The 57,671-nt window shown below is 49.1% G+C and carries 54 protein-coding genes and 1 tRNA gene (2 of these 55 only partly in view); 26 read left to right on the forward strand and 29 right to left on the reverse strand.

Features of this window, described 5'->3' with window-relative positions:
- Positions 1-559, forward strand: partial view of an SLC13 family permease gene (locus tag DUW71_RS11610; protein ID WP_119395420.1) — the 3' portion only. Its footprint begins 818 nt before the window's first position; only the last 559 of its 1,377 coding nucleotides appear in the window; the start codon falls outside the window, past its left edge; the stop codon is at positions 557-559.
- 10 nt (positions 560-569) lie between these two features.
- The gene (locus DUW71_RS11615) at positions 570-890 is read left to right on the forward strand and encodes a hypothetical protein (RefSeq protein ID WP_119395421.1); all 321 of its coding nucleotides are present in this window, start codon (positions 570-572) and stop codon (positions 888-890) included.
- On the opposite strand, the gene DUW71_RS11620 is transcribed toward DUW71_RS11615, so the two are convergent.
- Complete coding sequence (locus tag DUW71_RS11620; RefSeq protein ID WP_158584027.1) at positions 887-1,726, reverse strand: sugar nucleotide-binding protein; 840 nt, start codon at positions 1,724-1,726, stop codon at positions 887-889. The two genes, DUW71_RS11615 and DUW71_RS11620, sit on opposite strands and share 4 nt — an antisense overlap.
- A gap of 271 nt (positions 1,727-1,997) precedes the next feature.
- On the reverse strand, positions 1,998-2,585 hold the full coding sequence (locus DUW71_RS11625) for a single-stranded DNA-binding protein (protein ID WP_119395423.1): 588 nt from the start codon (positions 2,583-2,585) through the stop codon (positions 1,998-2,000).
- Positions 2,586-2,755: 170 nt separating this feature from the next.
- Between DUW71_RS11625 and uvrA the strand changes: the two genes are divergently transcribed.
- Entirely contained in the window at positions 2,756-5,584 is a 2,829-nt protein-coding gene (gene uvrA / locus DUW71_RS11630; RefSeq protein ID WP_119395424.1) for an excinuclease ABC subunit UvrA, read from the forward strand.
- A 2-nt stretch (positions 5,585-5,586) separates the two neighbouring features.
- Here the strand turns inward: uvrA and DUW71_RS11635 are convergent, their stop codons facing one another.
- Positions 5,587-6,273 (reverse strand): hypothetical protein, encoded by a 687-nt coding sequence (locus DUW71_RS11635; protein ID WP_119395425.1) that lies wholly within the window; start codon positions 6,271-6,273, stop codon positions 5,587-5,589.
- Between the two features lie 265 nt (positions 6,274-6,538).
- On the opposite strand from DUW71_RS11635, the gene eno reads away from it, so the two are divergent.
- From eno to rpoS, 9 genes are all read left to right on the forward strand, one after another.
- The gene (gene eno, locus DUW71_RS11640) at positions 6,539-7,840 is read left to right on the forward strand and encodes a phosphopyruvate hydratase (protein ID WP_119395426.1); all 1,302 of its coding nucleotides are present in this window, start codon (positions 6,539-6,541) and stop codon (positions 7,838-7,840) included.
- Positions 7,841-7,951: 111 nt separating this feature from the next.
- A complete protein-coding gene (locus DUW71_RS11645) occupies positions 7,952-8,230 on the forward strand; it encodes a septum formation initiator family protein (protein ID WP_119395427.1) in 279 nt (92 codons plus the stop codon).
- Between the two features lie 20 nt (positions 8,231-8,250).
- Positions 8,251-8,691 (forward strand): hypothetical protein, encoded by a 441-nt coding sequence (locus tag DUW71_RS11650; protein WP_119395428.1) that lies wholly within the window; start codon positions 8,251-8,253, stop codon positions 8,689-8,691.
- A gap of 10 nt (positions 8,692-8,701) precedes the next feature.
- A complete protein-coding gene (gene truD, locus DUW71_RS11655) occupies positions 8,702-9,694 on the forward strand; it encodes a tRNA pseudouridine(13) synthase TruD (RefSeq protein ID WP_267896666.1) in 993 nt (330 codons plus the stop codon).
- On the forward strand, positions 9,669-10,397 hold the full coding sequence (gene surE, locus DUW71_RS11660) for a 5'/3'-nucleotidase SurE (protein WP_233546118.1): 729 nt from the start codon (positions 9,669-9,671) through the stop codon (positions 10,395-10,397). The genes truD and surE overlap by 26 nt, the downstream gene beginning before the upstream one ends.
- Positions 10,394-11,050 carry a protein-L-isoaspartate(D-aspartate) O-methyltransferase gene (locus DUW71_RS11665; protein WP_199671212.1) on the forward strand — a complete coding sequence of 219 codons (657 nt, stop codon included), beginning with the start codon at positions 10,394-10,396 and terminating at the stop codon, positions 11,048-11,050. Before surE ends, DUW71_RS11665 begins: the two co-directional genes overlap by 4 nt.
- A 10-nt stretch (positions 11,051-11,060) precedes the next feature.
- A complete protein-coding gene (locus tag DUW71_RS11670; protein ID WP_199671213.1) occupies positions 11,061-11,963 on the forward strand; it encodes a DUF368 domain-containing protein in 903 nt (300 codons plus the stop codon).
- A gap of 82 nt (positions 11,964-12,045) precedes the next feature.
- Positions 12,046-12,789, forward strand: a complete 744-nt coding sequence (locus tag DUW71_RS11675) for a peptidoglycan DD-metalloendopeptidase family protein (RefSeq protein WP_158584029.1) — start codon at positions 12,046-12,048, stop codon at positions 12,787-12,789.
- A 115-nt stretch (positions 12,790-12,904) separates the two neighbouring features.
- Positions 12,905-13,903: an RNA polymerase sigma factor RpoS gene (gene rpoS / locus DUW71_RS11680; protein WP_119395432.1), complete on the forward strand. Its 999-nt coding sequence runs from the start codon at positions 12,905-12,907 to the stop codon at positions 13,901-13,903.
- 37 nt (positions 13,904-13,940) lie between these two features.
- Here the strand turns inward: rpoS and DUW71_RS11685 are convergent, their stop codons facing one another.
- Positions 13,941-14,630 carry an outer membrane protein assembly factor BamD gene (locus DUW71_RS11685; protein ID WP_158584031.1) on the reverse strand — a complete coding sequence of 230 codons (690 nt, stop codon included), beginning with the start codon at positions 14,628-14,630 and terminating at the stop codon, positions 13,941-13,943.
- 67 nt (positions 14,631-14,697) lie between these two features.
- On the opposite strand from DUW71_RS11685, the gene rluD reads away from it, so the two are divergent.
- The 3 genes from rluD (at position 14,698) to grcA (ending at position 17,337) form a co-directional block, all read left to right on the forward strand.
- Positions 14,698-15,654 (forward strand): 23S rRNA pseudouridine(1911/1915/1917) synthase RluD, encoded by a 957-nt coding sequence (gene rluD / locus DUW71_RS11690; protein WP_119395434.1) that lies wholly within the window; start codon positions 14,698-14,700, stop codon positions 15,652-15,654.
- Positions 15,647-16,381 (forward strand): peptidoglycan editing factor PgeF, encoded by a 735-nt coding sequence (gene pgeF, locus DUW71_RS11695; protein ID WP_119395435.1) that lies wholly within the window; start codon positions 15,647-15,649, stop codon positions 16,379-16,381. The genes rluD and pgeF overlap by 8 nt, the downstream gene beginning before the upstream one ends.
- Positions 16,382-16,959: 578 nt before the next feature.
- Entirely contained in the window at positions 16,960-17,337 is a 378-nt protein-coding gene (gene grcA, locus DUW71_RS11700; protein ID WP_119395436.1) for an autonomous glycyl radical cofactor GrcA, read from the forward strand.
- Positions 17,338-17,563: 226 nt separating this feature from the next.
- On the opposite strand, the gene nagE is transcribed toward grcA, so the two are convergent.
- From nagE to DUW71_RS11730, 6 genes are all read right to left on the reverse strand, one after another.
- Positions 17,564-19,129, reverse strand: a complete 1,566-nt coding sequence (gene nagE / locus DUW71_RS11705) for an N-acetylglucosamine-specific PTS transporter subunit IIBC (RefSeq protein ID WP_119395437.1) — start codon at positions 19,127-19,129, stop codon at positions 17,564-17,566.
- A 199-nt stretch (positions 19,130-19,328) separates the two neighbouring features.
- Positions 19,329-19,613, reverse strand: a complete 285-nt coding sequence (locus DUW71_RS11710) for a hypothetical protein (RefSeq protein WP_119395438.1) — start codon at positions 19,611-19,613, stop codon at positions 19,329-19,331.
- Between the two features lie 9 nt (positions 19,614-19,622).
- A complete protein-coding gene (gene ptsP / locus DUW71_RS11715; RefSeq protein ID WP_199671214.1) occupies positions 19,623-22,184 on the reverse strand; it encodes a phosphoenolpyruvate--protein phosphotransferase in 2,562 nt (853 codons plus the stop codon).
- 226 nt (positions 22,185-22,410) lie between these two features.
- Positions 22,411-23,856 carry a sensor histidine kinase gene (locus DUW71_RS11720; RefSeq protein ID WP_158584033.1) on the reverse strand — a complete coding sequence of 482 codons (1,446 nt, stop codon included), beginning with the start codon at positions 23,854-23,856 and terminating at the stop codon, positions 22,411-22,413.
- Positions 23,843-24,565 (reverse strand): response regulator, encoded by a 723-nt coding sequence (locus DUW71_RS11725; protein ID WP_119395441.1) that lies wholly within the window; start codon positions 24,563-24,565, stop codon positions 23,843-23,845. The genes DUW71_RS11720 and DUW71_RS11725 overlap by 14 nt, the downstream gene beginning before the upstream one ends.
- Before the next feature lie 18 nt (positions 24,566-24,583).
- A complete protein-coding gene (locus DUW71_RS11730) occupies positions 24,584-25,819 on the reverse strand; it encodes an ABC transporter substrate-binding protein (RefSeq protein ID WP_119395442.1) in 1,236 nt (411 codons plus the stop codon).
- 50 nt (positions 25,820-25,869) lie between these two features.
- Between DUW71_RS11730 and clpB the strand changes: the two genes are divergently transcribed.
- The 3 genes from clpB to DUW71_RS11745 all read left to right on the forward strand — a co-directional run bounded on the left by clpB (position 25,870) and on the right by DUW71_RS11745 (position 29,306).
- Positions 25,870-28,458, forward strand: a complete 2,589-nt coding sequence (gene clpB / locus DUW71_RS11735) for an ATP-dependent chaperone ClpB (RefSeq protein WP_119395443.1) — start codon at positions 25,870-25,872, stop codon at positions 28,456-28,458.
- A 50-nt stretch (positions 28,459-28,508) separates the two neighbouring features.
- Positions 28,509-28,781, forward strand: coding sequence for a DUF134 domain-containing protein (locus DUW71_RS11740; protein ID WP_119395444.1), 273 nt, complete (start codon positions 28,509-28,511; stop codon positions 28,779-28,781).
- A gap of 159 nt (positions 28,782-28,940) precedes the next feature.
- On the forward strand, positions 28,941-29,306 hold the full coding sequence (locus tag DUW71_RS11745) for a PaaI family thioesterase (RefSeq protein WP_119395445.1): 366 nt from the start codon (positions 28,941-28,943) through the stop codon (positions 29,304-29,306).
- Positions 29,307-29,322: 16 nt separating this feature from the next.
- Here the strand turns inward: DUW71_RS11745 and DUW71_RS11750 are convergent, their stop codons facing one another.
- From DUW71_RS11750 to DUW71_RS11765, 4 genes are all read right to left on the reverse strand, one after another.
- Positions 29,323-30,141, reverse strand: coding sequence for a hypothetical protein (locus DUW71_RS11750; protein ID WP_119395446.1), 819 nt, complete (start codon positions 30,139-30,141; stop codon positions 29,323-29,325).
- Positions 30,138-30,767, reverse strand: coding sequence for a TetR/AcrR family transcriptional regulator (locus DUW71_RS11755; RefSeq protein WP_119395447.1), 630 nt, complete (start codon positions 30,765-30,767; stop codon positions 30,138-30,140). Before DUW71_RS11755 ends, DUW71_RS11750 begins: the two co-directional genes overlap by 4 nt.
- A 3-nt stretch (positions 30,768-30,770) precedes the next feature.
- On the reverse strand, positions 30,771-31,664 hold the full coding sequence (locus DUW71_RS11760) for a hypothetical protein (protein ID WP_119395448.1): 894 nt from the start codon (positions 31,662-31,664) through the stop codon (positions 30,771-30,773).
- Between the two features lie 116 nt (positions 31,665-31,780).
- Positions 31,781-32,047: a TIGR03643 family protein gene (locus tag DUW71_RS11765; protein WP_119395449.1), complete on the reverse strand. Its 267-nt coding sequence runs from the start codon at positions 32,045-32,047 to the stop codon at positions 31,781-31,783.
- Positions 32,048-32,344: 297 nt separating this feature from the next.
- On the opposite strand from DUW71_RS11765, the gene DUW71_RS11770 reads away from it, so the two are divergent.
- Positions 32,345-33,172 carry a CvfB family protein gene (locus DUW71_RS11770; RefSeq protein ID WP_119395450.1) on the forward strand — a complete coding sequence of 276 codons (828 nt, stop codon included), beginning with the start codon at positions 32,345-32,347 and terminating at the stop codon, positions 33,170-33,172.
- A 139-nt stretch (positions 33,173-33,311) separates the two neighbouring features.
- Positions 33,312-34,184 (forward strand): LysR family transcriptional regulator, encoded by an 873-nt coding sequence (locus DUW71_RS11775; protein WP_119395451.1) that lies wholly within the window; start codon positions 33,312-33,314, stop codon positions 34,182-34,184.
- Here DUW71_RS11775 and DUW71_RS11780 read toward each other — a convergent pair.
- The 5 genes from DUW71_RS11780 to DUW71_RS17830 form a co-directional block, all read right to left on the reverse strand.
- A complete protein-coding gene (locus DUW71_RS11780) occupies positions 34,171-34,746 on the reverse strand; it encodes a c-type cytochrome (RefSeq protein ID WP_119395452.1) in 576 nt (191 codons plus the stop codon). The genes DUW71_RS11775 and DUW71_RS11780 overlap by 14 nt on opposite strands.
- A gap of 36 nt (positions 34,747-34,782) precedes the next feature.
- Entirely contained in the window at positions 34,783-35,022 is a 240-nt protein-coding gene (locus DUW71_RS11785; protein ID WP_119395453.1) for a hypothetical protein, read from the reverse strand.
- A 44-nt stretch (positions 35,023-35,066) separates the two neighbouring features.
- Positions 35,067-35,612: an Lcl C-terminal domain-containing protein gene (locus tag DUW71_RS11790; RefSeq protein WP_119395454.1), complete on the reverse strand. Its 546-nt coding sequence runs from the start codon at positions 35,610-35,612 to the stop codon at positions 35,067-35,069.
- Positions 35,609-37,150, reverse strand: coding sequence for an ethylbenzene dehydrogenase-related protein (locus DUW71_RS11795; RefSeq protein ID WP_119395455.1), 1,542 nt, complete (start codon positions 37,148-37,150; stop codon positions 35,609-35,611). Before DUW71_RS11795 ends, DUW71_RS11790 begins: the two co-directional genes overlap by 4 nt.
- Positions 37,151-37,224: 74 nt before the next feature.
- Positions 37,225-39,120 carry a pre-peptidase C-terminal domain-containing protein gene (locus DUW71_RS17830; protein ID WP_119395456.1) on the reverse strand — a complete coding sequence of 632 codons (1,896 nt, stop codon included), beginning with the start codon at positions 39,118-39,120 and terminating at the stop codon, positions 37,225-37,227.
- 198 nt (positions 39,121-39,318) lie between these two features.
- Here DUW71_RS17830 and DUW71_RS11805 point away from each other — a divergent pair, with 198 nt between their 5' ends.
- Complete coding sequence (locus DUW71_RS11805) at positions 39,319-39,912, forward strand: GDSL-type esterase/lipase family protein (RefSeq protein WP_119395457.1); 594 nt, start codon at positions 39,319-39,321, stop codon at positions 39,910-39,912.
- Between the two features lie 29 nt (positions 39,913-39,941).
- Here DUW71_RS11805 and DUW71_RS11810 read toward each other — a convergent pair whose 3' ends face one another.
- On the reverse strand, positions 39,942-43,211 hold the full coding sequence (locus tag DUW71_RS11810) for a S8 family serine peptidase (RefSeq protein ID WP_158584035.1): 3,270 nt from the start codon (positions 43,209-43,211) through the stop codon (positions 39,942-39,944).
- A gap of 228 nt (positions 43,212-43,439) precedes the next feature.
- Positions 43,440-44,084, reverse strand: coding sequence for a DsbA family oxidoreductase (locus DUW71_RS11820; RefSeq protein ID WP_119395460.1), 645 nt, complete (start codon positions 44,082-44,084; stop codon positions 43,440-43,442).
- Between the two features lie 280 nt (positions 44,085-44,364).
- Here DUW71_RS11820 and DUW71_RS11825 point away from each other — a divergent pair, with 280 nt between their 5' ends.
- Complete coding sequence (locus DUW71_RS11825; protein WP_119395461.1) at positions 44,365-46,608, forward strand: methyl-accepting chemotaxis protein; 2,244 nt, start codon at positions 44,365-44,367, stop codon at positions 46,606-46,608.
- Positions 46,609-47,128: 520 nt separating this feature from the next.
- Here DUW71_RS11825 and DUW71_RS11835 read toward each other — a convergent pair.
- The 5 genes from DUW71_RS11835 to rpsU all read right to left on the reverse strand — a co-directional run bounded on the left by DUW71_RS11835 (position 47,129) and on the right by rpsU (position 51,814).
- A tRNA-Ile gene (locus DUW71_RS11835) sits at positions 47,129-47,205 on the reverse strand.
- Positions 47,206-47,284: 79 nt separating this feature from the next.
- On the reverse strand, positions 47,285-49,129 hold the full coding sequence (gene rpoD, locus DUW71_RS11840) for an RNA polymerase sigma factor RpoD (protein WP_119395463.1): 1,845 nt from the start codon (positions 49,127-49,129) through the stop codon (positions 47,285-47,287).
- A gap of 129 nt (positions 49,130-49,258) precedes the next feature.
- Complete coding sequence (gene dnaG / locus DUW71_RS11845) at positions 49,259-51,085, reverse strand: DNA primase (protein WP_119395464.1); 1,827 nt, start codon at positions 51,083-51,085, stop codon at positions 49,259-49,261.
- A 17-nt stretch (positions 51,086-51,102) separates the two neighbouring features.
- Positions 51,103-51,546 (reverse strand): GatB/YqeY domain-containing protein, encoded by a 444-nt coding sequence (locus tag DUW71_RS11850; RefSeq protein WP_119395465.1) that lies wholly within the window; start codon positions 51,544-51,546, stop codon positions 51,103-51,105.
- A 52-nt stretch (positions 51,547-51,598) separates the two neighbouring features.
- Positions 51,599-51,814, reverse strand: coding sequence for a 30S ribosomal protein S21 (gene rpsU, locus DUW71_RS11855; RefSeq protein WP_119395466.1), 216 nt, complete (start codon positions 51,812-51,814; stop codon positions 51,599-51,601).
- A 202-nt stretch (positions 51,815-52,016) separates the two neighbouring features.
- On the opposite strand from rpsU, the gene tsaD reads away from it, so the two are divergent.
- The 3 genes from tsaD to folK are packed head-to-tail and all read left to right on the forward strand — an operon-like array spanning position 52,017 to position 53,924.
- Positions 52,017-53,027 carry a tRNA (adenosine(37)-N6)-threonylcarbamoyltransferase complex transferase subunit TsaD gene (gene tsaD / locus DUW71_RS11860; protein WP_119395497.1) on the forward strand — a complete coding sequence of 337 codons (1,011 nt, stop codon included), beginning with the start codon at positions 52,017-52,019 and terminating at the stop codon, positions 53,025-53,027.
- Positions 53,027-53,380 carry a dihydroneopterin aldolase gene (locus DUW71_RS11865; protein ID WP_119395467.1) on the forward strand — a complete coding sequence of 118 codons (354 nt, stop codon included), beginning with the start codon at positions 53,027-53,029 and terminating at the stop codon, positions 53,378-53,380. Before tsaD ends, DUW71_RS11865 begins: the two co-directional genes overlap by 1 nt.
- Entirely contained in the window at positions 53,373-53,924 is a 552-nt protein-coding gene (gene folK / locus DUW71_RS11870) for a 2-amino-4-hydroxy-6-hydroxymethyldihydropteridine diphosphokinase (protein ID WP_119395468.1), read from the forward strand. The genes DUW71_RS11865 and folK overlap by 8 nt, the downstream gene beginning before the upstream one ends.
- Here the strand turns inward: folK and DUW71_RS11875 are convergent.
- Both DUW71_RS11875 and DUW71_RS11880 read right to left on the reverse strand, forming a co-directional pair.
- Positions 53,869-55,194 (reverse strand): HD-GYP domain-containing protein, encoded by a 1,326-nt coding sequence (locus DUW71_RS11875; protein ID WP_119395469.1) that lies wholly within the window; start codon positions 55,192-55,194, stop codon positions 53,869-53,871. The two genes, folK and DUW71_RS11875, sit on opposite strands and share 56 nt — an antisense overlap.
- A gap of 184 nt (positions 55,195-55,378) precedes the next feature.
- Entirely contained in the window at positions 55,379-56,389 is a 1,011-nt protein-coding gene (locus DUW71_RS11880) for a tryptophan--tRNA ligase (protein ID WP_119395470.1), read from the reverse strand.
- A gap of 86 nt (positions 56,390-56,475) precedes the next feature.
- Between DUW71_RS11880 and DUW71_RS11885 the strand changes: the two genes are divergently transcribed.
- Positions 56,476-57,228, forward strand: a complete 753-nt coding sequence (locus tag DUW71_RS11885) for a lysophospholipid acyltransferase family protein (protein ID WP_119395471.1) — start codon at positions 56,476-56,478, stop codon at positions 57,226-57,228.
- Here DUW71_RS11885 and DUW71_RS11890 read toward each other — a convergent pair.
- A protein-coding gene (locus DUW71_RS11890) for an IMPACT family protein (protein ID WP_119395472.1) crosses the window boundary here: on the reverse strand, positions 57,188-57,671 show its 3' portion. 101 nt of this gene lie beyond the right edge of the window; the window shows 484 of its 585 coding nt (coding positions 102-585); its start codon lies beyond the right edge, outside the window; it ends in the stop codon at positions 57,188-57,190. The genes DUW71_RS11885 and DUW71_RS11890 overlap by 41 nt on opposite strands.

Raw genomic sequence — 57,671 nt, forward strand, 5'->3', positions numbered from 1 at the left:
TGCCGTCACAATTTTTGGCTGGTTGTTTGGTGGGCAGATAGGCCTATCAACAGGCATGGTGTCGCTGCTTCCCATTATTGCATCGTTTTGGTTCGGCCTGCTTACTGCCGATGACTTCCGTTCACTCTCGTGGGACGTATTGTTTATGGTGGCAGGCGGCTTAGCGCTTGGGGTGGCCGTTGTTGAAACTGGGCTTGGGGAGGAGCTTGTGGCCTTCTTGCCAACTGGGTTGGCATTCCCGGTGCTAATTGTCTTAGTGGTGGTTATTAACTCTATTGCTTCGGTGGTAATGAGTAACACGGCCACAGCAGGCCTTATGATTCCTGTGGTAATTAGCTTGCCACTGCCAATTATGCAAGTTGCCGTGTTAGTGGTAATGGTTACCTTGTCCTGTTCATTGGGCATGGTGCTACCTGTCAGTACACCACCTAATGCCATTGCGTTTAGTTCTGGCGTTTTAACCAGTAAGCAACTAGTGAGAGGCGGATTAGGCATTGCGCTCATTGGCACCTTGCTGCTACTAATACTAGGACCAACCTATCTGCAGTGGGTGCTGTAGCGGAGGATTTATGGAAATACACATTCAGAAGTGTCAGGCATGTGGGTCGCGAAACTTGCGCAATATCTTGCAACGCGATCGTGATCAGAGGGTTTATGTGCAATGCCGCGACTGCGAAAAATTTGTTGCGCGTTACATTGTTAGCCCAGCGGGTTATTTTCATGCCGGTAAAGACTACGAGAGTTTTCTGCGATCCGTGGCGCGCCACCCAGATTTACAATCCGGTAGAGATATTCGAGAGTGGTTTGCGGAAGTTGAAAACCACTCACAGGAAGAGTTCGACAGTTTGCTCGAAAAGGCAGCGGCTAAGTACGGCCCCGATCTGCCTTAACTCTCTGCTTCGGCAGCTTTAATTTGCTCATCTAATAATGTGCGCAGCTCACGAACAATCCAGTTACGCACCGGCTGTGGCTTGATACCAAAAGTTTTTAAGGTGCTGTCGGTATTCAAGTCGCGACGCATTTGCTCGCCACCGTCTGGAAGGTTAGGTGCGTCAGGCAGCTCAAGAGATGGCAGCATCAGCTTAGCTTCATCGTGCACCAGCCTAGCGAAAGCTAGCTCACTCATTGCTCTAACACCGCCATAGTGATAACTGCCCCATAGTGGTGGTTTAACACCGCAAGAAATCTGTTGCAGCATAGCTAACACTACGCGTGCTGCATCGGCTGACGCGGTGAAAGAGCGGCGTACATCGGCATCCCAGCTTTCAATTTCACCATAGAGGAGCTTCTCAATACGCCCACGCGGCCCTTGGCCAAATAGCGGTCCAAATCGCACCAAAACATGTTGCTCAACCGACTGCACTAGTGACTCACAATGCAAAAGTTGTTTGCCTTTTTCATCTTCGGGGTGCACTGGCTCATCGACTAACCATGCTTTGCCTTGGCGGCGATTAAATACGCGGTCAGAAGAAGTCATGATAATGGGCAAGTTGAAGGTTTTGGCCAAGTGAACGCAATGTTCAACATTGCTCTGAGCGTGGGCAGGGTCTTGCTCAACCCCTAAAATTAATAAATAGTCTGGTTGACTGGTTTCAACTCTCTCACTGAGCGCTTCAGCGCTCGCGTCATACAAAGACATCTGGTCAAAGTGAATGCTGGCGCTGAGCATAGCCGCTTCCGTAGCTGTGGATAATAAGCCCGGACGTGAAAGAGTTAAGATGTTCAAAGTACTGTCCCCAACCAACACACTCATAGTCTGACCTTCATGCTAACCTAGTTGGTTGGGGTTGCAATAGCCGCAACACAAGTTTGCGAACTTTCTATGACAAATAGGCTTAGTTTGTTTACGAACTGATTTTGTTCGGGTGGTTGTTTACAGCTACCAAACTGAAAATGGATCGTCTAGCCTGAGCCAACTTGCTAGTGAGCTCATGACCATTTTCTAGAATAAGTAAAAAGCCCCGCAATAGCGGGGCTTTAACGCTCTAAGTGTTCATTTAGAACGGGATATCGTCATCCCAATCGTCAACTGCTGGTGGTGCCGCTGGCGCTTGCTGCGCTGGGCGCTGGGCAGGTTGTTGTGGCGCTTGTTGCTGCATTGGCTGTGGCGCAGGTTGCTGGTATTGCTGCTGTGGCGCTTGCTGTTGCATAGGTTGCGCAGCGGGTTGCTGCATACCTGCGCCTTGCTGGCCTTGCCAAGGGTCATTTTGCTGTTGACCGTAGCCTCCGCCGTTGTCCATGCCACCTTCACGGCCGCCAATCATTTGCATTTCATTGCCAATGATTTCTGTCGTATAGCGGTCCTGACCATTTTGATCCTGCCACTTACGTGTTTGAATGCGGCCTTCAATGTATACTTGCGAACCCTTGCGAAGATATTGGCCAGCAATTTCGGCCGTTTTGCCAAATAGGGTTACACGGTGCCACTCAGTCGTATCCGTCCAATTACCATTCATGTCACGGCTACGAGAGTTTGTCGCTACGTTCAAGTTCGCCACCTGAGTACCCGAGGCGGTGGCGCGAATTTCAGGGTCTTGCCCTAAGCGGCCAAGAATCATCGCTTTGTTAATGGTGCCTTTAGACATGTTGCTTCCTGTGTTCTGTTACGTGGTACCAGCTTACACCTAGGTGTGCTGAAAAGTAATCCAATAGAATATCATTGACCTACTATTCTGTCGTGAGTTGATTGTAGAATAGTTATTGTATAAATGCACAGTTAATATACACTGGCGTGCGTAAAAAGTTGGAGTGAAGTATGGATAAAATTGTTGTACGCGGTGCGCGCACGCACAATTTGAAGGGCATCGACGTTGATTTGCCGCGTGATAAACTCATTGTAATCACTGGGTTATCTGGTTCAGGCAAGTCCTCGTTAGCGTTCGATACCCTGTATGCGGAAGGCCAGCGTCGCTATGTAGAGTCGTTGTCGGCCTACGCTCGACAATTTTTATCGATGATGGAAAAGCCGGAAGTGGATCATATTGAAGGCTTGTCCCCAGCCATTTCAATTGAACAGAAAACCACAACCCACAACCCTCGCTCCACCGTTGGTACCACAACGGAAATATATGATTATTTACGCTTACTGTATGCCCGGGTAGGTGATCCGCGCTGCCCAGACCATGGAATTTCGCTTGCTGCACAAACTGTCAGTCAAATGGTCGATCAAGTGCTCGCACTTCCGGAAGGTTCAAAGGTCATGTTGCTCGCACCTGTGGTGCGTGAGCGCAAAGGTGAGCACATTCACTTGCTTAATAAATTGCGTGCCGATGGTTATGTGCGCGTGCGTATAGATGGCCTGTTATGTGATTTAGATGACCTACCAGATTTAGATAAAAAGAAAAAACATACCATCGAAGTCGTGATCGACCGATTTAAAGTTCGCGATGATTTGCAGCAACGCTTAGCTGAGAGTTTCGAAAATGCGCTAGCGGTTGCCGACGGGATTGCCATTGCGGCGCCAATGGACGACGGCGATTTTGAGCCGATGACGTTCTCGTCTAAGTTTGCTTGTCCAACTTGTGGTTATGCTTTAGCCGAGCTTGAGCCACGCTTGTTTTCGTTTAACAACCCAGCCGGTGCGTGTCCTTCTTGCGATGGTTTGGGCAATAAACATGTATTTGATATCGAGCGTATCATTCGCGACGACGAACTATCGCTGGCGATGGGCGTGATACCCGGCTGGGATCGTCGTTCGGTGTACTACTTCTCGCAGCTAACGGCATTGGCGGCCCACGATGGCGTCGACATTGATCTTGCTTGGAAAGACTTGCCAGAATATTTCCGTGATCGGGTGCTGTATGGCACTGGTTTGGAAGATATCGACTTTCGCTATGTGAATGCTAAAGGCAATATTTATCAGCGCAGCCACCCCTTTGAAGGGGTTATTCCAAACTATGAGCGCCGCTTCCGTGAAACAGAGTCGGATGGTGTGCGCGATGAGCTTAGTAAGTATATGGCTGAGCAGCCTTGTGAAAGCTGTGGCGGCTCGCGTCTCAAGCCAGCGGCACGCAACGTCTGGGTAGGTGAAAAAACGCTGCCAGAGGTCACACACCTACCAATTGGTGAGGCACTTAAATGGTTTGAAAATTTAGCGCTATCTGGTGCTAAGGCCGAAATTGCCGTGCGAATTTTGCGAGAAATTAATGATCGCTTGGGCTTTTTGGTCAATGTTGGCTTGGATTACCTATCGTTAGATCGCTCGGCGAATACGCTATCGGGTGGCGAAAACCAACGAATTCGATTAGCAAGCCAAATTGGCGCTGGGTTAGTTGGTGTGATGTATATCCTGGACGAACCATCTATTGGCTTACATCAGCGCGATAATGACCGCCTCCTTGCCACGTTGTCGCGCTTGCGCGATCTCGGCAACACAGTTTTGGTGGTGGAGCATGATGAGGACGCCATTCGCCAAGCTGATTATGTACTAGATATCGGCCCAGGTGCCGGTGTGCATGGTGGGCAGGTGGTTGCAGCAGGCACGCCAGATCAAATTATTGCTAATGAGCACTCACTTACGGGTGACTACCTAGCAGGGCGTAAAAAGATCGCCATCCCTGAAACACTAACGCCAGTTGATAAAAAGCGCATGCTGGTATTGTCGGGTGCCACCGGCAATAACCTAAATGACGTGACGCTAGAAGTCCCTGTGGGCTTATTTACCTGTGTCACTGGTGTATCGGGTTCAGGAAAATCCTCATTGATTAACGGCACCTTATATCCACTGGCAGCAGAAATGTTAAACGGTGCGTCGTCGTTAAAGCCTCTACCGTTTAAGAAGCTATCTGGGATGGATCACTTCGACAAGGTGATTGATATTGATCAGAGCCCAATTGGTCGCACACCACGTTCCAATCCGGCTACGTATACTGGCATTTTCACCGCTGTGCGTGATCTATTTGCCGGCACGCAGGAAGCCCGAGCGCGTGGCTACAAACCAGGGCGCTTTAGTTTTAACGTCAAGGGCGGGCGCTGTGAAGCCTGTCAGGGCGATGGTGTTATCAAGGTAGAGATGCACTTTTTAGCCGATGTTTATGTGCCTTGTGATGTTTGTCATGGAAAACGCTACAACCGTGAGACATTAGAGGTGCTTTACAAAGGCAAAAGCATCCATGAAGTGCTGGATATGACCGTTGAAGATGCGCTGGACTTTTTTGATGCCGTGCCGGCGCTTAAACGAAAGCTTGAAACCCTAATGGATGTTGGTCTCACTTATGTGAAGCTTGGCCAAAACGCCACAACGTTATCTGGTGGTGAAGCGCAGCGCGTCAAGCTCGCCCGTGAGTTGTCGAAACGTGATACCGGCAAAACCTTGTACATCTTGGATGAGCCTACAACTGGCTTGCACTTCCACGATATTCAGCAGCTTCTGCAAGTGCTGCATCGCTTGCGCGATCATGGCAACTCGGTGTTGGTCATTGAGCATAACCTTGATGTGATCAAAACCGCCGACTGGGTGATTGATTTAGGGCCAGAAGGGGGAGCACGAGGTGGTCAGATTGTCGCTACAGGTACACCGGCAGAGGTAGCAGCTAATGCAAACTCGTTAACAGGACAGTTTTTAAAGCCATTGCTCAACAGATAGAATTAACGCTGTGCTGCTTTGCTTGCTCTCACCAACTCAATGGAAAGTGCTTCTGCAAGCTCGGCGTGATTTAGGTGGATATAGTGGAATACTTGCCAGCGCCATACTGGCACCGAGGATGAGATATTCCGGTATATTGGTGAGCCAGGGATGGCGCTAAAAAAATCTTCGCTTTGTGCGGCAGCATAATCAATGCGCCCTGCGTCAAGCATGTTCAATAAATGAAAGGTGCTGGGTGCTGTGACAACGTTCGCCGGTTGATGGCTTAACCACCACTGTGCTTCCAAGTCACCTTTTACATAGCCAATCACATCTTGTTCAGTCAGGTGTTTGCTTTCTGGGCGACTGTCGCCTAATGCAAACAATCTTAGTTCTCTAGTACCTAAAGGTACTGGGATGCGAAGCATGTTGGCGTAGTCATTTCGGCTACTGGCTTCGGCTAACGCGTTAAAGTGCACACCATTTACCTCGCGCTCAGCGCGTGCCACCGGGATGTCAACGAACTTGGGGTCGATGCCAATCGATAAATATGCTTCCAGTAACATAAAACGAGTCTGATCGGCTACTGAGCCACCAGGCTTCACCACGGTGTAATATTGTTTAGTTTGGGCGACACTCAGCTGCTCACTGGCATGTAAAAGCCCAATGAGAAATACGTTGAGAATTGCCAGTAAAAAGAACTTCGCCACAGATCTACAATCACTTTTTACTAATCGGTAACTAAGTGTAGACCATAGAATTCGCTTCGCTTCGCGCTATCGGTATGGCATTGGTCTGGTTAATAATTGCTCAAAAACGCAAAAATAGCTGACCAAAATCATATCTTTGGTGGAAAATTACCAAATTGGGCTTTATTCTTACGGCCGTTTTGTAAGAAAATTACACTCATTGTTTTTTCGAGGCCCAACGACGGGCTGAATGTTTCGCCAAAGATCCAACCGGAGACAATCTCACATGGCTAAGATCATCGATATTAAGGGTCGTGAAGTACTAGACTCTCGTGGTAACCCAACTGTTGAAGCTGACGTAATTCTAGAAGGCGGCTTCTTTGGTACTGCTTGTGCACCATCAGGCGCATCTACTGGTTCTCGCGAAGCGCTAGAACTACGTGACGGCGACAAGTCTCGCTACCTAGGCAAAGGCGTATTGAAAGCTGTTGCTGCGGTTAACGGCCCAATCCGTGACGGTCTACTAGGTAAAGACGCGCTTAACCAAGCTGAGCTTGACCAAATCATGATCGACGCTGACGGTACTGACAACAAGTCAAACTTCGGCGCGAACGCTATCCTTGCAGTATCTCTAGCGGCTGCGAAAGCTGCTGCGGCGGCTAAAGGTGTTGATCTATACGAGCACATTGCTGACCTAAACGGCACACCTGGTGTTTACAGCCTGCCAGTACCAATGATGAACATCATCAACGGTGGTGAGCACGCAGACAACAACGTTGACATCCAAGAGTTCATGATTCAGCCAATCGGCGCGCCTAACTTCCGTGAAGCGCTACGTATCGGTGCTGAAATCTTCCACGCGCTTAAGAAAGTACTTTCTGGCCGTGGTCTAAACACTGCAGTGGGTGACGAAGGTGGTTTCGCGCCTAACCTAGCTTCTAACGCTGACGCACTAGCGGCGATCAAAGAAGCGGTTGAAGCAGCTGGCTACGAGCTAGGCAAAGACATCACGCTTGCTATGGACTGTGCAGCATCTGAGTTCTACGACAAAGAAGCTGGCATCTACAACATGAAGGGCGAAGGTAAAACTTTCACTTCAGAAGAGTTCAACCACTACCTAGCTGGTCTAGTTGAAGACTACCCAATCGTTTCGATCGAAGACGGTCTAGACGAGTCTGACTGGGACGGTTTCAAGCACCAAACTGAACTTCTTGGTGACAAGATCCAACTTGTTGGTGACGACCTATTCGTAACAAACACTAAGATCCTTAAAGAAGGTATCGAGAAAGGTGTTGCGAACTCTATCCTTATCAAGTTCAACCAGATCGGTTCTCTAACTGAAACTCTGGCTGCGATCAAAATGGCGAAAGACGCAGGCTACACAGCTGTAATCTCTCACCGTTCTGGTGAAACTGAAGATGCGACCATTGCTGACCTAGCAGTCGGTACAGCAGCGGGCCAGATCAAGACTGGTTCTCTATGTCGTTCTGACCGTGTATCTAAGTACAACCAGCTTCTACGTATCGAAGAGAAGCTAGGCGACAAAGCTGTATACAATGGTCTGAAAGAGATCAAAGGCCAAGCTTAATTCTTAGCTTAGCTTTAAATGAAGGGAGCCTTTGGCTCCCTTTTTTTTGGCGCGGCTGCAGCAGTTCGACAATGCTGTGGTACACTGCCAAAAACAGACGATGGGAGATAGATGATGCGCTGGTTACCCGTAGCGCTCATTTTTATATTGTTGTTCTTGCAAGCCTCTTGGTGGTTAGGGCCAAACGGTAAATCTGAAAACCAAGTTGTGGCAGCGAAGGTAGAGCAGGCGAAAGCAGAAAATGAAGTGCTAGCTCAGAGAAACCAAGCATTGGCTGCGCAGGTGCTAGACTTGCAAGAAGGCGACTCAGCCATAGAAGAAGTTGCAAGGGAGCGCTTGGGCTTAGTAAAGCCAGGTGAGACCTTCGTGCTGATGCCAGAACAACAATAATAACTCTAAAGGAGGTCGCCATGCGCATCTGTTTTGGTGAGGCTTGGTTTGAACAATCCACACAACCTGCCAACTTTTTGCAACTTGCCACCCTAGATATACAGCCACCGAACGCCAACGGCATTGCGGTTGATCCGATATTAAAAGCACTCTGTGTTGCCTTGCGCGGCGAGCAGCAGTGTTCGGGGTTGGTTGGCGATACGCGAGATGGCTTACTACAGGCCAGTGAAGCCTTGCATGAGCGGGGCGACTGGATAGCCAATGTCGATATAAAATTGAACAGTAACTGGTTGCTCGACGATATTCGTGCCCAGCAGCCAGCCGTGTTGGCCTGCTTAGCAAAACTGCTAGGCCTGCCAATGGACAAATTAGCGTTAAATATTAGTTCACCGCCGCTTGCGTTGCTGCCGCCAGAAATTGTAGCGGTTAAGGTGCATGTATTGGTGGGTGGATCGAACTGAGGATTAGGTTCTGGCTCAGCTAAAACAGCAGTTCAGCGACTTTATCGTTGAAGAACAATTAGGTTGGCCGCTATCAGGTGATGGCGAGCACCATTTTTATTACGTTGAAAAGCAAGGGCTTACCACTGAGCAAGCTGCGCGCAAACTGGCCAAAGCACTTAGCGTGCCGGCGAAAGTTGTTGCCTTCAGTGGCCGTAAAGACAAAGTTGCGCTCACTCGGCAATGGTTTAGCATTCAGCGTCCAGGACAGGCGTTAATCGAGCACCCAGATGTTGAGGAACTGGTAGTTTTAAAGGCTGGCTTGCACAACCGCAAACTGAAAACCGGTGCTCATCGCAGTAATCGTTTCATTATTACCCTGCGTGGCGTGATGGATGATGGCTGGCAGGCACGCTGGCAAGCATTATTAATAAACGGTGCCGCGAACTACTTTGGTGATCAACGGTTTGGTGTCGCGAACCTCGAAAAAGCTTCAGCTTGGTTTCGTGGCGAGTATCGGCCTCGCAAATCCGAGCAGGGCATGCTGCTGTCTGCAGTGCGTAGTCAAATGTTTAATGAGGTGCTCGAACTAAGAGCCAGTAAAAATATGTTATCTGAAGTGCTTGTTGGAGATGTGTGCTTGCTAGGTGACTCGCGCTCGGGGTTTGTTGTAACCCAAGCAGATCTTGATGATGCACAGCAGCGATTTTCCCAGCAAAGCATTCATATTTCCGCTCCATTGTTTGGTGCTGCAGGTGGTTTGCAAGCAACGGGCGAGGTATTGGCATTAGAAGAGGCAGTCGCGGCGCGCCATCCGCTTTGGATTCAGGGCTTAGTTGAGCGACAGGTGAAGGCCGCTCGGCGTTCGACGCGATTACTTGTTAATCATGGTCATAGTGAAGCCGTTGACGGCGGTCAGCGGTTTGAGTTTGAACTGCCGGCAGGAGCTTTCGCCACGGCATTGTTAGCCCAAGTTACAACGTTTGAAGATGTATCCCGTGCAAAATATTCTGCTAACCAATGATGATGGCATTCAGGCACAAGGCATTAACCGACTATTCGACCGGTTGAGCCGGTCATATCGGGTAAAAATGATCGCGCCAGAGGACGACTGTTCTGGTAAAAGTCAGTCATTAACACTGGATAGGCCGATCAAGGTACGCCAAATTGACGGCCATCGTTTTGCTGTGCAAGGTACGCCCGCTGACTGTATCCAGCTTGGCAGTGCGCACTTGATCGATGCCAAACCCGATGTGGTGATATCGGGTATTAACCATGGTGCAAACCTTGGTGACGACGTGCTATATTCCGGCACCCTTGGCGCGGCGCGAGAAGGGCGCCACATTGCCAAGCTTTGCATGGCCGTATCGCTTGCCGGTAATCACCACTTTGATACTGCCGTGCAAGTGGTGTGTGAGATACTGCAGCGCCTAGAGCGTGCCGCCATGCCTAGTGTTCGCCTGCTCAATATTAATGTGCCAGATATCCCATACGAACAGTTACAAGGCTTCAAAGTGTGTCGGCTCGGCGAGCGGCCGATAGCCGAACCAGCACAGCCAGTGCAAGACCCAAAAGGGCAAACACATTGGTGGCTAGGGCGCTTGGCGCCAGGGCAAGGTGAAGACTTTGAAGCGATAAAAAATGGCTATGTGGCCATTACGCCGATCAAATTAGATGAAACAGATAGTGCAGCCTTAGCTGTTGTGGATTCTTGGATAATCAAATGAACATGAATTCAATTCAGGGTATCGGCATGACATCGCCACGCACCCGTAAGCGCATGGTTGATCGTCTGCAAGCGCGTGGCATTAGCAGTGAAGCCGTACTCAAGGTAATGAATGACGTGCCAAGGCATATATTTGTCGACGAGGCGATGGCGCACAATGCCTACGAAGATGCCTCGTTGCCGATTGGCTATGGGCAAACCATTTCAAACCCCTACACGGTTGCCCAAATGACGCAGGCATTGCTTGAATCGGGCAGGCCACTGCGGCGAGTGCTAGAAATTGGCACCGGCTCAGGCTATCAGGCGGCTGTGCTATCGCCTTTGGTGGGTACGCTATTTACCTGTGAGCGCATCGAAGGTTTGATGAAAAAAGCCCAGCAGCGCTTCGACTTATTAAAACTGTCGAACATTCGAAGTTTTTTAACAGAAACTGAGGTAGGCTTGCCGAGGTTAGCTCCATTTGACGCCATTATCGTCACCTGTGCCCCCGAGGAGGTGCCTCAGATGTTATACGATCAGTTAGCATCCGACGGCATTATGGTTATCCCTGTTGGTGGCGTGGAGCAGCAAATGTACCTAATTACCAATGACGCAGGCTTACGCCAGCAATCTGTGATATCAGGTGCCAACTTTGTGCCGCTAATTGCAAAATAACGAGTCTTGTATGACAACAGAGCTAAAAACAACCGAGGCGATGACTTGGGCAGCCCGAATTACGGTTGCACTAAAGGGTGCTGCGATGGGAGCCGCGGATGTGGTGCCGGGTGTATCCGGTGGCACACTCGCATTTATTCTGGGTATCTATGAACGGTTAATCGCAGCTTTGAGCCAAGTCGACGGCAACGCAATAAAAATGTTGCTCCAGTTCGATATTAAGGGTCTGTGGCTGAAGTTTGATGGTGCATTCTTGCTACCATTGTTTGTTGGCATATTAACCAGCATCTTCACCATTGCTCATGGTGTTAGCTGGATGCTAGTGAACCAGCCTGTCTTGCTTTGGAGTTTGTTCAACGGCCTAATTATTCTATCTTTGCCAATTTTCGTTAGCTCTATTAAATGGCAACTAAATCGGGTGGCTTTAACGTTCTTCGGTGTTGTTTTGGCAGCAGCGGTTAACTTTATTAGCGGCAACATCTCCGACCCAACCTTGTGGCAAGTATTCTTGGCTGGCGCGATTGCCATCAGTGCTCTTTTGCTACCTGGCATCTCAGGTTCTTTCATTTTGTTATTGTTAGGCATGTATGAGCCCGTCATCGGTGCGGTAAAGTCACTAGAGCTCGTGACCCTCATTGTCTTCGCGCTTGGTTGCCTAACAGGCATGCTGAGCACCTCGAAACTGATCGCTTACTTCCTTAAACGCCATCACGACGCCATGATTGCACTGTTATTAGGTGTGATTATTGGCGCACTGTATCGAATTTGGCCGTGGCAGATTGAAGGCAATCCTGTAAGTTGGCAGGCCTTTTCTGATACAGGCGCTGACCTGCAGCTTACGGGTGCTGTTTTGTTCTTTATTGTAGGTGGCGCTATTATGCTAATGTTGCAACGAGTCGAGCAGCGCCGCTAACAAACTGTGCGCTGCCAAACAAATGGGTATGGTGGTGCACAAATATTTCCTTCTGCTATTTATATTGCTGCTAGCTGGATGTGTGAGCGATGACTTTCAATCGCTCGACTATCTTGCTGAGCCAGCGGTAGCATCTCGCTCTGAAAGTGTTACCGTCAATCGTTCGTCAGAAGGCAGTCAATATACCGTCCGCCGCGGCGATACCTTGTACACCATTGCACTCAAAAATGAGCTAGACTATAGACAGCTTGCGGCTGCCAACGATATCGACCCTCCGTATCAAATTTTTGTTGGACAACAATTAGAGTTAAAAGAAAAGTCGACTAGTTCTCAAAATTACAATAAAAATACTGAGCTTGTTACCTCTAGTAACAATGGGAACGATACCGGTCGGCAGGCGCAATCTAGCACTGTGCGAACGCCTTCTGTGGCGACCTCTAATGCCTCTGTAGGCCAGATATCATGGGTGTGGCCGCATGATGGTGCGGTGCAAAACAACTACCAATCCGGAGTGCCTTACGGCAAAGGTATTGCGATCAAAGGAACACTGGACGACCCGATAAAAGCCATTGCTGATGGTGTGGTTGTGTATTCCGGTAACGGTTTGCGTGCCTATGGAAATCTAATACTGATCCAACATGAGCAAAACTTATTGTCTGCTTATGCCTTTCTAGCGCGCAGTCGCGTCTCTGAACGCCAGTCAGTTAAAGCTGGCGAGGTAATCGCCGATATGGGAGAAAAGGAATCGGCGCACATTTTGCATCTTGAAATTAGACGAGATGGCAAGCCGATAGATCCGATGAGCTTGCTGCCGAAAAAACAATAACAATCGGCGCAATCTCGCTACGCAACAATGGCAAGTCTCACAGGTAAAATTGGCCTAGCGCTAAAGTTCACTTGCCTTGTTTGTCGCCCTGGAACATTAGCATGAGGTTTTCATTATGGCGTATGGTAATGAAAGTGAAAAAATGGTCGGTGAAGACATGAATGATAACGAGGTCATGTCGATGGATTGGCAAGACATGGAAGATAACGACGACGTCGACACCGATGTGGACTACGACGCCAATGACGAGCGCACCGTTGCCGATGCTCGATCGTCATTAGACGCAACTCAGCTGTACCTAAACGAAATTGGCTTCTCGCCATTATTATCTCCTGAAGAAGAAGTTTATTTCGCACGATTAGCTCGTAAAGGGGATGAGGCTGGCCGCAAACGCATGATTGAAAGTAATCTGCGCCTTGTTGTTAAAATTGCCCGCCGTTATCTGAACCGTGGCCTTACCCTGTTGGATCTAATCGAAGAGGGCAATCTTGGCCTTATTCGCGCCGTGGAAAAATTTGATCCTGAACGGGGCTTCCGTTTTTCTACTTATGCCACTTGGTGGATTCGCCAAACCATTGAGCGCGCCATTATGAATCAAACGCGCACGATTCGTTTGCCTATTCATGTGGTGAAAGAGCTCAATGTTTATTTACGCGCCTCTCGCGAGCTAGCGCAGAAACTTGATCATGAGCCAACGCCCGAGGAAATTGCCGACCTTCTAGATAAACCGGTAAGCGATGTTAAAAAGATGTTGGGCTTGAATGAGCGCATTGCTTCAGTTGACGTGCCAATGGGGCAGGGTGGTGAAAAGTCTTTGCTCGAGACTATCGCTGACAACAATGCTCGTGATCCTGAAGCACAACTGCAAGGCGACGACTTAAATAGTCAAATGGATGCTTGGTTAGACGATTTATCAGAGAAACAGCGGGAAGTGCTTGCCCGCCGCTTTGGTCTGCGAGGTCATGAAGCCAGCACACTAGAGCAAGTAGGCAAAGAAATAGGTCTTACCCGTGAACGTGTACGTCAAATTCAAGTGGAGGCACTACGCCGCTTGCGTGATGTGATGGAGAAAGAAGGCTTGTCTCGTCGCAACTTATTTGCCGAAGACGCCTAAACATCAGCATATAAAAAGCCGGCTAATGCCGGCTTTTTTAGCTTGCGGCTAACTCAGCCGCTAAATCCGGCGAGCCAAGTTCGCGATAAGCTTCAATGGCAATCTCTTTAGCTGCTTGCGTATGGCGAGTACCTGGGTAATCTTGCAGTACCGCTTGGGCATTAGACAAAGCTGCCGCCCAGGCACCTTTGCGAGCATAATAGCTCGCGGTATTAAGTTGATGCTCTGCCATGATTGATCGAGCAGCAGCCATATAGGTGCGAGCGTCGTTGTTATAATCACTATCAGGATACTGCTCAATCAAGCGTGCAAATCCATCATAGGCTTCACGAACTGGTTCAAGGTCGCGCTTGCTTGCTGCATTAGACCAACCGCCACGATTACCTGCTGCCATTTCGAACTGACTCAGGGCGCGAACAAAATAGACATAATCCAGCGCGGGATGGTCGGGTTGTAGGCGAATAAAACGTTGTGCCCGCAGTAATGCGGATTGTGGCTTGTTTTGCTGAAGCTCCACATACATCAGTTGCAGCTCAACCTGCTGCGCATAACGGCCAAATGGAAAGTTTTCTGCCAGAGAGTCCAGCTCAATTTCCGCGGTTTCATAGTTTTCCGCTTCGACGGCTTCCTGTGCTCTCTGATATAATTCATCCTCTGAGTAATATTGGTTGGTAGCGCACCCTGTTAATAATGATAGGGAAATGGCAGTAATAACCGTCAGCCTCATGCGTGACTCCAGAAAAAGTTTTACACTAAGCGCTAATTTAAGCATAGCTAGAGGCAATGCAGCAAAGATGCCGTTAAATTTGGTAGAAGAAACTGTTCAGGTTGAACCAGAACACATAGGTAAGCGGGTTGATCAAGTCGCTGCAGAGTTATTTCCCGATTACAGTCGTGCCCGCTTGCAAGGGTGGATAAAGTCTGGTGAGCTAACCCTGAACGGCAATCAAGTCAAAACAAAAGACAAAGTACCGCCAATGGCAACGCTGGAACTCAAAGCCGAGCTAGAGCAAGAAGGGGTTGTGACGCCACAAAACATTGCCCTGGATGTTATTTATGACGATGAAGACATCATTGTCATCGATAAGCCAGCAGACTTGGTTGTGCATCCAGGCGCTGGCCAGCCCGATGGTACGCTGCAAAATGCGATTCTCTTCCACTATCCTGAAACTGCCAACTTGCCTCGCTCCGGCATTGTGCACCGTTTGGATAAAGACACTACCGGCGTAATGGTTGTCGCGCGCTCTGCGCGTGCTTATTCAAGCTTAGTTGAGCAGTTACAAACACGAGATATGGGGCGAGAATACGATGCGATTGTACAGGGCTTGCCAACTGGTGGTGGCACCATTGACGAACCTATTGGTCGGCATGCAACACAGCGCACTAAAATGGCCGTATCACCTTATGGCAAACCTGCTATCTCGCATTACACTGTTCTGCAACGGTTTCGTGCTCATACTCATGTGCGAGTTAAACTTGAAACTGGTCGAACGCACCAAATTCGTGTGCACATGACCTATATTCATCACCCCTTGATTGGTGATACGGTATACTCGGCTCGCCAGCGGCTACCGGCTGGTATCTCATTCGATTTACAACAGGCAATTCAGAGCTTTAGCCGACAAGCACTGCACGCACGCAAATTGCGATTAATCCATCCTGGCACTGGCGAACCCATGGAATTCAGTGCGCCAATGCCAGAGGATATGCAAGCGCTGATTATCGCTCTAAAGGAAGACTTACATGTCTAAACATTGGATTGAGCCTAACTGGCCAGCTCCAAAGAATGTAAAAGCTTATACAACGTGTCGGCACCGTGGATTTGGTGCTACACCTTATTCGTCATTTAATCTGGCGACGCATGTTGGGGATGACCCTTATGCAGTATTGGCTAACCGAGCTCGCATCGCAGAATTGCTCGCTATGCCTAGCAAACCCATCTGGTTGCAGCAGGTACATGGCACTTCGGTAGTGCCGGCAGTGAAAGCCAATATTGGCACGCCAGCCGATGCCTCGATTGCCTTTTCCCGCAATCAAGTATGCACAATCATGACGGCAGACTGCTTGCCAGTGTTGTTTACCAATATCAGTGGTTCCAAGGTTGCCGCCGCTCATGCTGGTTGGCGTGGTCTTGCTGATGGTGTGTTAGAAAAAACAGCCCGCTCACTGGCTGAGCCTAGCTCTCAAATTTTGGCCTGGTTGGGCCCTGCAATCAGTCAACCGGCTTATCAGGTTGGGCGTAGTGTTTACGACGCTTTTTGCCAGAATGACCCAGAAGCCCAGTTAGCATTTACATCGGACGGGCACGGAAAGTGGCGCTGTGACCTTTATGCGCTTGCACGCCAACGCTTACTGCGCGTGGGGGTAAGCAAAATCTATGGGGGCGATTACTGCACCCTATACGATGGCGATAAATTCTTCTCCCATCGCCGAGATGGCCAAACCGGCCGCATGGCCTCTTTCATATGGCTTGAATAACCTAGTTAAAGAACAAAAAAGCAGCGCAACCACGCTGCTTTTTTATTGCTACTTGGTAGGTCCGTAAATCATGCGCGCAGCGGATGTTTGCGGACACGGATGTCCGTACAGAGCAGCACGCAGGAGCAAGGTTGCGGTGCGGACACGGATGTCCGTACAGAGCAGCACGCAGGAGCAAGGTTGCGGTGCGGACACGGATGTCCGTACAGAGCAGCACGCAGGAGCAAGGTTGCGGTGCGGACATGGGTGAGCCCCGGTTTTGCGCAGCAAAATCAAAAGCACGAGGTGCTTTTGAAGGGGCGAACGACGGGCCATGGATGGCTCGGCTGGTAGCCCCCGCAAGGATGCATTGCCCCGCTAAAAGAACCCATCTGATATAAATCAAAAAATAATAGAAAAATATTAACTCAAATTGATTTATATCAATATGATGTCGCCTGTTATGGTGCTATATATGACCTAAGACAATTATTCAGGATGATATTTATAATAGGTATTTAATAAGAAAGTCCTATTAAATACCTAAATATAAATAACATCAAGAAATTCATTAATGGCATTATATTGGGAGTACCTATATGAAAGGTGTACAGATTGTAGAAGCAGCAAACCCTGCACTAGTAAACTCTTTCTGGTTGTTAGACGAAGACAAGGGCGAAGCGCGCTGCCTAGCGGTAAAAGATGGCTTATACGAAGAAGACCAATTGGTTGCGTGGGCAGATTTAGCTGTAACAGACCATAAAGAAGTTAAAATTGAAGTACCTAATACACGCGAAGGTGGCCAACACCTAAACGTTAACGTACTGCAACGTGAAACATTGGAAGACGCGATCAACCACCCTGAGAAGTACCCTCAGCTAACGATCCGTGTTTCTGGCTATGCGGTACGCTTTAACTCGCTCACACCAGAACAGCAACGTGACGTTGTTGCTCGTACGTTTACTGAAAGTTTATAATTTAAAGCGAATGTAAACCTAAGGTTTGGGAAACGCTTTGTTGCCCGGCCGAAAAGATGGCCGTGCAACCTACGAGGTCGTTTTAAGTAGGTTTTACAAACCGAAGGTTTGGGAAACAAAGAAGCCGCGCTTGCAATAGATCGCGGCTTTTTTTGTTCTAATCACTACGCCACAAAAAAAAACCGGCCTTAGGCCGGTTTTTATCTTTGTTATGTAATACTTGCAGTTACGGCAAGGTTACATCAGCTAGGCTGTCATCGGCTGGGATCTTGCGCATTTCACCAGCGATTATTTCCGCTTGTGGGCCAAGAATCACCTGCACGTTACCACTACCTAGGCGAACAACACCTTTGGCACCTAGGGCTTTAAGCTGGGCTTCGTTAACCACGTCGCCATTTTCAAGTGTTAGGCGTAGGCGGGTGATACAAGCATCAATTGACTTGATGTTGCGATAGCCACCTAACGACTTCATGTACTGGCGCGCTTGCTCGTAGTCGCTACCAGTGCCTGTAGAAGTCGCAGCTGAGCTAGCTGAACCAGCCGTTGCTGGCGCTAGATCTTCGCGGCCAGGTGTTTTCAGGTTAAACGTCTTGATCGCAAAGAAGAACACTACGAAGTATAAGAAGAACCAAACAAAGCCTTGTAGTACAAGTACGAACGGCTTAGTCGCTAGACCCCAGTTTAGTACCATATCGAATAGGCCAGCTGAGAAGCCGAAGCCGTGTAGGGTACCCAGTGCGTTAGCAACCACTAGTGATAGGCCAGTCATGATAGCGTGTGCAGCGTATAGTGCCGGCGCAAGGAATACGAACAGGAATTCGATTGGCTCAGTCACACCAGTAAGGAATGAAGTTAGCGCCAAAGAACCTAGAATACCTGCTGTTTCAGCTTTGCGGCCTTTGTTTGCAGTTAGCACCATGGCAAGTGCAGCACCTGGAAGACCAAACATCATTACGGGGAAGAAACCGTTCATGAAGATACCGGCATTAGGGTCGCCAGCGAAGAATCGGTGTAGGTCGCCGTTAGTTACCTTATCAGCAATCTGTGTGATTTCAGAACCCGCGATCATGCCACCGTTTAGCACATCTGGTGCAGAACCACCAACGGCCAACGAAGTGATCATTTCTGGGTTAACACAGGTATTCATTACTGAGCCAGCAACTGTGTAAGTTACTTGCACACAATCACCAATGGTGAACCAGAAAATGGTATTCAATACGTGGTGCAAACCTACCGGAATAAGTAGACGGTTTAGGAAACCATAGCTGAACTGGCCTACAGCGCCAGAGCCTACAACCGCATTACCGAAGGCATTTAGACCTTCTTGGATTGGCGGCCAAACGAAGCCTAGGATAGCACCTGTGATAAGAGCGATCAGACCGGTCATAATCGGCACTAAACGCTTGCCACCAAAGAAGGCAAGGAACTGTGGCAGCTTTACGCCATTAAACTGGTTGTAGCTGTGACCAGCAATAATACCGGCGATGATACCTGAGAACACGCCCATCTTAATGCTTGGATCAACCGTCGTTGCTACTGCTTCTATGATATACCAACCTACGGCGCCGGCAATGGCAGCTGCGCCATGCTCGTCTTTAGACATGCCGACAGCAATACCCAGAGCAAAGATGATTGATAGATGAGAGAAGATAGCGCCACCCGCTGCTGCCATCCATGGAATGTCAGCTAGGTCTGGTTGACCGATGCGAAGTAATAGTGCTGCAACGGGAAGTGTTGCAATGGGTAGCATCAACGATTTACCAAGTCGTTGTGCATAACCGAGAACGTTCATAAGCCGCTCCTAATTTTTATGGTTAGTTTTGTTGTTTTTAGGGGTTTAGGCACCTAAAAAACTCTTCAATTAGGCTGATCAATAATGATCGGAGATTTAATCAGCCAAATAACGTCCAAGTTTTTTAGGTAATCCTTTTGGGGCTACAAAATGCCCCTTAAGTTGGACGCATCCCAAATTGGCATGCGTCTGACACTGGTTATCGAACGCTAGGCAGACCTAGCGTCGACACATCTTGCTGAGCAATCAGGTGAACCAAGTTCGAGTCAATCTGATGCACGGCAACAAAAGGTTTCGGTAATTGCTCGTCGCTCACGCTTACAGGTGACGCTAACTCAATGCGCACTCGCGAGTGCGCGCAGCTGCGCATATCAACCACGTTTGCTTCGCCACCAAATAACTGTTGCAGCTCAGAAATAACGGGTGCAACGGTAGCTTTTGCTGGCTCAGCGGCGGCTTTTTTAAATTTGTCGAATAAACCCATGATCTACTCCTACCCAATTACTTTTGCTGCCAAAGCGCGAACTGCTTTGGCATCTGTGGCGACGAGTGCGGCATTAGCAACCTGTGAGCAGGTTGCTTCATCAAGCTGGCGCACGATGGCACGAATTTCTGGAATCACTGGTACTGAACAGGACAGCTCGGTGACACCTAAGCCAATTAGTACAGGCACTGCTTCGGGGTCCGAAGCGATACCACCACAAACACCTACCCAACGACCGTGCTTTTGAGCGCCTTTTACTGCTTGGGCGATCATGCGCAATACCGCAGGTTCTAAGCCATCAGCAAAGGCCGCCATTTTTGGATGGCCACGGTCCATAGCGAGTACATATTGGGTGAGGTCGTTTGAGCCCACTGAGAAGAACTCAGCGTGTTCAGCCAGTTGGTCAGCGATCATTGCGGCGGAAGGCACTTCAATCATGATGCCAACATCGCAAGCCTGAACGCCCAAGTTCTGCGCTTCTTCAAGTACAACAGCCTTAGCGGCGACCAATTCTTCAACACGGGCAATCATTGGGAACATGATCTTGGCGTTGCCGCACTTTGCGTGGGCGCGCAGAATGGCGCGTACTTGGGTGCGCAGAATGCTTGGGCGATTCAGACCAATGCGAATACCACGTTCACCAAGGAATGGGTTTTCTTCTTCTGGCAATGGCAAGTAGCTAAGCGGCTTGTCACCACCCACATCTAGGGTGCGGATAATGATTGGCTTGCCCGGCATAGCGGCCAGAATTTCACGGTAACTATCAAACTGCTCGTCTTCAGTTGGGGCAGTTTGACGGTCCTGGAATAGGAACTCTGTGCGTAATAAGCCAGAGCCGTCAGCACCTTTGGTTAGGCCTTTAGCGGCATCGGCAGCCGTGGCGATATTTGCCATCACTTCGATATGGCGACCATCTTTTAGGTTTGCTGGTTCGCTAGCAGCTTGTTCTGCTTGCGCTAATTTTGCTTCGCGAGCTTTTTTCGCCGTCAGCAATGCGTCAACTTGCTCAGAGCTTGGGTTGATGCGAACAGTGCCGGCTTGGCCGTCGATCATTAGCTTATCGCTAGCTTTGATATCAGCGATATCGCTGCCAAGGCCAGCGATAGCAGGTAGGCCTAGTGCGCGAGCAATAATGGCTGAGTGCGACGAAGCACCACCCACTTCAGTGACAAAACCAAGTACTTTGTCAGTGTCTAGTGAGGCTGTTACTGACGGAGTCAAATCTTTTGCCACCACTACACAGTTAGCTGGGTAGGTAACTTCGATTGCGACACCTAAGAGGTTTTTTAGTACTCGGCCTTCTAGGTCACGAAGGTCAGCCGCACGACCAGCAAGTAGCGGATCATTTGTTGCAGTCAGAATCTGCACTTGCGCATCGATTGCTTTAGCAAAAGCTGCTTCGGCTGATGCACCGCTTTGCAATGCTGCGAGTGCTGACTGACTTAGGTCGTCGTCTGCTAGCATGCCGCGATGGGCAGTGAAAATTTCGGCTTGTGATTTACCAGCATTGTCGGCAATTAGTTGTTCTAATTGGCGATCAGACTGAGTAATTGCGTCTTTAAGGCGCTTCGCTTGCGCCGCTGAATCGGCTGCTGTGGCAGGGTATTCAGGTAATTCGGTTTGTAGCCAGAAGGCTTCGCCAATTGCCAAACCAGGCGCGGCGGCAACACCAGCAAGCTGGCCTGCAACTTTTTCTTTAACGCCAATAAGTGGTGTTTCTTGTGTTACTTCAACCGCTGGTGCTGCAACGGGTGCAGCCAATTCGGCTTCAGTTAGTGGTGCAAAGCTTTCGCCCAGGCCAGCATCGATAACGCCTTTGATGTCGGCAAGGTGTTTGGCGGCATCGCTGCCGGTAACGGTTAACACTAGGTGGTCGGCGCGTTTGGTGCCTAGGCCCATTAGTGCAACCACAGAGTTAGCTTTAGCTGTGTTATCGCCTCTGGTTAGCGTCACTTGGCAACCAGACTTCTTAACGGCTTCAACTAATACGGCAGCAGGGCGAGCATGCAAACCTTGTGGGTTTGGCAATACCACTGTGGCTGATTCAGTGCTTGCGCTCTCAGCATGTTCAGCCACCGCGCTTGCATCGGCAGTATTCGCTGCACTAGCCAACGTCATAGAAAATAGGGTTTCGCCTTGCTGTACCAACGCCTTGTTAGTGAACTCAAAGCGCTCAACTTGGTCAGAATTGGTAATGATGATTTCAGTCATCAATGCTTGCGCGTGAGTGGCGATGTAGTCGGCATCAAACTCAATTAACGGCTCGCCAGTTTTAACTTGCTGGTTTAGCGCAACCTTAGTTTTGAAGCCTTGGCCTTTTAGTGCAACGGAATCTAGGCCGATGTGTAGAAGTACTTCAATGCCTGACGCGTGGGTGATTGCGACAGCGTGCTTTGCATCATGCAATTGCGTCACTGTGCCATCAAATGGAGCAACCAATAAGTTGCTTGTTGGATCAATTGCACAACCATCACCCACCATCTTTTCGGCAAATACCGGGTCAGGAATGTTTGCAATTGCTACATAAACGCCTGTAAGGGGGGCGTGCAGGGCTAAATTTTGCTGTGCCACCATAGAATCCTAGATCTAACTTTACTGGCACCTCATCCTGAAGCATCCAGCATATGATCAACGGCGAGGCATTTCCCTAAGGGTTGTTTCTCGCCAACCTAGGACTGACTCTATGAGATCTATTCGGTGGGGTATCTATAAGATTTGCTACAAATTCCAACCCAGCTTGCAAAGCATTGAGAAGTCTTGCAAAACCTTTCAGCAGGGGCGGCTGTGTTGATGTGAATCAGTTGAATGGTAGGCGTATTTCGGCTACCAGGCCCTGGGTTTCATGATTCTTCAGTATGACTTTGCCGCCTAAACCCTTAACCAAAGTACTGGTTATACTCAAGCCTAACCCTAGCCCTTTGTGATTTTGCTCGCGGCCATGATTCAAGCGCACACCTGGGCGGAATAAAAACTCAAGTTGTTCAGCGGGTACACCAGGACCAAAGTCGCGAATATAAATCACCATCTCATTGGCTTGCTGGAATAGCCGTAAATCCACTTTTTTGCCGTAGTTAAAGGCGTTGCTGAGTAAATTGTCTACCGCACGCTTAAGGGCCAACTGTTTGGTTGTTAGGGTAATTGGGTCATAGTGGAAATCGATCTGACGGTTTTCTAACCGGTAACCATCCACTAAATGATTCAATAATTCATGTACGGCAATCGGCTGAGCGTTTTCGTCTAACGCTGTTTCTTTCACCGATCTCAGTGCTGCCGTCACCATTTGAGCAAGGTCGTCTAGATCTTCGTGCAGTGATTCACGCATTTCATCATCGTCAATAAATTCTGTTCTTAACTTTAAGCGTGTAATGGGCGTTCTTAGGTCATGGCTGATGGTGGAGAATAAGCGTTGTCGATCTGACAAAAATGCCTGAATACGGGCTTCCATCGACAGCAAAGCTTGCCGAAGTTGTAAAAACTCTTCACTACCGTGCTCAGGGATGGGATCGTGCTGCTGACCTTTGCCAAAGCTTTCGGCGGCATTAGCAAGCTGGGCTAATGGTCCTGTAACAGAGCGCACGAGAGGAACGAGCAAAAACAAGACCGTTAACAATGGAATGATCTGTAGCGTCAGTCGCTCCAAACTGAGTGGCTGAGACTTTTCTAAAAAATAGGGATCAGGCATCAAGCCTGCTAGGTATAACCACTGTGATTGGTTTATTTTTACCTGCGCGATCATTACTGGTGCGGGGTTGGGCTGCAACAATGTGCTGAACTCAGTCCACTGGCGCGGCACCTCGGTCAGCTTGGTGCCTGAGCTGTCCACCGCAACATTATCTGGCCAAGCAAGTGCTGCTTCAACCTCGTATCCGGGTCCAAGCTCGCCGAGCAACGATTGTCGAAAACTTGCAACGGTACTCTGGATAACCTGGCCACCCTCAATGGCGGTAATCGATACGGGTTCTGAATTGACTTGAAAGAAAAAACGACCCCCTCCCATGTCGAGCAGTTGGTCTATCACTAGTGGTTGGTGCGAAGCTGGTAGCGTTGCAAAATATTGTGTGGTGGAGGCTGCCGCTTGCCCAAGGTAGCGCGCTGCTTCGCTCGCCTCGCGCTCTGCTTCGGCTTGCAATACCGAAGTCCAGGTAAGGGTAACCGCCGCTTGCGTAAACAGTATGCCCACCGACAACGTTAACAACATGCGGCCAAGTAAGGACCTTGGCAGCCAGCGTTCAATCGCCGCCATGGCGTTTGACCTCGGCAGCAAACACATAACCAGCGCCACGAACCGTTTTGATAAAGCGCTGCTGGCGTCCCTCGTCCTTTAAGCGAGCGCGTAGGCGGCTAATTTGCACGTCTAAATAGCGATCTAGCGGCCCTGGGTCTCGTCCTCGTGTGGCTTCGGCCAGTTGTGTGCGGTCAACAATCGCGCCGGCGCGTTCAACTAAGTACAGGAGTAGCTGATACTCACCACCGGACAAGGCAATCACATCACCGTTAGGGTCGGTCAGGGTGCGGCCGACTGTGTCCAGTTGGTATCCTTCAAACTGATAGAATCGATCGCTTTTGCTTCGTTCAGTGGGTGCGTCGGTGCGGCGCAAGATGGCTTTGATGCGTGCCAATAACTCGCGAGGGTTAAATGGCTTGCCCAAATAGTCGTCGGCGCCCAGCTCTAAGCCAACAATACGGTCGGTTTCATCGGCACTGGCTGTTAGCATGATAATCGGCGTGCTGGTTGTTTGGCGTAATTGTCGACAAACAGAGAAACCGTCTTCATCCGGTAACATAACGTCTAGTACCACCAGAGAAACGGTATCAGCATGCTGCTTAAAGGTGGCGATCGCTGAGCGTGCATCAATGGCCGTTAGCACGTCAAACTGATTGCGTTGTAGGTAGGCTTCTAACAATGACAATATTTTTTCGTCATCATCGACGACTAAGATCGTTTTATTCATAGCGTGTCTTCAAATCACTTATTGCGAAAGCAGAGCGGCCAGCTCATTGGCGAGCCTCTGCTGTGCTTGTTCTGGCGTTTGTTTACGGTCGGAGTAGAAACGATCCACCACATGAATAAACACGTTGCGCGCTTCCTCATTGTTAGCCGCCCGGTGCACCATGCTCGGCAAGGCATCCCCCGAATGAAAGTCTTCAAATGATTGAGCACTACAGTCATCATAGTCAACAGGTACATCTGAGCGAGCAGGAATGGTTCCTTTGGCGCTAGAAAACCTTGCCTGCACATTTGGGTCACTCAACAGCAAACTTATCTCTCGAGCAACATCATCAGCTACATGGTTGAAAATTACAAAACTATCGACACTATAAACATGCTTGCTGCTTTGTAAAAACGTGGAACAGCCTAGGGCAAAATTGCTGCTTGTTGGCTGCAGCGCGAGTTCCGCCTTGGCCCAGTCGCCCATCACTTGCATGGCAGCCTTACCTTCGGCAATGGCTTGTGAATGGTGTTGCCAATCTCGCGTCGCTTCATTGCTGATAAAGGGTTGTAACTGCCTAAATCGCTCGAAAACAAGGCGCATGTCGCTACCTAGTATCACATTAGCATCAAAGCCTTGCATCACCGCCAGATATTGGCTGGTGTCCAGGGTGGCGGCCATTATGACTTCGAACAGGGTAGCCAGTTGCCAGGGTTGTGAAGACTGCGCCAGTGGCGTAACTCCGGCTGCTTGAATCTGTTCTAGCTGCTCAATAAACCCTTGCCAAGTTTCCGCCGGGGTAATGTTTAACTGCTCGAATAGCGCTTGGTTGTAAACCAGAGTATTAATTCGATGGATAGAGGTAGGAATGGCAAAGGGCTCGCCGTCGAGTGAGACCAAAGGCAGTACTTGTGCAGCCAAAGCGCGGGGCCAGGCATTGTATTCTGAGCTTTTGGCTTGGGTATGGAAAAAGCCAAGTTTGGCCCAGTCGCGAATACTCGGGCCCACCACTTGCGCGATATCTGGCGATTCGCCGCTGAGCACCTTGGCACGTAATACTTTTAGCGCGCCTTCACCCGCACCACCACTCACTGCCACTGGCTGCCAATCAAACCCTCGCTCAGCAAAGGCTTCCACTAGTACTGCTTCTGCGGCTTGCTCACTGTTGGATGTCCACCAATGGAGCGCGGTAACGGGCTTACTGTGGGCGAGGGGTGCCAGCAAAAATAGAAAATATATCCACTTGGTTAATTTATAACCTTGAAAAGCAAGCATGGCTCCCCTATTGAAAAGGTAATGTTGAAACAAATTCGGAGGCTAGTGCCATGCGAATGGATAGACTAACCACTCGCCTACAAATCGCGTTAACCGATGCCCAATCTGTGGCAGTAGGCCGAGATCATAATTTATTAGACCCAGCACACTTGTTATTAGCATTAATTGATCAACAAGAATCTGGCATTCGACCGCTGCTCAGTCAAGCAGGAATCAATGTTACCCCACTGCGTGATCAACTGGTCAGCTACCTAAACGACCTGCCGCGCATCAATGACTTTGATGGCAATATTAGCCTGTCTAACGATCTTGGGCGGGTATTAAATGTTGCTGATAAGTTGGCGCAAGAACGTAGCGACCAATATATATCAAGCGAGTTGGTTGTGTTAGCCATAGCCAAAGATAAAGGCAAAGTAGGCAAACTACTGCGCGATGCTGGCGGTAGCGAAAAAGCCATCAGCGATACCATAGATAACATTCGTGGTGGCGAAAAAGTTGAAGACCCAGATGCCGAGCAAAACCGCCAAGCATTGGAAAAATACTGCCAAGACTTAACCGCCCGGGCAGCAGCGGGCTCGCTCGACCCAGTGATTGGCCGTGATGATGAAATCCGTCGCACCATTCAGGTATTGCAACGTCGGCGCAAAAATAACCCGGTACTCATTGGTGAGCCTGGGGTAGGTAAAACTGCTATTGTTGAAGGCCTAGCGCAGCGCATTATCAATGGTGAGGTGCCTGAAGGGCTGAAGAATAAACGGGTGTTGTCGTTGGATATGGGGGCCTTAATCGCTGGCGCTAAGTTTAGGGGTGAGTTTGAAGAACGGCTAAAAGCCGTGCTCAATGATTTGGCTAAACAAGAAGGGCAAATCATTCTGTTTATTGACGAGCTACACACCATGGTCGGCGCTGGTAAAGGCGAAGGGGCGATGGATGCTGGCAACATGCTAAAGCCCGCGCTAGCGCGTGGCGAGTTGCACTGTGTGGGGGCGACTACGCTAGATGAGTATCGCCAGTACATCGAAAAGGATGGCGCCCTAGAGCGTCGCTTCCAAAAAGTATTGGTGCAAGAACCAAGTGATGAAGACACTATTGCCATCTTGCGTGGTTTAAAAGAAACCTATGAAGTGCACCACGGGGTCGATATTGCCGATGAGGCCATTATTGCCTCGGTTCGGTTGAGTCAGCGCTATATCAGTGACCGCCAACTACCGGATAAGGCGATTGACCTAATTGACGAAGCCGCCAGTCGCATTCGTATGGAAATTGACTCCAAACCAGAAGAAATGGACCGCCTAGAGCGGCGCTTAATTCAGCTAAAAATTGAAGCTGAAGCACTGAAAAAAGAAACCGACCAGGCCACCAAGCTGCGCTTAGAAGAGTTGAAAAAACAGATTGCCTTGGCTGAGCGTGAGTTTGCCGATTTGGAAGAAGTGTGGCAGTCAGAAAAAGCTTCGCTGCAAGGTGGCAATCGCATTAAAGAACAGTTAGAACAAGCGCGTAAAGATATGGATGCGGCCAAGCGAGCTGGTGATTTAACCAAACTTTCGGAGCTGCAGTATGGTTTGATTCCAGAGCTTGAGCGTCAGCTTGATATGGCCAGCCAAGCAGAAATGATGGATCGCAAGCTGTTGCACAACAAGGTCACCGAAGAGTCGATTGCCAAGGTCATTAGTCGCTGGACAGGCATTCCTATTGAAAAAATGCTGCAAGGTGAGCGGGAAAAATTGCTGAAACTTGAAGGCAATTTGCACGAGAAAGTTATTGGCCAAGAAGAAGCCGTGTCGGCCGTTGCCAATGCCGTGCGCCGCTCGCGCGCTGGCTTAGCCGACCCGAATCGGCCAAATGGTTCGTTTTTATTTTTAGGCCCAACCGGCGTGGGGAAAACAGAGCTATGCAAAGCCTTGGCAACTTTCTTGTTTGATTCAGAAGACGCCATGGTACGCGTTGATATGTCTGAATTTATGGAGAAGCACTCAGTAGCGCGCTTAATTGGTGCCCCGCCAGGGTATGTGGGTTATGACGAAGGTGGCTATTTAACCGAGGCCGTGCGTCGCCGCCCATATAGTGTGCTGCTACTAGATGAAGTTGAAAAAGCGCACCCAGATGTATTTAACATCTTGCTGCAAGTGCTCGAAGATGGCCGCTTAACCGATGGCCAAGGGCGCACTGTCGATTTTCGCAATACTGTGATCATTATGACCTCCAACCTTGGCAGCGATGTGATTCAAACGCTGGCAGGGGAAGCGAACTACGAGGCGATGAAAAACAGCGTTATGGAAGTGGTGGGTCAGCACTTTAGACCAGAGTTTGTTAACCGAATCGACGATGTGGTGGTATTCCACCCACTTACTAAAGCACAAGTTGGTAGCATCGCGCAGATTCAGCTGGCACGCTTGAATAAGCGCTTAGCTGAGCAGAACCTGACACTCAACGTAGATGATGGGTTGATTCAGTTTATTAGCGAAACGGGCTTCGACCCAGTGTATGGTGCGCGCCCATTAAAACGCGCCATCCAAACCTATGTGGAAAACGAGCTGGCAAACGAGCTATTGGCTGGTAAATTTGCTCCAGGGCAAGAAATCTACGCCGATGTTGAAAATGGCAAGGTACAGTTTTCAACAAAAGTTTCAGTTCACTAACTGCGGTGGGGCTGCAAAGCCCCGCCACTAATTATAATTGAGAGCAAGTGATGCCACGCCAAAAAATTCCTCGCCGTATCTGCTCAATCCCAAAATGCTCGTATTTCAAACCGAACGGTATTCCAATGCCAGAGCTTGAGGTTATAGCGTTGGCTGATGATGAACGCGAAGCCATGTGTCTAGTAGATAATCAAGGGTTACAACAAATTCAAGCTGCCGATGCCATGGGCGTGTCTCGGCAAACGCTTGCCAACTTACTTAAATCGGGCCGCAAAAAAGTGACCGATGCTCTGCTCAACGGCAAGGCACTTAAGATGAAGTGAGTCATATCAGTAACTTTAATATGGCATATGCTATAAATGGTCACCCAAAAATGAAACTTTCGGCACGCAAGGTGCCTGGTTAACTAAGGTGACTCGTTATGAATAAAGGGCATCAATCAAAGCACAGATGCCAAAAATCTTGTGCTGGGCAATGTCCACATGACAACTGAGTTTGTTGGTCTGGCGCAACTACCTGTCAAATACCGAGTGACTGAACAAGGCATAATTGGTCGATGCCAGTTAAACGCCAACTGGCAGGGGTATCAGGGCCTACTGCATGGTGGCATTGCTGCTACGTTGATCGATGACGCCATGGTCAACTGTTTGCTGGCGCACCGGATCCAGGCAATGACGGCAAGCTTAACGCTAAGATACCTACACCCAGTTCCCGTTACTCAGCCAATGGAAGTGGTGGTACAGATCACTGAGCAAAAGCGGCGGTTGCACTGCCTGCAAGCTAACTTACACGTTGCCGGGCGCGTGAGTGTTATGGCAAATAGCAAGTTTATGGCGACTGCTAACTAGCTGTGCTTGCCGTTTATCAATCAAACTCGGGCTCGGGTGGGAATAATAAATCACGCTGAGCCATCAGCGCGTCACAGTCGGTGAGGTTAGGTGGTATGCGCACCAACAATAACGGATTTAAGCCCCAGTCTAATACTTGTGCGGGGTTCGCTGGGCGATCGAACAATCGGCTACTCGCACCAATCACTAACTGCTCAGACTGATCACGCACATAGCCCTCTAGCCGATATCGATTGGTTAAGGCAATTTCATTGGCAAAGCGCTCACGGCGGGCAATGTATAGCTCACCCTTATAAAACCCACCGACCAATAGCTCAACGGTCACACCAGGGTTGCCATCATTGTCGGCATCAATAAATTGATACTGACTAGGGTCTTGCACTAAGGGTTTATTTGGATCAGCTGCCACACCAAGCAAGGTTGGCGTCTCAGCCCGGCTTAGCCACCAAGTATTGTCGCGTTTGCTGACGGTTAACTCATGATCGGGCGGCACAATAGCGCGTGTGGCTGCATCGCTGAAGTAAGACTCAACCGAGTTATAGTTGATTTTGTGTGAGGCACTGCAAAAGCGGTCGCGCTGCATGAGCGTGTCGCCGTCTAAGTAGATAGTAGTAAAGCCATATGAAATGACAAAAGTGCGCATGCTGTCGTCTTCATAAGCCACTACATCGTAATGCCCATAGTGGCCAACCGCAGCTGCTTTGGCTTCACTTTTGCTCAATTGGCTAAAGTCTTCTGCTGTACTTGCAGCGTACAGGGGAGATTGAGGCCAAGGCATAGGTGTGGCACAACCCGCTAGGGTTAGCGTGGCTAATATAGTAAACAGACATCTCATTGTTGATAGTGCTCAATTAACTGGTCGAATATCGGTTGACCTGACGCTGTGCAATACGGTTGTAACAAGGCTATTAGATGCACAATACCGGCACAAACTTGCTGTTTATTGAGCGCTTGCTGGCTGTTGATTTGGCTAAACCCTACCCAAAAGCCGGTTACTAGGCGCATTAAATCAACAAGTATTGGGATCTGTTGGGCTTGAATGCAGATAATGTTGTGATCGCTAAGCCAGCGCACTGCGGCTTCGGCGCGCGCCTGAAGAAATTGATGTGCCGCCAAATATTGCGCCTGCAGTTCACTGTCTCGTGCTAATAACGCCGGCATGTTGGCGTGTAAAAATCGATAGCGCCAAATACTGTCGAAGATTTCTTCGCAATACTGGGCTAAAAAGTCGCTGTTGCTTTGCTCAGAATCTGGCTGGCGTATGGTGCTTTCAATGTGGTCGATATAGCGCTGAAAGATTGCCCGGATAATTTCTTCTTTGTTGCGAAAGTGGTAGTACAGCACACCCGTGCTAATGCCTAGTGATTTGGCGATATGGTTGGTGGTGACATCCCTGTCACCTTGTTCGTTAAACAGCGCTAAGGCTGATGTAATAATGCGAGCTTTGGTATCTTTGGCCACGGTTTATGCTGTGCTGCGAATGGTCTGTGGTGGATAGTCTCGCACACTTGGTGGTGGGGTTTCACCAAAAGGTGGCTCCTGAGTTGGGCTATTACGTTTGCGCCAGAAGTACCAGACTAAGAAAGGTACGTGTAGCACTAGGTTAATTAAGCCCCATACCCACAGCACTTGGGCGTTCATCCAGCTGCTTGAATCCATTAATGGCACAAAGACTTCACTAACCGAGCGAACCAAAATATGGAAGGCCAGCGTGTATACCCGGGCGATAATGTATAACTCTGGGCGGCGCTTAAGAATTGGGTAGAGCTCAGCGGCAATCAGAATGCACATCGAAGCAGCAAAGTATGGGCCGGCTTCGCCATAAACAAACGCCATATTCCACGTGGTATACAGGAAGTTCCATGCCGCGGTGGAGTAGAACAGCAGGTCGTTAGGGGCTTCTTTGCCAATCACCCAATAAACCCGTTCGCCATTTTTGTAGCGTGGGAATGGAATGGTAATGCAAAGGATTACACCACAAATGGCATTAAAGTAATTGGCAGTGGCGAAGTCTTTCAGGGTCGCCTCGGCAATATTTAAGAACAAAATGCCGTAGAGGAACATCAATACCCAGTCACCACGAAAGAACGCCAAAAACTTGTGGGGATTGTCTTTATACAACCAAGCAATGCGGGCAAACCCCACAACGAGCGCGGTAGGCAGCAGCACACTTAACGTTTTTGCCCAGCGGAACCAACCATCTAAATACTCAAACCAAAACGGGAAGCTAAGCAGCGAGAGCAGCCAAAACACCAAAGCGAACCATGGCTTTTTGCGCATCACTTCAACCAAAGCCAGAAGCAGCACAATGTAGCCACCCATGCTTAGAACATATTGCCAGATAGGGATATCGTTCATACGCCAACTCCTCAACTGCCCACTGCAGTTTTATGTTTTAGAGTAATTACTCTAAATTTGGCGTAATGGTTAAGTATTGATCAGGGTCACTAACTTGAACTATGTAAGAAAATTACTTATCCACGTTTATACTGGGTAGGGCAATATGCCCGCGAGATGTCAGGTGAGCGCAGGGCTTTGTGCTTGGTTGTTCGCCCTGTCATGCGCTTGCGCCACATTTTAAAACTACTTGCTTTCATTTCTTGCCGCATCAACTTGATGGTTTGATCTTCGGTTAAACCATATAAATCATAAATGGCATCAAAGGGTGTTCTATCTTCCCAGGCCATTTCTATAATGCGCGACACATCCGCCGTCGAAAAATTAGGTAACTTGTTTGCCATATCAAAACTCCATTGTTGGGCTGCGCGATTAACTAAAGAGCTTTGGCGAACACGGTACTCGCTATTCGACACGCCGCAAGTACATCCATGTAGGCTCACTCTCTAAACAAAAAGGCGCTCCCTGCGGGTGACGGTCTCATATCAAGCACCGTGAACACCAAGCTTGTTGCTTAGTTTAAACGCGCTTTATAGCTGGCAAACAATACGCACGGTTGGCTGCAACAGATGGTCCCCCAGACACAGCTATTTAGCCGAGTATCTGTTAAACTATGGCAAAGCTAAAATTGAGTAAGATGCATGATTGAAGTTGGCAAAGTGGCCCAGTTACAGGTCGCCAGTTTTAACGATCACGGTGCCATGGTGGCAGCCGGTAAGTTTGGTGAGTTATTTGTTCCAGCCAAAGAGTGCCCGAAGGGTACACAAGCGGGTGATTGGATCGAAGTATTTCTCTTTCGCGATCAACGCGGAGACGTCGTGGCCTCGGGGCAAATTCCTTATGCGCAAGCAGGAGAGTTTGCTTGTTTAACGGTGAAAACGGTTAATAACATCGGTGCGTTTTTGGATAACGGCATGGCGAAAGAGTTACTGTTACCCTTTGCCGAGCAGAAGCGACCAGTGGAACCAGGGCAAAACGTTGTGGTGTTTGTCACCATCGAGCAACAAAAAGGCCGTTTGGTTGCCTCGACTCGGTTAAATAAGTTCCTCATTGAGCCGGAAGGCTTGCGCCCGCACCAGAAAGTGAAGCTGCTGATCGAAGCGCGTACCGATATTGGTTACAAAGCCATCATTAACGATCAAAGCTTTGGCATGGTGTTGTTTGACGAGGCTGAAGGTCACCAGCTGCATATTGGTAAAAAGCTGGATGGTTGGGTAAAACGGGTGCGCGACAGTGGCAAAGTAGATTTAAGCCTAACCAAGCTTGGTTTTGCCCGCAGCAAAGACATCAGTGAAATGATCATGGACCTAATTGAGATTGAGGGCGTGGTTGAGTTGGGCGATAAAAGCGACCCCGAAGACATTAAAGCTGAGTTTGGCTGTAGCAAAAAAGCGTTCAAAAGTGCCGTTGGCCATTTGCTTAAGGCCGGTAAAATTAAAGCTGAGCCAACACGATTGCTTAAGGCTTAATTTAGGCGCTCAAGGCATGGCGACTTCGTAAGCGCTATTAAGGCACTTTAGAGTGCTTTGTAATAATTAGTAAAAACCGGGTTTTTATGAATAAAAATCCGGTTTTTTGCTATAAATAAGAATAAAAATTGGTGGCTTTATGGATTGGCAAACAATCAATTTTGACTGGAATAGGGCACGGGCATTCTGGGTTGTGGCCAAAGAAGGGTCATTGTCGGGTGCTGCCCGGGCGATTGCCACAACACAGCCAACCATTGGTCGCCAAATTAGTGCCCTAGAGCAGCAGTTGAAAGTTACCTTGTTCGACCGAGTTGGCAATCAGCTAAGGCTGACGGACAGTGGTGCGGCATTGTTAGAGCAAGTAGAGCAAATGGGGCAGGCTGCCACACAGTTTTCCTTGGTGGCACATGGTCAAGAGCAAGCCATTGAAGGCGAAGTCACCATTGCGGTCACTGAGTTAGATGGCCGGTTTCTATTGCCCAAGATCGTGCAGGCGGTGCGAGCCAAAGCGCCGGGCATTCGCCTTTGTGTGCGAGTGTCTAACGAGGTGAGTGATTTAAAACAGCGCGATGCCGATATGGCCATCCGCTATCAGCGCCCCTCGCAACCAGATTTAATTATCCGTCAATTGCATCAAGAGCGTGTGTGGCTGTATGGCACGCATGAGTTGTGCGCCAAGCATGCAAACAGTCTCAGTCAGGTGCCCATTATTGGGTTTGAAGACTATCGTCGCCAAATCGCTTTTTTAAACCAGATTGGTTGGCAGCTTAGTGAATCGGATGTAGTGGTGACCTGTGACAGCCAAACCAGTCAGATTGAAATGTTGCGCCAAGGTATTGGCTTTGCCTTTTTACCAGAGCCTATCGCTGGCAGGTTCCCAGAGCTTACGCCAGTGGCAAACCAGCAGCCCATTGATCTGACTGCTTGGTTGGTTTGCCAGCGGGAACTGCACACTAGCCGACGTATGCGGCTAGTGTTCGACACCATTGTCGAGCAGCTCACTGGCGAGTAATCGCCAATACTTCCTCACCATGGGTGATCGTCAGTTCAGCGATACCAGGGGCGATGTCCATGGCAACGTTTGCTCGCGGGGCAACCGTGTATGGCTCATCGTTAATGGTGATATGGGCGCTGTCGCTGCCACCATTGTGTACAACGAGCTGGCCATAAACATTTAGCAGTAGTGTCTCGTCTGTCTCATGGCTGATGCCGTTGCGATCTAGTGTTACCTTAATTAGCTGGCGCTCAGCAAGTTGGCTAAGGTAGCGATCAATGGCGTCATACTTGTCGTCATCCATCGCACGCGCCAACCCTTGCATCACTGGAATACTTTCAAAAGCGTGTTGTAAGCGCTCAAGGCTTGAATGGCGAATATTATTGCCGACACTTTCGCCGCCATCACCGTACTCGCCATGGCAAACAGCACAGCCCATGCCACCAACCATTTGATAAACCGCTTTATCCGCTTGGTTAATGGGTGTGGGAGGTGTGGTTGAATAATTAGGTTGCAGTGGTTCGTGGGCCAACACTGCCAAGGCACCAACCAATAAGCCGGCACAAATAATTGCTCTCATAATGATTCTCCAAAAAAATAGACAAGTTTAGGTTGCTTAAACTTGTGGTTTTGGAGGCCGTTGTGGTGGCTTGGCATCAAGGCGGATAGGCGAGGGCGCACTGGTTGCAACGACCGTTGCGACAAGTGGGCGTTGGCTAATAACTGGTGCTACCGCCGTGAGCATGGCACAGCAAGGCTCATGCAATTGTACCTGGGGTACATCACAATGATGGTCGCTACAGCTTGGTGGCGTTAGCCATGCGAACAGCAAGGTAAACAAAATTAGCCATTTCATAGCGCTAGTCTAGCGAGTGTAGGCTTTACCCTCGCTGACACACGTCACTCCTGGGCGCTGCTGACTAATCGCAACCAAGCTGGGCGATTACTGCCAAGTGGATACACTTGTCCATCTTTAAAGTTCACCACCAGTGGCTCCCTCTGTGCCATGGTTTGGGTCCAGTACGGGCCTTGCACGGTGCGCGGAAACAGGTAACTGTTGATTAGCGGGCCCCCAGGCGTGGTGGCATCATCTAATAGCCCTGTTAACTCAGCAACCGTTGGCAAGCGCCAGTTACTGCGCCCACAGCGATTAGTGGTGTTTAGGTGGTCGATTAAATCCTGCGTATCACAGCCAATAAACTGGTTTACATTCTGGCAGCTGCCGCGGTTGGCTGTGCCACGCTCTTGTTGATACCAGCTATAGGTATTTTTGTAGTGTAGGTAATCATCGGTTAAGCCTTTTACCTCCCACAATAAGTCACCTTGTGCCACGCAGCTCCATGGGCCACTGCGGGCTGGAACTGCCTGCCCAGAGCCGTCTATTTTTTGCCAAGCTTGCGCCGAGTTGATGAATAAAATAAGCGAAAGTAATACGATCAGCTTCATTGACTTAGCTCCAGAATCACTGGTCGGTGGTGATAACGGTGCCGTGTTTGAGCATGGTCAAATACGGCAAAAAACATGGCTGTGCCACTAGCAATTGGCACATCGTAGTCTGAACCCGTATCCAGTTGGCGAGCCAGTTCTATGTTCCACCAGCCGTCTTGCCAGGTCGCAACGCCACGCACATCTCCGCGGTCCCCATCATATTTGGTGACCAGCATTACTGACGGCATTTGGCTACCAACCGGAAGTTCATCAATGTTCGGCTGATAGTCATGACTGCGATACCAGTTCCAGGCTGCGGCGTTGTTTAGCGTTGGCGGTAAGCTAGCATCAATAAGTTGGTCTGGCGGTACATCGTTATCAGGCAGGCGCCTAGGCACAACGCCTTCGGGCTTAAAAAATGTCCAGTTATAGCGAATGCCACCTTGGATTTTTGGGTCTGGTTGATAGCCAGCTTTATAGCGCGGGCAAAATTCACAAGCTTTGGCTGGGCTACCAAAGTGCATGTCATCTGGCCCGCCCAAGCCAGTTCCGCGTACGGCTTTCCAATGCCAAACATCAAGAATGCTGCCGTCGGTGGTGTAATGAAATCCGCGCTGCGAGCGAGACTCGGGGTGATTGGCTAGTGGCTTACGCCCCAAGTGTACTGAGTTACCACCACTGGCACGGCTATTGGCTAGCATAACCGCCATTTTATCCTCGTAATAATTCAGCTCATCATCGCGCTCGAAGCCATTAGAAAGTGCCTGCCAGCCCTCCTCGGTTTTTACCAAAGGAAGATGCTCAAGGCTTTGTTCGAGGTCTTGCCAGCGTACATTGGCATAAAAGGTGTTGCCATCATGAAAGGCGCGCACGGTCAATGTGGTAGTTTGCTGATCGCTGGCACCCTGGCCAAGCGACAGGGTTTTTGTTGGCAGTTGTTGCCAAACTGGTTCATCGGGAGAGCCATCAATGCTAATGGCGGCGCTATGCTTGGGCACGGTTAAAAACGGCAGCAGTTGGCGGTCGAGTTGCCAAGCGAGAATGGCAGCGATCACAGCCGTGAGTGCTACGGCAACGAGCGGTTTTCCCAAGGCAAAGCTGCGCCAAATCCAAGCTAACTTGCCACGCCAAAACTGTATTAGGCTGTGGGCAACAATGATTAAAACAAATGCCCATGCAGCCAGTTCGTGCAGCCAGTCAATCCAGCGGGCGGGTAGCCACCACCAAAGCATTAAGCCGGTGAAAGCAAGCAATAAGGTTAGGCCATAGATCGCCCACAATAGTTGTTGGTGGCTGCGATCAATTCGCCGTTTTTTAGTGCTGGGTAACTTGTTGCGCAGTACTAAATAAGCAGGCACCAGTGCAAACCAACCAATGGCGGCAAGGCTGTGATACAGCACCACATTACCTTGCCAACGTAGCCAATCTGGAATTGGCAAAAGCGGCGTTAAGTCATCTTGGGCAATGCTGATGCCACTGGCGAAGCTGATGATCAATAACACTAAGCTCAGCCAATGCAACCAGGCTTGGCTAGCTTTTGCTGTGTGAATACTCATGGGCTTTCTCGATACAACAAATATAGGCGGCCAAGTGGCCGCCGTTTATTGCTAAGGTAGGAATACTGAATGGCTTAGCAACTTAGTAACTGCCAAACTGACCAAGAGCCCGAGTTTTGTGCTGGGTTAGCACCTCGGTTCCACCATTGTGCTTCATACAAGTTACCGTTGTAGAGCACCTTATCGCCTTGGGTGTAAATGGCATCGCTATTCCAAGCCGTGCCTGTGCAGCTACCAATAGGCGTTGGCGTTACAGTTGGTGAAACGACAGGCGTCACAATTGGCGTAACAATAGGGGTAACGACAGGTGTTGGTGTCGCATCGGCCCACTCAGCTACCACTTGATAGCTCGAGGTATTCGCTGAATATCCGCGCACGCCGATGTACCAAGTGTTGTTGCCGTTGTTTGCTTCGGTACACGACTCAGCCGAGCCATCTATGTACGGTCGACAATCGTAGCTTGAAGTGGTTGGCGCACTGCCTCGGCGCACATACAAGTCCGCATCATTGTTACCCGACAGTGTGACCTTCAGTGACGCTGCGCTGGCTGGCACATCAATGGTGTAGATATCGAACTCGTTGCGTGCAACCTGGCCACTGGCTGGTTTGCCATTTTGTAGCCTTAGGTCCGGTGCTGGGGTAACGATAGGTGTTGGCGTTGGTGTGCTAGCCTGTGCCCAGCGGCTTAGGCCGTTACTGGCTTTTTCTAGCACATAGACATCACCAACGTTAGCAGCTTGCCAAAGCGATAGCGCTGGCAGTGCTAGTGGATTTGCATCGCGCTGAGCCTTGCTGACACCGGTGCCAAAACTGTTGCCAGAAAACGGCACGGTGCGAATGTGTAACTCGCTACCAACCGTTTGAATGACTTTCAATTGGCCGAAGCTATCTTGATCTGCAATCCAGCTGCTGTTGCGGTCGGCTGGGCGAGTAGGTGCACCCCAGCTACCTTCACCAATGTAAACGGTGCCGGCATTATCGTTGCGCTGGTAACCGTAGTTCGACGCCACAACTGGGTAGGTGTACTTCACTAGGTGTGAATCAGACTCCACGACCAAGTTCATATCGTAGTTGGTAAAGTCAGCTGCCCATTGCACCATGTAGCTGTTGCTTGATGGCTTAGACGTGGTTCGTGGATACATTGGCTTGTGGTATTGCGCGACCTTCCATGTGGCAGAATTGCCAGCTAGATCACTTTGCAGCCATGATTTTTGCTGATTCCAATAGCTGCTGTAACCGGATAAACGAAACTCGGTATTCAGTGTGTAAGCCCGCACCTGACCAATGTTCATAGCAAAGTAGGTGTCATCTAGCGTACAGCGGTTATCGTTGTCTCGGTCTACACCAAATACTTCACAGATAAAGCGTTGGTCGTCGTTTTCATGGTTGCCTACAGTTGGAATAAGTGGGTAAACACGTTTGGCTGGTTGCCCATCAATGGTGTCGTTCGAGAACGTTAACTGCCAGTCTTCTAACCACTCTTCTAGTTCGTAGTAGCGGTTGCGATCGGTAAAGTCACCACCGAACATAACAAACTCAGGTCGAACGCGCGATACCACTCGATTGCCTTCTTGACGGGCATTACGATAGGTGCGTGAGTCGCCACCGGCAATAAAAGTCATATCTGCTGAACTGGTCGGCGCGGTTTTAAACCAGTAGGTGTCGCCACAGGTGCTATTACAGATTTGGAACTGAACTTCGCTGTTAGCAGGCAAGTTATCAAGATCAACGAAGTGGCTGCGCAAGCTACCATCAAAAGTAAAACTGCGGTCAACCGCGGCAGTTTGCCAGTTGCCACCCGCTACCTTGTAGCGCACATTGCCAGTTGTGCTCGATGAGTAGCCGATGACTGCATGTGAACTTGGGTTTTGGTCCCAAATTACCCTAGGTAAATCTGTATCGAGTGCCTGCGCATTCGCGGCGGCAATGATAGCAGTGGATAGGGCAAGGGCTTTGTTAGATGTTTTCATTTTTATGCTCCTTGAGTTAGCCGTCTCAAGGTAGCAGTGGTTTATAACAGCTTACCAATTGGTATGGTGTTAGAAAATATGTAATAACCAGTGTTCAATCGACAAAAAAAATATTCATTAAAGTATGAAAACAGTAGCGAAACGTAAACACAACATTGTATAGAATAATGCCAAACGCACAGAAGCAGGAGGGAAGTCGTGAGAGTGTTGTGTTTCGGCGATTCAAATACTTGGGGCTACTGCCCAAAAACGGGAAAACGTTATGAAAGCCCTTGGCCCCGAATTTTGCAAAATTTGGCACCAGAACTAGATATTTACATTGATGCATCACCTGGTAGGACTACCTGTTTGGATGGGGCACATCAAGAACAAATAAACGGTTTGCAAGACCTGCAAAGTCGCTGGCAACGCCAACAATTCGATCGTGTTTTGGTAATGCTGGGCACCAATGATTTGCAAGCACGGTTCAAAAGCTCTGTTCTTGAAGTAGTCGAGCGGCTACAGCGCTATGTGCAATGGATAGGTCGCGAGCGCACCGTGCTTGTTGCACCAGTGGCGATTCAAGAAGTTGGAATGTTCGGCCAGATGTTCCACGGCGCTACCAGTAAAAGCTTGCAACTTGCTGGCGCGATAGAGTCATTGGCCCAGCAACTGGGTTGCGGTTTTATTGATGCCAATGCTTTCGTAGCAAGCAATGGCATCGATGGGGTGCATTGGTTACCCGATGATCATGAAGTATTTGCCCAAGGGGTTGCCCGGTATCTGCAAGGCTACTGGCAACAGAGGGCATAAAAGCGCCGGCGCTTGGCCGGCGCTTTTAGTTATCGCCAACTACGTTGTGTAGGCGACTCAAGATATAGCGACATGTCATAGGTTGCACGTTCCCGCAAGTCAAACAGCTTAGGTAAGCCATCATTGCTTGGTTGCGCACAGAGTTCGGCAAACTCACACAACACACCATTGCCATTTAAGTCAGTGCTAGCCGCGATATAGTAGTGACCAACTGGTAAGCCATCTAGCTGGGCAACTAAAGCTCCGTCGCCGTCGTATTGGGCACCAGCATAACCAGCAAACTTGCCGTTGTGGTCGTGGACTACCAGCCATAACTGGCCGTGTTGGCTAGCTTGGTTGCTTAGCTCAACTTGACGCAGCTGAACTGGCACCACAATTTGTTGGCCATTTTGCAAGTGAACAACTAACTCCGACTGCCATACTCCCTCAAGGATCGCGCTGCGATCGACACTGACCTGGAATTTGTCGTTGCTAAGTTTGCTTATTTGCAAGCGGGCGTCTTCTGTTGTGACGCTGCTTACTTGGCTAGTCGCGTTGATGCGCTTAACCTCTAACGTTAGCTGGTCCTTATCTAGGCCAAAATACAAGCGGTTAGGCACTGTGTAGGTAAGCGCACCGCCAACTCGGTTCAACGCTGCTGAAACTGCTTTTTCGGCATTGATGGTGCCGTAGCCAAGTTCCGGCGTCCAAAGGTTGCTAGCGGTGAGCTCGCCGTTTTGCAGCAACGCCTTAAACGTAGCAAGGTCAATGCTCGGGTCGATTGCCTTCATCATTGCCATTACTCCTGCAACGTGTGGTGCAGCCATCGAGGTACCGCTCATGTAAGACCATTTATCATAGCCAGGTGCCACCTTAAATGAGGTATATACCGTGCTGTAGATATCTGTGCCTGGAGCGGCTACATCAACGTTGTCACCATAGTTGGATGATTGAGCTTTTACACCCTCAATGGTTTGGTTTGCCACGCCAATATTGGCGCTATACGAGCTTGGGTAGTGTTTTTCTACACCATTGTCGTTGTTGTCGTTACCGGCTGAGGTTGCAATAAGAATGCCTTTGTCTGCCGCGGCTTGCATGGCTTCACCAACATATGGCAGTTCAATCCCAACAACGCCAAAGCTTACGTTAATCACATCGGCTGGTCGGCTTGGTAGTACGCCGGTATCGTTTTTAATACCAGCAGCATAAAGTACACCTGTACCCATATCCCAGGCTGATGCTGAGCCAGAGCGTGCGACCTGTACTGGCATGATCTTAGCGTTTGGAGCAATACCAACAATGCCGGTTTGGTTCGCGGCGGCTGCAATGGTTCCGGCAATGTGAGTGCCATGAGCATTGAGAAGGCCATCCAGGTCTTTGTCGTATAAATAGTTTGGTCCCCAGCCTTTTTTGCGGTTGGTGCTGTAGCCATCAACAAAACTATCAAGGATGTCACTATTTGGTGAGAATGCGGAGTCGAGTACGGCTACCACCACACCGTCGCCGCGTGTGTACTGCCATGCTTGCGGTACCTTGATATACGGTAAGCCCCAAAGCTTGCTTGCAAACTCATCGTTAGCCCAAGGTGATGGCACATCGGCTGGTACCGACTCAGCCTTGACCTGGTCTTGGCGAGTAAGCAAGTAGTTTGGATGAGCGTATGCCACATCATCACGCTGTGCTTGCTTGGCAATAAACTCTAGCGTTTGCCATTTTTCAAACGCAGCAGGGTTACGGCTAGCAAGCTGGTCTAAAAATACCGAACTGTTTTCTGCCTGTGTCGGCTCAAAACTGATGAGGTCGGCAGGAACAAACTGACCTGATTCTCGCTGCAATTGCACGATGGCCTCGTTAGCAATAAAGTCTGCTTGCGGTGTCACCAGATTTGGGTTGGCGGGCAAAATGTTCATCGAATAGGTGCTTGGCGAATCCGCTGCCTGTACAACAACATAGTGTTTGCCTAGGTTTGTTGTGGTCACGGCAAGCTCTGTCGAATTTTCATCAAAGTCGACTAGGTTCAATTCGCTGTCAAATAATCGAAGCGCAAGCTCTGATTGGGTTTGCAGTGCAATGTGCTGGCCAGCAAAGAAGTCAGCGGTGAAGACATCTGTACCCTGGGTGCTGTCGATATACCCCAACAGCTCACCGATTGGTTCAATATATTGTGCCTGCTCAAAATCGTGGTTAGGCTTGCTTAGGTCACCTGGGTTTTTACTGCTGCTATCCTGCTGTAGGCCAAATGGCAACTCTAAGCGAGCAGTGAAATTGGTTGTATTTGTCACTCGACAAAGGGCTTCCCAGTAGCCTAGTGAGCGGCCTGGGGCAAACTGCGGTTTGCCTTTTGACTGCCATAGCTGGTTTTGGTGAATGACCTGGAGGCCCTTATAAGCCGCTTTATGATCTTGGTTATATTGTTGCCAAGTCTGTACCCCAGCTAAACTGATATCTTGACGGAAGCACTCATCGGCCACGCCCGGTAACGTGCTGGCATCCAATAATACTCGGCTTGCATTACCTTGCGCTGGCAGCTCGGCTGCTTGCAAGCGAGTGTTTGGATCGCGTGTGATTTCTGGCGCAAGGCCATTGTCGACGCCAGTTGGAATCGGCGTAATACTGATTACTGTCGTTGGTATTGGCAATAGTGACGGCACGAGTGTGATACTCGGTACGGTTGTGGTCACCACGCCATCGTCGCCACACTGACCAAGATCGCGCCAAGCATGATCACCTGCCCAGCCAATCGGCGCATAGGCACCGCCTTGTGTGCACCAGGTGCCAACTGTGCATTGATAACGGTTGCCATTTAGGTCAACCACATCACCAGTTTTGTAAGTTGCCCCTGGCGTGTAAGTATTGCCACTGCATTGCTCAACAGGCACTTGCGTGACTACCGGAACGCTAGAAGGTACTAGCGTTGTGCCTGGTGCCGCAGTCGGTGTTGCCGTAGCAGTAGGCGTTGCTGTAGCAGTAGGTGTTGCTGTAGCAGTCGGTGTTGCCGTAGCAGTCGGTGTTGCCGTAGCAGTAGGCGTTGCCGTAGCCGTTGGTGTTGCTGTAGCAGTCGGCGTTGCCGTAGCAGTCGGTGTTGCCGTAGCAGTCGGCGTTGCCGTAGCAGTAGGTGTTGCTGTAGCCGTTGGTGTTGCTGTAGCAGTAGGCGTTGCTGTAGCAGTTGGCGTTACCGTAGCAATCACTGAGGGAGTTGGCGAGGCAACTTGATCTGGTTGGCCGGTTGGCTGAATGATGATGGTGCCATCATCACTAACTTGGCAGCCTGTCAAAGCGATGCCTACCGATAGCAGAATCGGTGTGTAGTGCTTATTCATTAAAGTTGTTCCTTTCCGTTAATTGATAATTATTGTTTTTGTTATGAATGCGAGGATAGAGCAACGGTTTAGGATTAATGCGAAGAGCTAGGCACTAATAGGAGACATACTTGAATGCACAAGTTATAGGCGTATAGATTTTATTACAGGGACGGGTAGGCGCCTTAAGTGGTATTGCCTACCCCTATTTGTTGTGTGGCTAGAGGCACCCTAGAACAATTGTCACGCTTAGCTTAGCGCTTTTTGAATTGCTTGCTTAAACACGTCTTTTGGCTGCGCACCTGCCACGGCAAGTTTGCGGTTGATTACCACAAAAGGCACGCCAGTGACCTGCATTTGATAAGCGAGATCAATATCTTGTTTTACGTGTGGCAAAAACTGTCGCTCGGTGAGCGCCTGTTTGGTAGCTTCGGGCAGCAGGCCTTGCGCCTGTGCAATATCAATAAGTGTCGTGGTATCGTTCAAGTCTTGGCCATCAATAAAATAAGCTCTAAACAGCGCCAGCATCATTTGGTGGCCTAAGTTCTGTGTTTCGGCAAATTTTAATAGCTCATGTGCTTTTGCTGTATTGGCTACCACAGCGTGCTCGAAATTGAACTCGATGCCAACCGCCTTGCCTTGGTCTTTCAATGTGTTGTGTGCATCGATTGCCCATTGGCGAGTTTCATTTTTGTGCTTGGCAAGATAATCATACAAATCAACCGCAGGATCGGGTTTAAGCTCTGGGTTTAGCTGAAAGCTGTGCCAGTTAATACTCACTTGCGACACGTCTGGCAGCTCTTTTAATGCTGCATCAATATACTGCCATCCCAAAAAACAAAACGGACAAACGATATCAGCCCATATATCTATCGTGAGTGGTTCGGTGTTCATAAAGTGCTCCCAGTTTTGAAGGGGCAAGCATGCCACAATGTATGACTGGCGCAACACTTATGCAAAAAGATGAGCAAAAAAAAGACGGACCGCAGCCCGCCCAATTTTCTCCTGAAATGCTTATTAAACATAGTTTAAATCGTAAGTACTTGCCAACTAGCAAGGCATTAGAATTATTGAACGATGCCCTATGTCAAAGTTGATAGTACCTGAACAGGCGGAGATTTAGTTCCCTGTCTATCCTCTATGGAAGACGGGATGACAGGTAAGGAGCCATGGTATGTTTCGTTGGTCTATTAAACGACAGGTTGGTCTGTTAGTTGCTTTGGGCGTTTTTTTATTAACGCTTTGTATGTTAATCATGGCAGTTATGGGCAGTCGCTACATGACCAAAGAAGAGGAGACGGCCAACCTAACTAACCAGCTTAATGCGATCCAGGCAACCATTGATAACTCCGCTGAAGCTGAGTTATTTGCTGCATCGATCGTCGCCGCGAATTCTCAGGTTCAGCAAGCTATGGCCAATCAAGATTGGCAGTCGCTGGGCCGCCAGTTTGATCCACTGTGGCCTGATTTGAAAGCAAAAGGCATTGCACAATTTCAGTTCCACTTACCGCCTGCCACCTCTCTCTATCGGGTTCATAAGCCAGAAAAAAGAGGCGATGACCTGTCGGCGTTTCGTCGTACCGTTGTTGAAACGAATCAGCAGCAGCGCAGTGTATCTGGGTTAGAGGCTGGCGTGGCAGGAATTGGCATACGCGGTGTTGTGCCTGTGAAATATGAAGGTCAGCATATCGGTTCAGTTGAGTTTGGCCGCCAATTGGAGGCCAGCTTGTTTGTCGATTTGTTAGCAGATAAAACGCAGCTAGGCATTTGGCAGATCCAAACAAACGGACTGCAAGAAATCTTCTCCGGCGGCCTAGCGCAGCCAGGTATTAGCCAAGATGTTCAACAAGGCAATGTTCGCATTGACTTTGGTAAGGGTGATCGCTTTATTCAGTTGCAGGCGCCATTGCGTGACTACATGGGAGATGTCATTGGTGTGATCGTCATTCAGCGTGACCTCAGCGCTATAAATGCTCTGTTACAGTCACAACTATGGATGATGGCTGGCTTTAGTTTGCTCGGTGTCGCTGGGCTGGTTTTTGTGGTAGCCATCTGGCTGAGAGTTGTCTTGAAGCCACTGAAAAAAGTAGTGGAAAACCTAGAGTTCCTTGCAACTGGGAAAGGCAACCTGAATCAGCATCTTCCTGAACAAGGAGCCGATGAAGTGAGGCGCTTGGCAAAAGCGTTTAACGCTTTTGTTGATAACTTGCGCAGTGTGATTCACCAGCTGGTGGCGCGCTTAGCAGAACTGGACGAAAAGAGTGTTCACTTGAGCCAGTCATCGTCTGAGACCTTACAGGATATGCGTGACCAACAGGATCAAATTCATCAAATAGCCAGTGCCATGGCTGAAATGTCGGCTACTGTGCGTGAAGTGGCAAGTAATACGGTCGGGGCTGCTGAAGCAGCCAAACATTCAGCCGACCAAAGCAATCATGGGCAAGCAGTAGTAGCCAATGCAGTGAGTGAAATTAAGCAACTATCGCAAGGTGTTTTTGATGCAAGTGAACAAGTTCAAAGCGTTTCAAATTCTACCGAAGACATCCGAAATGTGCTCTCTATTATTGAATCGATAGCTGAGCAGACGAACCTATTAGCGCTTAATGCAGCCATTGAAGCAGCAAGAGCCGGCGAGAGTGGTCGTGGGTTTGCGGTAGTTGCCGATGAGGTTCGGTCACTGGCCAGTCGTACGCAGGAGTCAACCCAGCAAATTGCAGAAACCATTAGTCGTTTGCAGTCATCTGTGGGCAATACAGTTAGTTCAATGCTGGATAGTAAGCAAAAAGCGGAGCATAGTAGCGAGCTTATTGTAGAGCTGAATCAAGCGCTAACGGCGATTAACCAATCCGTGTTAACAATCACCAGTATGAACGAGCAAATTGCCACAGCGGCCGAAGAGCAGGCTCAAGTTGCCGATGAAATGACAGAGAATATTACCTCAGTACAATCACTGTCTGAACATAGCTACCAATCTGCAGAGAATAATTCCGATGTGGCCGATGTTATTTCTAACTTATCTGACGAATTGTCTCAGCTTGCAGGTCAGTTCCACGATGATGATCAAGCAATTTATGAGCTCCAACTGGCGAGAAGTGCACATTTAAATTGGTTAGAAAAAGCAGAGCGTCATCTCAGTGGTCTGAAACTGATCGACCCAAATGAGCTAGTTGATGAGCACACATGCCGCTTTGGTAAGTGGTACGACAGTCACAAACACTCTACTTACGGCGAATCGGAAGCCTTTAAAGCAATGCAAGAACCGCATAGAAAGCTACATCAAAGCATTGCCAAATTGGTTAATGAAACGGTGAGTGACGCCGACCAAGATCAGCTAATGCAATCCATCAAAAACAGCTCACGCGCAATAGTTCAGCATTTGGACCAGCTAATGAAGGACCTAAGCGGTAACGGTAGTTAAAAGAGGTTTTTGAGGTAGGTCCGTAAATCATTTGCGCAGCAAATGTTTGCGGACATGAACGTTCGTACAGAGCAGCATAGGAAGTAGGTCCGTAAATCATTTGCGCAGCAAATGTTTGCGGACATGAACGTCCGTACAGAGCAACACGCAGTAGCAAGGTTGTGATGCGGATAAAGAAGCGATACTTGTCTGCAAAAATGGCTTCGCCATTATTTACAGACCTACTGGATAGCGGTTCATCACGAAGTGGAGTGGTGGGCCCAGCAGGGTGGAGAACCGATGCCGAAGGCAAAAAATTCACAAGGTGGATTTTTAGGTTTGAAACGACAAGTCTGAAAGACTTGGCTGGATTAGTCCAATGAGGTTCAACACGGAACGAAGTGGAGTGGTGGGCCCAGCAGGGTGGAGAACCGATGCCGAAGGCAAAAAATTCACAAGGTGGATTTTTAGGTTTGAAACGACAAGTCTGCAAGACTTGGCTGGATTAGTCCAATGAGGTTCAACACGGAGCGAAGTGGAGTGGTGGGCCCAGCAGGACTTGAACCTGCGACCGATCGATTATGAGTCGAGCGCTCTAACCAACTGAGCTATAGGCCCTCAGAAGAAGCGTTATTATAACGCCTTTTTTACAAAATAAAACAGGGCCTAAGGCCCTGTTTTTATTAGTTTTTTTACTTTATTCGTCAATAAAGCTGCGTAAGTGTTCGCTACGCGTTGGGTGACGTAGTTTGCGAAGGGCTTTGGCTTCAATCTGACGGATACGCTCACGCGTTACGTCGAACTGTTTGCCAACTTCTTCCAATGTATGGTCAGTATTCATGTCGATACCAAAGCGCATGCGCAGCACCTTGGCTTCGCGAGCGGTTAGGCTAGCTAATACTGATTGTGTTGACTCACGCAAGCCTTCCACCGTGGCTTCATCTACTGGGCTGTCCATGGTGGAGTCTTCAATAAAGTCACCTAGGCTTGAATCGTCATCATCACCTACTGGTGTTTCCATTGAGATAGGCTCTTTGGCAATACGTAGTACTTTGCGGATTTTATCTTCCGGCATTTCCATACGCTCAGCCAGCTCTTCTGGCAATGGCTCGCGACCCATTTCCTGGAGCATTTGACGCGAGATACGATTCAACTTGTTAATCGTCTCTATCATGTGCACAGGAATACGAATGGTGCGTGCTTGGTCGGCAATCGAGCGAGTAATTGCCTGGCGAATCCACCAAGTTGCATACGTCGAGAATTTATAACCACGACGGTACTCGAACTTGTCTACTGCTTTCATCAAGCCGATGTTGCCTTCCTGAATCAAGTCTAGGAATTGCAAACCACGGTTGGTGTACTTTTTCGCAATCGAGATAACCAGGCGTAGGTTGGCCTCCACCATCTCTTTTTTCGCACGACGAGTCCGAGCTTCGCCGATTGAAATCTTGCGGTGAATCTCTTTGATTTCTGGCAACGTTAGTTGCACACGTGCTTTAAGTTGACGTAAACGCTTCTGAGCGCGCTTCAGTTCAACTTCATACAGGCGCATTTTTTCGCCGTATGGGCCGTTTAGTGCATCATCTAGCCATTCTTCGTTGTCTTCGTTGCCAATGAAGCCACCTAAGAACTCACGACGAGGCATGCGCGCTTTACGCGTACAAATATCTAAAATAGCACGCTCTTGTGCACGAACTTCACCCACTGCATTTTCAATGGCACCAAGCATTTCATCATTGAGTTTTGGTGCAAGTTTTAGCGGCGCGATGGCAGCAGCCATTTCTTCCAAGGCGGCTTGTGCTTGGGCACTGCTGCGGCCGTGGGTTTCAATAGCGGCTTGGGCGGCATTATATGCGCTGCGTAATGCTTCAAAACGTTCCGCTGCTACTTCAGGATCAATTGAGCCATCTGGCGCATCGTCTTCAGATTCATCATCATCGTCGTCTGAGATATCTGAGTCATCTGAGTCATCGCTTTCCTCAACAACAGGTGCTGGCGCAGCAGCAGGCAGCGTATCGTCATCTGGGTCGAGGAAGGTGACCAATACATCAGACAAACGGCCTTCTTCTTCCAAAGATTGGTCGTAAGCTGCCAGTACTTTTTCGGTATTACCCGGGAATAAAGATAGTGCTGCAGTGACCTCGCGAATACCTTCTTCGATTCGCTTAGCGATCACAATTTCGCCTTCGCGTGTTAGAAGCTCCACGGTACCCATTTCACGCATGTACATGCGGACGGGGTCGGTAGTGCGACCAGTGTCATTTTCGACCGATACCAGTGCGGCCGCAGCCTCTTCGGTATCGTCTTCATCGGCACTGCTACCTTCTTCCGCCATAATTAACTCGTCAGCATCTGGCGCCGTTTCATAAACGGTGATGCCAATGTCGTTAATCATCGCGATGATATCTTCAATCTGGTCTGGATTCGAAATATCTTCTGGTAGGTGGTCATTAACCTCAGCATAGGTTAAGTACCCTTGTTCCCTACCTCGAGCGATAAGTTCCTTCAAACGAGACTGTTGCTGCTTTGATGTATCAGCCATATAGCGTTGCAACCTGAAAAAAGCGTGAGGGTTAAAAATCGAGCCGCGTATTATACTGCAAATGTGTATAAATCATCCAGTCTAACGGCGTTTTCGTGACCTATATTTCGTTTTTTACTTCATAATTGGTTAATTTTTAGCCTTTGCAAAAGCCTTTCTGTGCTTGTGTACGATTTCTAGCTCATCTTTGTTTAACTTTTGACCAGCTAAGAATTTGCGCCTTAAGCCATCGGCAATTTCGTCTGGCAGTTTCTCTGCCAGCATGTCCAAGTTTTCTTGGTACCAAAGCTCAGGCGATTTATCTGAGCTATTAAGCATTTCAAAATAGACGGATATTTGTAATTGCGCCACTAAGTCAGCTAGGCCGGCTTGCTTTAGTGCGTCAATGCCTAATAGATAGGGTTGATCTGCCACAGGTTCAAGGGCTTGTTTTACTTTCATCACTTTTACTGCTGATTCATCATGAAAGTTGCTAAACCATGTGGGTAGGTTTTTCTTGGTTAGTACTGGGTAGCGTACCAACACAGTCATGAGTCGAGTCATCGCTGAGGGGACAGAGGTAGCTGGTGCTTCGGGTCTATGTTCTGGGCGCGGCGCATACTGAGGTGCGGGCTGATACTCTGGCTCCGACGGTGCGTGTGGTACTGGCTCGGGCGCTGGCATGGCGGCTAGGGTTTCATCATCTAAGCCGGTAATCTTGATTAGCTTTTGTTTTAATAAAGACTTCACCAAGGGCGCTTTCACTTGCTGAATGTGGCCAAGCAAAGCTTGAGCAAAGGCCGCACGGCCTTCAATGTTTTGCAGGTCGTGGTGGGCTGATACTTGCTCAAACAGGGTATCGCTTAACCCTTTGGCGCCTTTTAGTTCGGCTTGAAAACCTTCAACGCCCACTTTTCGCACCAGTGAATCTGGGTCTTCGCCTGCTGGTAAGAACAAAAACTTAATTTGATCGCCATCTTCGATAATAGGCAAGGCCGCTTCGAGTCCACGCCAGGCCGCTTTTTTACCGGCTTCATCGCCATCAAAGCAGAATATAATCTCTTTTACGTAGCGCTTCATCGTTTGAATATGCGAAGCACTCGTAGCGGTGCCAAGGGTGGCGACAGCGTTTTCTATGCCAAATTGTGCCAGCGCAATCACGTCCATATAGCCCTCGACTACGATAAGCTGCTCTAGGTTGCTAACGTGGCGGCGTGCTTCGTATAGTCCGTAAAGTTCTTGGCCTTTGTTAAATACCGGCGTTTCTGGGCTGTTTAAATATTTAGCTGTTTTTTCGCTGGTTAAAATACGCCCGCCATAAGCAATAGGGCGCCCGCGACGGTCGCGAATAGGAAACATAATGCGGTCGCGGAAAAAATCGTACCAGCGGTCTTTTTCTTCGTTGTAGTTTAACAACCCAAGGCTGCGAAGCTGCTGTTTTCGGTGCTCGTCCGTAGCGAGCTCATCCATCAGGTTATTCCAGCCCGGTGGTGCGTAGCCAATTTGGTAGCGTTTAGCGATGGCTTGCGATACACCACGGTTTTTTAGGTAGTGAATGGCTTTGCCGCGCTCGGGGCTAGTTTTCAGCTGCTGTTGAAAATACTGAGTGGCTTCTTCTAGGAGTGCGTAGAGCGAACGTTTTTCTTCGTCGCGTTGACGAGTTTTCTCATCAACTTCTTCGCGTGGCACCGTTAAGCCGGCCAGTGACGCCAAGTGTTCTATGGCCTGCACAAAGTCTAAGCCATCTTGCTCCATAACAAATTTGAGCGCATCACCTGCTGCACCACAGCCAAAACAGTAGTAAAACTGCTTGCTCTGATTAACAGTGAAAGAGGGGGTGTTTTCATTGTGGAACGGGCATAAGCCCGAGTGGTTTTTACCACTTTTGCGCAATTTAACCCGCGACCCAACCACATCAACAATGTCGACGCGGTCGAGCAGGGTTTGGACAAATGATTGCGGTATTCTGCCTGACATCTAGCAGGCGCCTTAGCTTAGCTAAGTTTCGCTTTGATCTTTCCGCTGACGGCTGCCATGTCAGCGCGACCTACGATCTGCGGTTTTAGAATGCCCATTACCTTGCCCATATCGGCCATGGTAGCAGCACCTACTTCGTTCACCGCTGAATCAATAAGTTCGTCGATCTCTACTTCGGATAATGCCTTCGGCAAAAATTCTGCTATCACCTCCAATTCGGCTTTTTCAATGGCAGCTAGGTCTTCACGATCAGCAGCTTCGTATTGACTAATGGAGTCTTTACGCTGCTTGCTCATGCGATTAAATATGGTTAGAACGTCGTTATCAGTCAGCTCAATACGATCATCAACTTCTTTCTGCTTAATTTCAGCAGAAATCATGCGCAATACTTTCAAGCGATCCATTTGTTTCGCTTTCATTGCTGCTTTGATTTGATCCATTACTTGCTGCTTGATGCTCATCGTCCCAACTCTCTTTGTGAAAAATTAACTAATTAGGGAATCCTAATAGTTATTAGTACATGCGGTTCATGCGCTTGTTTTCACGAGACAGTTTCTTCGCGTGACGCTTTACAGCAGCTGCTGCTTTACGCTTACGCTCAGTTGTCGGTTTTTCGTAAGCTTCGCGACGACGAACTTCAGAAAGAATACCCGCTTTCTCGCAAGAGCGCTTGAAGCGACGTAGTGCAACATCAAATGGTTCGTTTTCGCGTACGCGTACGTTAGGCATGAGAACTCCTCAAAATATATAAAAGTGAAAACCAACGGGCAAAGCCAGCCCGCAGGGGCGCCGAATTATACGCCTATCCAAATTAGGATGCAACGCTGGGTGTTTGCGCTTGGCGACTATTTCTGGCGATCGCATGACTCAGCTCTGGTTTGAAAGTGGTATAGGGCTTAAAATACAGGCACTAATTGAGATTGAGGCAGGCATGCGAGTATTGGGTATTGAAAGCTCTTGTGATGAAACAGGGGTGGCGATTTTTGACAGTGAACAGGGCTTGATGGCCGATGCACTGTTTAGTCAGATAGATATGCATGCTTTATATGGTGGTGTGGTGCCTGAACTGGCCTCGCGTGATCATGTGAAACGTTTACGCCCGTTGGTTGATCAAGTCATGGCAGAGTCTGGTTGCACGCCTGCCGATATCGACGCGGTGGCGTTTACTCAGGGCCCTGGTTTGATTGGCGCGCTGATGACCGGCGCCTGCTTTGCCCGTGCGTTGGCCTATGGTTGGAATGTGCCAGCCATTGCGGTGAACCATATGGAAGGCCATTTATTGGCGCCGATGTTGGCACCTGAAAAACCTGAATTTCCTTTTGTTGCTTTGCTGGTATCGGGTGGTCATACCCAGCTCTATTCTGTTGAAGGGGTTGGCCAGTACGAGCTGCTTGGTGAAACGCTTGATGACGCAGCCGGTGAAGCCTTTGATAAAACCGCCAAGCTGCTTGGTTTGCCCTACCCAGGCGGCCCTCATTTAGCCAAACTTGCCGAGCAGGGTGATGCCACACGCTTTAAATTTCCGCGCCCAATGATGGACCGCCCTGGTGTTGACTTTAGTTTCAGTGGTTTAAAAACCGCAGTACGGACAGCAGCGAATCAAATAGAGCAGATAACAGAGCAGGACAAAGCCGATATCTGCGCTAGTTTTCAAGAAGCCATGGTTGATACGCTGACTCGTAAATGTAAACGCGCCCTGAAAGAAGCTGGGATGAAGCGCTTAGTTGTGAGTGGTGGAGTAAGTGCCAATATTGCCTTGCGCAGCCGTTTGCAAAAAACTATGGCTGGCATGCAAGGGGAGCTTTATTGTCCGCCGCTGAGTTATTGTACCGACAACGGTGCCATGATCGCCTTAGCAGGCTGGCATCGAATGCAAGCCGGTGCACAGTCGCAAGCATTGGGCTTGGTTGTGAAGCCGCGCTGGCCATTAAAGGAAGCATAATGGATTGGATTTGCATTGAGTCTCTCAGCTTAGATGCCGTGATTGGTGTATATGACTGGGAGCAAGAAACGCGTCAGATGCTTACCTTTGATGTTGAGCTTGGTACCGATATACGCCCTGCGGCAGCATCTGATGACCTAGGTGATACCCTTAACTACTTTGCTGTTGCCGAAGAAGTGAAAGGCTTTGTTCGCAGTCAGCGACCGGCCTTATTGGAAACCTTGCTTGAGCAGTTAGCACAAAAGTTGCTGGCTCATAAGGGGGTGCAGGTTGTGCGCTTATCTGTGCTAAAGCATGGTTGTATTCCCGGAGCAAAAGGGGCTCGCCTAATTATTGAGCGCTCGCATGCCTAAAGTATTTGTGTCGGTCGGCTCAAGTTTGCATCGCTATGATTCTGTTGCGGCAGGATTAAGTAAGTTGGTAGAACGATTTTCAGCTTTGCAGGTGTCGCCAGTATTTGAAAGTGAAGCCGTCGGCTTTGCTGGCCCGGCCTTTTTAAATTTGGCCGTTAGTTTTTCCACCGAGCTTGCGGTGAATGATTTGATTCGGTGTTTAAAAGATATTGAAGATAGCTGTGGGCGTAATCGCAGTTTGCCAAAGAACTCACCGCAAACGCTAGATCTTGATCTGCTGACCTATGGTGATGCATCAGGTGAGTTGGAAGGAATTGTTTTGCCGCGGCCAGGTTTGCTTGATCACGCTTTCGTGCTCTGGCCATTAGCTGAGTTAGCACCTAATGAAGTTTGCCCTGGCGTAAACAAAACGTTTGCCGAGCTATGGCTTGGATGGCAGGGCGATCAGGCGCTGCACCCGGTCGATTTTATCTGGCAGGGCAATACAATTAGTGCGGATCAAATTCGCTTCGGCTGTTCAGAATCGGCAATAGGTCGCGAGTAACAGTACCTAGGTCGATCGTCGTTTCCACTGCGCGCAGTTCACGCAAAATGGTTAAACGTCGGTGTTCTGCCAAATCTATGCGTTCGGCATCGGTTGGTAGGCCGTCTGAATCACGCACACGCATAACAATTGGGCGTTGTGGATCAGTGCGGCGAGGGTGTAACACAATACATTCGCTGTTATCCGACAGTTGCACAACCGTTCCGGCTGGGAATAACCCCATAAACCCGATAAAGTGGTTAAGTAACACTGGATCGAACTGGTGGCCAGCCAATGAGTGCATTTCGCGCAGCGTCTCAATATGAGTGCGCGCCGAAGAATACGGGCGTTCGCTGGTCATGGCATCATAGGCATCGGTGATTGCAATCGTGCGAGCGATTTTAGAAATCTCTTCACCTACTTTGCCGTATGGATAGCCTAAACCATCATAACGTTCATGGTGGCTTAGTGCGGCATCAGCAACGGCTTGAGGAATGGCCGGATCTTCTACCAATAACTGGTAACCCATTTTTGGATGCGCTTTTACTAGCTTTAATTCGGCTTCGCTTAAATCACTGGTTTTATGCAGTAGTGATTTAGGAATGCGCAGCTTGCCAACGTCGTGCAATAAGCCTGCCATTGAAAGCAATTGAATATCGGACTCACTGGCACGCATTTGGCGACCGTATAAGCCAGATAAAATACCAACACTCACGCTATGTTCGGCGGTGTATTGATCATGCGACTTAATTTTGCTCAGCCACATCATGGATGCAGGGCGGCGGATAACGGCCTGAGTTAGGCTCTTAGCCGACTTTTCCAGCTCACGACGATCAATGCGCTCGCCTTGACTGACGCGGCGAGACAAGTCAACAGCCGTATCTTTAGCATCGTCCCATATTTTTCGAGCTTGCTTAAACGAGGTGACGCTTCGATTGCGCGCTAATGCACTAGGTTTGTCGCTAGCAGTAGTGTGGTGGACTTCGCCTTGGCGTAAGCTAGTAATCGTGTTGGTTGGCTTTTCTTTGCGTTCCGGTACAACATGCGTTACCGAGGCAGCTTGGCGAGTGGCTGCTTCATCAATTTGCACGCGGCGGCACAAGCGCTTCAGTTCAGCAATGTCTTTCTGAGTCTGAATGCGGAACCCTTGTAGTGGGTACTTCGTGCCTAACCATGGTCGGTCGAGCGCGCACACGTACATACCCACCTCTAGGTCCTCTACGAGTACCTCTCTGGTGGTGCGCTCAATATATAATCGACGCTTTTCGCTGTGGCTGTGGTCTACCGGCATTGTTCTTTCCGCAAAAGAAGAGGGGCGATTGTGCCAAGTCCTGCTTTGTTTGTCCTTAATATTATTGTTACATGATCAAATGCATTTCAATAATAACTTTTGATCAATTAGTGTGCGCTGGATCACAAGACAGCAATGCATTAAAACACTGTTAGAGGGCGTAACGCCCTCTGGTTACAGCTTGTTACGAGAACTTTTTAATGCCAACTTTTGAACGAATTTTATCCAAAAATGCGCCGGCCTGTTGACGCGCTTTTTCAGCGCCTTTTGCCAACTCAGCATCGATCATTGCTGGGTCGCTCATTAGTTCATTGTATACTTCGCGTTTAGGGGCTAGGTGTTCGTTTAAGTGCTCAAAGGTAATCTTCTTCGCTTCACCCCAGGCAATGCCATCAAGATAGCGTTGACGCATTTCTGCAATTTCAGCTTCATTGGCAAATGCACTATATAGCTCAAACACAGTACAGGTATCAGGGTCTTTAGGTTCACCAGGCTCAAGTGAGTTGGTCACAATCTTGTTGATGGCTTTGCGGAACTTCTTCTCGGTATCGAAGAGCGGGATGGTATTGTCGTAGCTTTTACTCATTTTACGACCATCCAGGCCTTTAAGAATCATGCCGCTTTCATTTACCACGGCTTCTGGCATGTTAAACGTGTTGCCATAAACATGGTTGAACTTGCCAGCTATGTCGCGCGCCATTTCTAGGTGTTGAGTTTGGTCTTTGCCCACCGGCACTTTTTGTGCGTTAAACATTAAAATATCGGCAGCCATTAAAATTGGGTATGAGAATAAGCCCATCATAATGCCGCGATCTGGGTCGGCGTCGCCGTCATCGAGGTTGTCTTGCACGGCAGCCTTGTAGGCGTGGGCGCGATTCATTAATCCTTTTGCTGTCATGCAGGTTAGTATCCACGACAGCTCGGTGATTTCAGGTATATCGGACTGGCGATAAAAAGTAACTCGGCTAGTGTCGAGGCCACAGGCTAGCCAAGTCGCAGCAACCTGCTGTGCCGACTCGTGTACACGGGCTGGATCATGACATTTAATCAGCGCGTGGTAGTCGGCAAGGAAAAAGAATGATTCCGCAGATTCTTGCTGGCTTGCTTCAATTGCTGGTTGAATTGCGCCAACATAGTTGCCTAAGTGAGGGGTTCCGGTTGTTGTGACACCGGTAAGTACAATTTCTTTTGCCATGCGATTCACCTTATTTTCGTAGGCGAAACCATAACCTTTTAAGCGTAGTTTTCCAATCCAATTGCTGGGTTGGGTGAGGGAAAATCATGAAATATGTAGCACTTTTGGCAATGGTTGTTTGGTTGCTGCTTGGTTTGCTTACTGTGTTAGTGCTTTGGCCATTGCGATGGCTGCAAGTCATTTCGCTGAAGCAGTTCCTAACCATCGAGGGCTGGTGGTTTCGCATCGTAATAAAAATGCTCGGGGTTCGTTTGCGCATAAAAGGTGAAATGGTAAATGGCGTGCATATGGTGGTAGCAAATCACATTAGCTGGTTAGATATTGCGCTCATTTCAGCAGCCTGTGATGTGCGTTTTGTTTCCAAGGCGGAGGTGCGAAAATGGCCTGTGATTGGGTTTCTAGCGGCAAGTTTAGGCACGCTGTTTATTCAGCGTGGTGCTGGTCAGTCGGATGCGGTAGCTGAACAAATGGTGGCGTCGGCCAAGCAAAATATGCCAGTCGCCTTTTTTCCTGAAGCCAAAACGTCTTCTGGCGAAACTGTGCTTAGGTTTCATCGGCGTCTGTTTGCAGCACCTATTAATGAGGGGTTGTCTGTGCAGCCAATAGCTATTCATTACCATGATGGTGAGAAGGCTTGCCACGCAGCAGTACCTTATGTTGGTGGGCAAACGTTGTGGCAGAACATCAATACGTTGTTATCTGTAAAAGGCAAAATTACAGCAACAGTAAGCTTTGGGCAGGTAAGTCAGTTAGCAGGACGCGGGCGAGAAGAAGTAGCAGACTTGCTACAGCAGCAAGTTATTGAAATGAAGGAAGCGGCTCGATACGAAGTGCTTTAAGCACTTCTTCAACCTGCGCTTGCTTGCTCTCGGGCAGTGTTAGCGTTGCCGAAATACCTTGGCTGTTATAGTCAATGTTAGGGGCTAGCCCCAACTGCTCTAATTGATAGCGAATATCACGTTCTTCAGCAAAGTCTGCCGAAAATACAGCTTGTAGCTGTTTCTCTACGACAACGATGTCGGCAAGGTCTAGGGCTTCGACCGTGGCCTGGCTGTATGCGCGTACCAAGCCACCTGCGCCAAGCTTGATGCCACCGAAGTAGCGCGTCACCAGCGCGAAAATGTTAGTCATGTCATTATGCTGCAGCACATTCATGATGGGCTTGCCAGCCGTGCCCGATGGTTCGCCGTCGTCCGCCATGCCGCTGTCGGGTGGGGCAAGCAATGCCCAGCATTGGTGGCGTGCATCTGGGTATCGAGTTTGGCGTTGGGCAAGATATTGC

Origin of the sequence: Salinibius halmophilus (genome assembly GCF_003577475.1) — a bacterium.
GTDB classification, from domain to species: Bacteria; Pseudomonadota; Gammaproteobacteria; order Pseudomonadales; family Natronospirillaceae; genus Salinibius; species Salinibius halmophilus.

What these genes read in the sequence shown, in the direction of transcription:
- DUW71_RS11615 (WP_119395421.1), top strand. Translation starts at nt 570, where the DNA reads ATGGAAATACACATTCAGAAGTGTCAGGCATGTGGGTCGCGAAACTTG.
- DUW71_RS11625 (WP_119395423.1), bottom strand. Translation starts at nt 2,585, where the DNA reads ATGTCTAAAGGCACCATTAACAAAGCGATGATTCTTGGCCGCTTAGGG.
- uvrA (WP_119395424.1), top strand. Translation starts at nt 2,756, where the DNA reads ATGGATAAAATTGTTGTACGCGGTGCGCGCACGCACAATTTGAAGGGC.
- eno (WP_119395426.1), top strand. Translation starts at nt 6,539, where the DNA reads ATGGCTAAGATCATCGATATTAAGGGTCGTGAAGTACTAGACTCTCGT.
- DUW71_RS11645 (WP_119395427.1), top strand. Translation starts at nt 7,952, where the DNA reads ATGATGCGCTGGTTACCCGTAGCGCTCATTTTTATATTGTTGTTCTTG.
- DUW71_RS11650 (WP_119395428.1), top strand. Translation starts at nt 8,251, where the DNA reads ATGCGCATCTGTTTTGGTGAGGCTTGGTTTGAACAATCCACACAACCT.
- DUW71_RS11665 (WP_199671212.1), top strand. Translation starts at nt 10,394, where the DNA reads ATGAACATGAATTCAATTCAGGGTATCGGCATGACATCGCCACGCACC.
- DUW71_RS11670 (WP_199671213.1), top strand. Translation starts at nt 11,061, where the DNA reads ATGACAACAGAGCTAAAAACAACCGAGGCGATGACTTGGGCAGCCCGA.
- rpoS (WP_119395432.1), top strand. Translation starts at nt 12,905, where the DNA reads ATGGCGTATGGTAATGAAAGTGAAAAAATGGTCGGTGAAGACATGAAT.
- DUW71_RS11685 (WP_158584031.1), bottom strand. Translation starts at nt 14,630, where the DNA reads ATGAGGCTGACGGTTATTACTGCCATTTCCCTATCATTATTAACAGGG.
- rluD (WP_119395434.1), top strand. Translation starts at nt 14,698, where the DNA reads ATGCCGTTAAATTTGGTAGAAGAAACTGTTCAGGTTGAACCAGAACAC.
- pgeF (WP_119395435.1), top strand. Translation starts at nt 15,647, where the DNA reads ATGTCTAAACATTGGATTGAGCCTAACTGGCCAGCTCCAAAGAATGTA.
- grcA (WP_119395436.1), top strand. Translation starts at nt 16,960, where the DNA reads ATGAAAGGTGTACAGATTGTAGAAGCAGCAAACCCTGCACTAGTAAAC.
- nagE (WP_119395437.1), bottom strand. Translation starts at nt 19,129, where the DNA reads ATGAACGTTCTCGGTTATGCACAACGACTTGGTAAATCGTTGATGCTA.
- DUW71_RS11710 (WP_119395438.1), bottom strand. Translation starts at nt 19,613, where the DNA reads ATGGGTTTATTCGACAAATTTAAAAAAGCCGCCGCTGAGCCAGCAAAA.
- DUW71_RS11720 (WP_158584033.1), bottom strand. Translation starts at nt 23,856, where the DNA reads ATGGCGGCGATTGAACGCTGGCTGCCAAGGTCCTTACTTGGCCGCATG.
- DUW71_RS11725 (WP_119395441.1), bottom strand. Translation starts at nt 24,565, where the DNA reads ATGAATAAAACGATCTTAGTCGTCGATGATGACGAAAAAATATTGTCA.
- DUW71_RS11730 (WP_119395442.1), bottom strand. Translation starts at nt 25,819, where the DNA reads ATGCTTGCTTTTCAAGGTTATAAATTAACCAAGTGGATATATTTTCTA.
- clpB (WP_119395443.1), top strand. Translation starts at nt 25,870, where the DNA reads ATGCGAATGGATAGACTAACCACTCGCCTACAAATCGCGTTAACCGAT.
- DUW71_RS11740 (WP_119395444.1), top strand. Translation starts at nt 28,509, where the DNA reads ATGCCACGCCAAAAAATTCCTCGCCGTATCTGCTCAATCCCAAAATGC.
- DUW71_RS11745 (WP_119395445.1), top strand. Translation starts at nt 28,941, where the DNA reads ATGACAACTGAGTTTGTTGGTCTGGCGCAACTACCTGTCAAATACCGA.
- DUW71_RS11750 (WP_119395446.1), bottom strand. Translation starts at nt 30,141, where the DNA reads ATGAGATGTCTGTTTACTATATTAGCCACGCTAACCCTAGCGGGTTGT.
- DUW71_RS11760 (WP_119395448.1), bottom strand. Translation starts at nt 31,664, where the DNA reads ATGAACGATATCCCTATCTGGCAATATGTTCTAAGCATGGGTGGCTAC.
- DUW71_RS11765 (WP_119395449.1), bottom strand. Translation starts at nt 32,047, where the DNA reads ATGGCAAACAAGTTACCTAATTTTTCGACGGCGGATGTGTCGCGCATT.
- DUW71_RS11770 (WP_119395450.1), top strand. Translation starts at nt 32,345, where the DNA reads ATGATTGAAGTTGGCAAAGTGGCCCAGTTACAGGTCGCCAGTTTTAAC.
- DUW71_RS11775 (WP_119395451.1), top strand. Translation starts at nt 33,312, where the DNA reads ATGGATTGGCAAACAATCAATTTTGACTGGAATAGGGCACGGGCATTC.
- DUW71_RS11780 (WP_119395452.1), bottom strand. Translation starts at nt 34,746, where the DNA reads ATGAGAGCAATTATTTGTGCCGGCTTATTGGTTGGTGCCTTGGCAGTG.
- DUW71_RS11785 (WP_119395453.1), bottom strand. Translation starts at nt 35,022, where the DNA reads ATGAAATGGCTAATTTTGTTTACCTTGCTGTTCGCATGGCTAACGCCA.
- DUW71_RS11790 (WP_119395454.1), bottom strand. Translation starts at nt 35,612, where the DNA reads ATGAAGCTGATCGTATTACTTTCGCTTATTTTATTCATCAACTCGGCG.
- DUW71_RS11795 (WP_119395455.1), bottom strand. Translation starts at nt 37,150, where the DNA reads ATGAGTATTCACACAGCAAAAGCTAGCCAAGCCTGGTTGCATTGGCTG.
- DUW71_RS17830 (WP_119395456.1), bottom strand. Translation starts at nt 39,120, where the DNA reads ATGAAAACATCTAACAAAGCCCTTGCCCTATCCACTGCTATCATTGCC.
- DUW71_RS11810 (WP_158584035.1), bottom strand. Translation starts at nt 43,211, where the DNA reads ATGAATAAGCACTACACACCGATTCTGCTATCGGTAGGCATCGCTTTG.
- DUW71_RS11820 (WP_119395460.1), bottom strand. Translation starts at nt 44,084, where the DNA reads ATGAACACCGAACCACTCACGATAGATATATGGGCTGATATCGTTTGT.
- DUW71_RS11825 (WP_119395461.1), top strand. Translation starts at nt 44,365, where the DNA reads ATGTTTCGTTGGTCTATTAAACGACAGGTTGGTCTGTTAGTTGCTTTG.
- rpoD (WP_119395463.1), bottom strand. Translation starts at nt 49,129, where the DNA reads ATGGCTGATACATCAAAGCAGCAACAGTCTCGTTTGAAGGAACTTATC.
- dnaG (WP_119395464.1), bottom strand. Translation starts at nt 51,085, where the DNA reads ATGTCAGGCAGAATACCGCAATCATTTGTCCAAACCCTGCTCGACCGC.
- DUW71_RS11850 (WP_119395465.1), bottom strand. Translation starts at nt 51,546, where the DNA reads ATGAGCATCAAGCAGCAAGTAATGGATCAAATCAAAGCAGCAATGAAA.
- rpsU (WP_119395466.1), bottom strand. Translation starts at nt 51,814, where the DNA reads ATGCCTAACGTACGCGTACGCGAAAACGAACCATTTGATGTTGCACTA.
- tsaD (WP_119395497.1), top strand. Translation starts at nt 52,017, where the DNA reads ATGCGAGTATTGGGTATTGAAAGCTCTTGTGATGAAACAGGGGTGGCG.
- DUW71_RS11865 (WP_119395467.1), top strand. Translation starts at nt 53,027, where the DNA reads ATGGATTGGATTTGCATTGAGTCTCTCAGCTTAGATGCCGTGATTGGT.
- folK (WP_119395468.1), top strand. Translation starts at nt 53,373, where the DNA reads ATGCCTAAAGTATTTGTGTCGGTCGGCTCAAGTTTGCATCGCTATGAT.
- DUW71_RS11875 (WP_119395469.1), bottom strand. Translation starts at nt 55,194, where the DNA reads ATGCCGGTAGACCACAGCCACAGCGAAAAGCGTCGATTATATATTGAG.
- DUW71_RS11880 (WP_119395470.1), bottom strand. Translation starts at nt 56,389, where the DNA reads ATGGCAAAAGAAATTGTACTTACCGGTGTCACAACAACCGGAACCCCT.
- DUW71_RS11885 (WP_119395471.1), top strand. Translation starts at nt 56,476, where the DNA reads ATGAAATATGTAGCACTTTTGGCAATGGTTGTTTGGTTGCTGCTTGGT.